Annotated in this window: 50 protein-coding genes and 1 tRNA gene (2 of these 51 cut by a window edge); 23 read left to right on the top strand and 28 right to left on the bottom strand. The window is 63.3% G+C overall.

All coding sequences use genetic code 11. The features are described 5' to 3' along the window. The 3 genes in view from AC1DYW_RS25060 to AC1DYW_RS25070 are tightly spaced (each overlapping or abutting the next) and all read left to right on the top strand, a layout consistent with a single transcriptional unit that may run on beyond the window. On the top strand, positions 1-30 hold the end of the coding sequence (locus AC1DYW_RS25060) for a glycosyltransferase family 2 protein (RefSeq protein WP_457150368.1). The gene continues 960 nt to the left of window position 1, outside the view; 30 of the gene's 990 nt are visible here — the last part of the coding sequence; the start codon falls outside the window, past its left edge; it ends in the stop codon at positions 28-30. Beyond that, positions 27-839 (top strand): ChbG/HpnK family deacetylase, encoded by an 813-nt coding sequence (locus AC1DYW_RS25065; protein ID WP_457150367.1) that lies wholly within the window; start codon positions 27-29, stop codon positions 837-839. Before AC1DYW_RS25060 ends, AC1DYW_RS25065 begins: the two co-directional genes overlap by 4 nt. After that, positions 836-1,246, top strand: coding sequence for a GtrA family protein (locus AC1DYW_RS25070; RefSeq protein WP_095084614.1), 411 nt, complete (start codon positions 836-838; stop codon positions 1,244-1,246). The genes AC1DYW_RS25065 and AC1DYW_RS25070 overlap by 4 nt, the downstream gene beginning before the upstream one ends. 51 nt (positions 1,247-1,297) lie before the next feature. On the opposite strand, the gene AC1DYW_RS25075 is transcribed toward AC1DYW_RS25070, so the two are convergent. The 3 genes from AC1DYW_RS25075 to AC1DYW_RS25085 form a co-directional block, all read right to left on the bottom strand. Continuing rightward, positions 1,298-4,429 carry an efflux RND transporter permease subunit gene (locus AC1DYW_RS25075; protein ID WP_477227974.1) on the bottom strand — a complete coding sequence of 1,044 codons (3,132 nt, stop codon included), beginning with the start codon at positions 4,427-4,429 and terminating at the stop codon, positions 1,298-1,300. Then, positions 4,426-5,589, bottom strand: a complete 1,164-nt coding sequence (locus AC1DYW_RS25080; RefSeq protein WP_477227975.1) for an efflux RND transporter periplasmic adaptor subunit — start codon at positions 5,587-5,589, stop codon at positions 4,426-4,428. The genes AC1DYW_RS25075 and AC1DYW_RS25080 overlap by 4 nt, the downstream gene beginning before the upstream one ends. A gap of 260 nt (positions 5,590-5,849) precedes the next feature. Continuing rightward, a complete protein-coding gene (locus AC1DYW_RS25085; protein ID WP_457150364.1) occupies positions 5,850-6,677 on the bottom strand; it encodes a MurR/RpiR family transcriptional regulator in 828 nt (275 codons plus the stop codon). A 237-nt stretch (positions 6,678-6,914) separates the two neighbouring features. Between AC1DYW_RS25085 and AC1DYW_RS25090 the strand changes: the two genes are divergently transcribed. From AC1DYW_RS25090 to AC1DYW_RS25130, 9 genes are all read left to right on the top strand, one after another. Further along, positions 6,915-7,733, top strand: coding sequence for an N-formylglutamate amidohydrolase (locus AC1DYW_RS25090; RefSeq protein ID WP_477227976.1), 819 nt, complete (start codon positions 6,915-6,917; stop codon positions 7,731-7,733). A 20-nt stretch (positions 7,734-7,753) separates the two neighbouring features. Continuing rightward, complete coding sequence (locus AC1DYW_RS25095; RefSeq protein ID WP_184876729.1) at positions 7,754-9,310, top strand: amino acid permease; 1,557 nt, start codon at positions 7,754-7,756, stop codon at positions 9,308-9,310. Positions 9,311-9,397: 87 nt separating this feature from the next. After that, positions 9,398-10,768 carry a glutamine synthetase family protein gene (locus AC1DYW_RS25100; RefSeq protein ID WP_477227977.1) on the top strand — a complete coding sequence of 457 codons (1,371 nt, stop codon included), beginning with the start codon at positions 9,398-9,400 and terminating at the stop codon, positions 10,766-10,768. A gap of 182 nt (positions 10,769-10,950) precedes the next feature. Then, complete coding sequence (locus AC1DYW_RS25105) at positions 10,951-12,339, top strand: aldehyde dehydrogenase family protein (RefSeq protein ID WP_477227978.1); 1,389 nt, start codon at positions 10,951-10,953, stop codon at positions 12,337-12,339. A gap of 17 nt (positions 12,340-12,356) precedes the next feature. Continuing rightward, a complete protein-coding gene (locus AC1DYW_RS25110; protein ID WP_477227979.1) occupies positions 12,357-13,529 on the top strand; it encodes an iron-containing alcohol dehydrogenase in 1,173 nt (390 codons plus the stop codon). 242 nt (positions 13,530-13,771) lie between these two features. Further along, positions 13,772-14,878, top strand: a complete 1,107-nt coding sequence (locus AC1DYW_RS25115) for an ABC transporter substrate-binding protein (protein ID WP_477227980.1) — start codon at positions 13,772-13,774, stop codon at positions 14,876-14,878. A 63-nt stretch (positions 14,879-14,941) separates the two neighbouring features. Further along, positions 14,942-15,856 carry an ABC transporter permease gene (locus AC1DYW_RS25120; protein ID WP_457152572.1) on the top strand — a complete coding sequence of 305 codons (915 nt, stop codon included), beginning with the start codon at positions 14,942-14,944 and terminating at the stop codon, positions 15,854-15,856. Next, the gene (locus tag AC1DYW_RS25125; protein ID WP_184876711.1) at positions 15,853-16,644 is read left to right on the top strand and encodes an ABC transporter permease; all 792 of its coding nucleotides are present in this window, start codon (positions 15,853-15,855) and stop codon (positions 16,642-16,644) included. Before AC1DYW_RS25120 ends, AC1DYW_RS25125 begins: the two co-directional genes overlap by 4 nt. 30 nt (positions 16,645-16,674) lie before the next feature. Continuing rightward, positions 16,675-17,739 carry an ABC transporter ATP-binding protein gene (locus AC1DYW_RS25130; RefSeq protein WP_457152573.1) on the top strand — a complete coding sequence of 355 codons (1,065 nt, stop codon included), beginning with the start codon at positions 16,675-16,677 and terminating at the stop codon, positions 17,737-17,739. A gap of 39 nt (positions 17,740-17,778) precedes the next feature. Here the strand turns inward: AC1DYW_RS25130 and AC1DYW_RS25135 are convergent, their stop codons facing one another. After that, the gene (locus AC1DYW_RS25135; protein ID WP_477227981.1) at positions 17,779-18,405 is read right to left on the bottom strand and encodes a glutathione S-transferase family protein; all 627 of its coding nucleotides are present in this window, start codon (positions 18,403-18,405) and stop codon (positions 17,779-17,781) included. Between the two features lie 126 nt (positions 18,406-18,531). Here AC1DYW_RS25135 and AC1DYW_RS25140 point away from each other — a divergent pair, with 126 nt between their 5' ends. The 3 genes from AC1DYW_RS25140 to AC1DYW_RS25150 all read left to right on the top strand — a co-directional run bounded on the left by AC1DYW_RS25140 (position 18,532) and on the right by AC1DYW_RS25150 (position 21,939). Then, positions 18,532-20,082 (top strand): cation:proton antiporter, encoded by a 1,551-nt coding sequence (locus tag AC1DYW_RS25140; RefSeq protein WP_477227982.1) that lies wholly within the window; start codon positions 18,532-18,534, stop codon positions 20,080-20,082. Between the two features lie 92 nt (positions 20,083-20,174). Beyond that, complete coding sequence (locus tag AC1DYW_RS25145) at positions 20,175-21,086, top strand: endonuclease/exonuclease/phosphatase family protein (RefSeq protein ID WP_477227983.1); 912 nt, start codon at positions 20,175-20,177, stop codon at positions 21,084-21,086. A 7-nt stretch (positions 21,087-21,093) separates the two neighbouring features. Next, positions 21,094-21,939: an EamA family transporter gene (locus AC1DYW_RS25150; protein ID WP_457152577.1), complete on the top strand. Its 846-nt coding sequence runs from the start codon at positions 21,094-21,096 to the stop codon at positions 21,937-21,939. Positions 21,940-21,948: 9 nt separating this feature from the next. Here AC1DYW_RS25150 and AC1DYW_RS25155 read toward each other — a convergent pair whose 3' ends face one another. The 14 genes from AC1DYW_RS25155 to AC1DYW_RS25220 all read right to left on the bottom strand — a co-directional run bounded on the left by AC1DYW_RS25155 (position 21,949) and on the right by AC1DYW_RS25220 (position 37,893). After that, positions 21,949-23,166, bottom strand: a complete 1,218-nt coding sequence (locus AC1DYW_RS25155) for an MFS transporter (RefSeq protein ID WP_477227984.1) — start codon at positions 23,164-23,166, stop codon at positions 21,949-21,951. A 90-nt stretch (positions 23,167-23,256) separates the two neighbouring features. Beyond that, positions 23,257-23,574, bottom strand: a complete 318-nt coding sequence (locus tag AC1DYW_RS25160; RefSeq protein ID WP_095084596.1) for a Dabb family protein — start codon at positions 23,572-23,574, stop codon at positions 23,257-23,259. A 10-nt stretch (positions 23,575-23,584) separates the two neighbouring features. Further along, positions 23,585-25,213 (bottom strand): GMC family oxidoreductase, encoded by a 1,629-nt coding sequence (locus AC1DYW_RS25165; RefSeq protein ID WP_477227985.1) that lies wholly within the window; start codon positions 25,211-25,213, stop codon positions 23,585-23,587. 13 nt (positions 25,214-25,226) lie between these two features. Then, positions 25,227-25,988, bottom strand: a complete 762-nt coding sequence (locus AC1DYW_RS25170; protein ID WP_477227986.1) for a 3-ketoacyl-ACP reductase — start codon at positions 25,986-25,988, stop codon at positions 25,227-25,229. Further along, positions 25,985-27,502, bottom strand: a complete 1,518-nt coding sequence (locus tag AC1DYW_RS25175) for a GMC oxidoreductase (protein ID WP_477227987.1) — start codon at positions 27,500-27,502, stop codon at positions 25,985-25,987. The genes AC1DYW_RS25170 and AC1DYW_RS25175 overlap by 4 nt, the downstream gene beginning before the upstream one ends. Positions 27,503-27,507: 5 nt before the next feature. Continuing rightward, positions 27,508-28,623, bottom strand: coding sequence for an ABC transporter ATP-binding protein (locus tag AC1DYW_RS25180; protein WP_457154399.1), 1,116 nt, complete (start codon positions 28,621-28,623; stop codon positions 27,508-27,510). Between the two features lie 4 nt (positions 28,624-28,627). Further along, complete coding sequence (locus tag AC1DYW_RS25185; protein ID WP_095084591.1) at positions 28,628-29,572, bottom strand: carbohydrate ABC transporter permease; 945 nt, start codon at positions 29,570-29,572, stop codon at positions 28,628-28,630. After that, on the bottom strand, positions 29,569-30,525 hold the full coding sequence (locus AC1DYW_RS25190) for a carbohydrate ABC transporter permease (RefSeq protein ID WP_095084590.1): 957 nt from the start codon (positions 30,523-30,525) through the stop codon (positions 29,569-29,571). The genes AC1DYW_RS25185 and AC1DYW_RS25190 overlap by 4 nt, the downstream gene beginning before the upstream one ends. A gap of 89 nt (positions 30,526-30,614) precedes the next feature. Continuing rightward, complete coding sequence (locus AC1DYW_RS25195; RefSeq protein WP_095084589.1) at positions 30,615-31,868, bottom strand: ABC transporter substrate-binding protein; 1,254 nt, start codon at positions 31,866-31,868, stop codon at positions 30,615-30,617. A gap of 59 nt (positions 31,869-31,927) precedes the next feature. Then, positions 31,928-33,439, bottom strand: a complete 1,512-nt coding sequence (locus AC1DYW_RS25200; protein ID WP_477227988.1) for an aldehyde dehydrogenase family protein — start codon at positions 33,437-33,439, stop codon at positions 31,928-31,930. Between the two features lie 15 nt (positions 33,440-33,454). Continuing rightward, positions 33,455-34,231 (bottom strand): enoyl-CoA hydratase/isomerase family protein, encoded by a 777-nt coding sequence (locus AC1DYW_RS25205; RefSeq protein ID WP_477227989.1) that lies wholly within the window; start codon positions 34,229-34,231, stop codon positions 33,455-33,457. Beyond that, positions 34,224-35,825, bottom strand: a complete 1,602-nt coding sequence (locus AC1DYW_RS25210; RefSeq protein ID WP_477227990.1) for an acyl CoA:acetate/3-ketoacid CoA transferase — start codon at positions 35,823-35,825, stop codon at positions 34,224-34,226. The genes AC1DYW_RS25205 and AC1DYW_RS25210 overlap by 8 nt, the downstream gene beginning before the upstream one ends. Further along, positions 35,822-36,838, bottom strand: coding sequence for a Gfo/Idh/MocA family protein (locus AC1DYW_RS25215; protein WP_477227991.1), 1,017 nt, complete (start codon positions 36,836-36,838; stop codon positions 35,822-35,824). The genes AC1DYW_RS25210 and AC1DYW_RS25215 overlap by 4 nt, the downstream gene beginning before the upstream one ends. Beyond that, a complete protein-coding gene (locus tag AC1DYW_RS25220; protein ID WP_477227992.1) occupies positions 36,835-37,893 on the bottom strand; it encodes a LacI family DNA-binding transcriptional regulator in 1,059 nt (352 codons plus the stop codon). Before AC1DYW_RS25220 ends, AC1DYW_RS25215 begins: the two co-directional genes overlap by 4 nt. Before the next feature lie 241 nt (positions 37,894-38,134). On the opposite strand from AC1DYW_RS25220, the gene AC1DYW_RS25225 reads away from it, so the two are divergent. Then, entirely contained in the window at positions 38,135-39,295 is a 1,161-nt protein-coding gene (locus tag AC1DYW_RS25225) for a dihydrodipicolinate synthase family protein (protein WP_477227993.1), read from the top strand. 82 nt (positions 39,296-39,377) lie between these two features. Then, the gene (locus AC1DYW_RS25230) at positions 39,378-40,175 is read left to right on the top strand and encodes a M15 family metallopeptidase (protein ID WP_477228091.1); all 798 of its coding nucleotides are present in this window, start codon (positions 39,378-39,380) and stop codon (positions 40,173-40,175) included. Positions 40,176-40,237: 62 nt separating this feature from the next. Here AC1DYW_RS25230 and AC1DYW_RS25235 read toward each other — a convergent pair. Further along, a tRNA-Val gene (locus tag AC1DYW_RS25235) sits at positions 40,238-40,312 on the bottom strand. Between the two features lie 221 nt (positions 40,313-40,533). Further along, the gene (gene cpdR, locus AC1DYW_RS25240; RefSeq protein ID WP_006199474.1) at positions 40,534-40,896 is read right to left on the bottom strand and encodes a cell cycle two-component system response regulator CpdR; all 363 of its coding nucleotides are present in this window, start codon (positions 40,894-40,896) and stop codon (positions 40,534-40,536) included. Between the two features lie 163 nt (positions 40,897-41,059). On the opposite strand from cpdR, the gene AC1DYW_RS25245 reads away from it, so the two are divergent. After that, a complete protein-coding gene (locus AC1DYW_RS25245) occupies positions 41,060-42,001 on the top strand; it encodes an N-formylglutamate amidohydrolase (protein ID WP_477227994.1) in 942 nt (313 codons plus the stop codon). A 316-nt stretch (positions 42,002-42,317) separates the two neighbouring features. Then, positions 42,318-43,091, top strand: coding sequence for a histidinol-phosphatase (gene hisN / locus AC1DYW_RS25250; protein WP_095084986.1), 774 nt, complete (start codon positions 42,318-42,320; stop codon positions 43,089-43,091). Positions 43,092-43,107: 16 nt separating this feature from the next. Here hisN and AC1DYW_RS25255 read toward each other — a convergent pair whose 3' ends face one another. The 3 genes from AC1DYW_RS25255 to AC1DYW_RS25265 form a co-directional block, all read right to left on the bottom strand. Continuing rightward, positions 43,108-43,938 (bottom strand): helix-turn-helix transcriptional regulator, encoded by an 831-nt coding sequence (locus AC1DYW_RS25255; protein ID WP_477228092.1) that lies wholly within the window; start codon positions 43,936-43,938, stop codon positions 43,108-43,110. A 207-nt stretch (positions 43,939-44,145) separates the two neighbouring features. Further along, on the bottom strand, positions 44,146-44,397 hold the full coding sequence (locus AC1DYW_RS25260) for a DUF1127 domain-containing protein (RefSeq protein ID WP_477227995.1): 252 nt from the start codon (positions 44,395-44,397) through the stop codon (positions 44,146-44,148). Positions 44,398-44,400: 3 nt separating this feature from the next. After that, positions 44,401-44,556 (bottom strand): hypothetical protein, encoded by a 156-nt coding sequence (locus tag AC1DYW_RS25265; RefSeq protein ID WP_167392101.1) that lies wholly within the window; start codon positions 44,554-44,556, stop codon positions 44,401-44,403. A gap of 175 nt (positions 44,557-44,731) precedes the next feature. Between AC1DYW_RS25265 and AC1DYW_RS25270 the strand changes: the two genes are divergently transcribed. Further along, complete coding sequence (locus AC1DYW_RS25270) at positions 44,732-45,244, top strand: DUF1579 domain-containing protein (protein WP_477227996.1); 513 nt, start codon at positions 44,732-44,734, stop codon at positions 45,242-45,244. An 18-nt stretch (positions 45,245-45,262) separates the two neighbouring features. Here the strand turns inward: AC1DYW_RS25270 and AC1DYW_RS25275 are convergent, their stop codons facing one another. Beyond that, on the bottom strand, positions 45,263-46,240 hold the full coding sequence (locus AC1DYW_RS25275) for an alpha/beta fold hydrolase (RefSeq protein WP_477227997.1): 978 nt from the start codon (positions 46,238-46,240) through the stop codon (positions 45,263-45,265). A gap of 478 nt (positions 46,241-46,718) precedes the next feature. Between AC1DYW_RS25275 and AC1DYW_RS25280 the strand changes: the two genes are divergently transcribed. Further along, positions 46,719-47,186, top strand: a complete 468-nt coding sequence (locus tag AC1DYW_RS25280; RefSeq protein WP_023759726.1) for an Hsp20 family protein — start codon at positions 46,719-46,721, stop codon at positions 47,184-47,186. A 54-nt stretch (positions 47,187-47,240) separates the two neighbouring features. Here AC1DYW_RS25280 and AC1DYW_RS25285 read toward each other — a convergent pair whose 3' ends face one another. Both AC1DYW_RS25285 and AC1DYW_RS25290 read right to left on the bottom strand, forming a co-directional pair. Continuing rightward, the gene (locus AC1DYW_RS25285; RefSeq protein WP_477227998.1) at positions 47,241-48,137 is read right to left on the bottom strand and encodes an MBL fold metallo-hydrolase; all 897 of its coding nucleotides are present in this window, start codon (positions 48,135-48,137) and stop codon (positions 47,241-47,243) included. A gap of 9 nt (positions 48,138-48,146) precedes the next feature. Beyond that, on the bottom strand, positions 48,147-49,196 hold the full coding sequence (locus AC1DYW_RS25290) for a threonine aldolase family protein (protein ID WP_477227999.1): 1,050 nt from the start codon (positions 49,194-49,196) through the stop codon (positions 48,147-48,149). A gap of 468 nt (positions 49,197-49,664) precedes the next feature. Between AC1DYW_RS25290 and gltB the strand changes: the two genes are divergently transcribed. Beyond that, positions 49,665-54,401, top strand: coding sequence for a glutamate synthase large subunit (gltB, locus tag AC1DYW_RS25295; protein WP_477228000.1), 4,737 nt, complete (start codon positions 49,665-49,667; stop codon positions 54,399-54,401). 141 nt (positions 54,402-54,542) lie between these two features. Further along, positions 54,543-55,997, top strand: a complete 1,455-nt coding sequence (locus AC1DYW_RS25300; RefSeq protein ID WP_477228001.1) for a glutamate synthase subunit beta — start codon at positions 54,543-54,545, stop codon at positions 55,995-55,997. Between the two features lie 149 nt (positions 55,998-56,146). Here the strand turns inward: AC1DYW_RS25300 and AC1DYW_RS25305 are convergent, their stop codons facing one another. Beyond that, a complete protein-coding gene (locus tag AC1DYW_RS25305) occupies positions 56,147-57,382 on the bottom strand; it encodes an SGNH/GDSL hydrolase family protein (protein ID WP_477228002.1) in 1,236 nt (411 codons plus the stop codon). A 126-nt stretch (positions 57,383-57,508) separates the two neighbouring features. After that, positions 57,509-57,671: the 3' end of a lytic murein transglycosylase gene (locus AC1DYW_RS25310; RefSeq protein WP_477228003.1), read on the bottom strand. The gene runs 1,058 nt beyond the window's last position; only the last 163 of its 1,221 coding nucleotides appear in the window; its start codon lies beyond the right edge, outside the window — the gene reads right to left on this strand; the stop codon is at positions 57,509-57,511.

Genomic DNA, 57,671 nt, shown 5'->3' on the forward strand with positions numbered 1-57,671 from the left:
AGGTTGGCACCGGGCGCTCGCGAGGCATGACGCGGCGCATCCGCCTGATCGCCGACGATTACGGCCTGGCGCCAGGCGTTTCCGCCGCGATCCTTGACCTGCTCGATCGTGGGCGCCTGACCGGTACCAGCTGCATGACCGGCTTTGCGCAATGGGCGCAGGAGGCTGAGCGCATAAAGCCCCTGTGTGGCCGTGTCGCGGTCGGGCTGCATCTTACCTTGACCGACCAGCCAGCCGTCACCGGCCGGTCGAGCCTGGCGCCGGAAGGCCGGCTGCCACCACTCCGCTCGCTGGCATTGCCTGTTCTGCGCGGCCGCATCGACGACCGCGATGTGCATGCCGAACTCGACGCCCAGTACAGCCGCTTCGTCGAAGCACTCGGGCGCCGCCCCGATTTCGTCGACGGGCATCAGCATGTGCATTTTCTTCCCGTCGTGCGCACATGGCTGCGCGCGCGTCTGCACGACGAAGCCGACAGGCCGGCGCTGCGCGGCGCGCCGGCACTGGCCGGCACGGCGCCGAAAGTCGCCGCGATCGCAGCGCTCGCCGTCGGGTTCAACCGGTCCATGCAGCATGCCGGCTTCACCGTCTTCGAACCGCTCGCCGGCATCTATGACTGGCGGCGGCCCGAAAAGTTCGCATCCGTGCTGCAGGCCGCCGTCGAGGCATTGCCGGAACGGGGGCTGTTCATGTGCCACCCCGGCCATGTCGACGAGACGTTGCGCGCGCGTGACCCGATGCAAAGCGTGCGCGAGGTCGAATTCGCGGTCCTGGCATCGGACGATTTCGGCGCCAGCCTGGCCCGCGCCGGTGTCGCAATCATGGATGGCAAGGGATGAGCGGCGCCGACCAGCCCCGGCGTTCGACCGGCAACAAGATCGTCCGCTTTGCCATCGTCGGACTTGCCAACACGGCCATCGACCTTGCCAGCTTCTACCTGCTGCTCAAGCTGCAGATGCCGCCGGTGCCCGCCAACATCGTTGCCTGGTTCATCGCCGTCAGCTTTTCGTTCGTGGCGAACGGCTTCTGGGCGTTCGAGCGCAATCAAGCCATTCGGCTGCGTGACGCCTTCCTTCGTTTCGCCTCGCTAGGGGCGCTGATTTCGCTCGGTGTCTCCAGCCTTTCGATCGCGCTGTTTGCCGCTACCGTCGGAGTTTGGCCGGCAAAGATCGGCGGCGTCGTGGTGGCGGCGGTGCTGAATTTCCTCGCCGCGCGCTGGTCGATCGAAGGCCGGTTCTTGAGATAGGCACTGCGTATTCACGGGCGGAAAACCGCGACACACTTTCTTGGGATTTCTCTATTCGGCCGGTTCAACATTGGCATAGGCGGCTTCCTCGAGCTCGCGCTTCAGCCGCGCTTCCTCATGGGTCTTCGGCGTGACGAAGCGGCCCAGCAAGAGATAGGCGACCGGCGTCAGGAACAGCGTCGAGACGGTGGCAAGGCCCAGTCCGCCGACGATGACCCAGCCGAGCGCCACGCGCGCCTCGGCACCGGCGCCGCTCGCCAGCACCAGCGGCAAGCCGCCGAGCACGGTGCAGATCATCGTCATCATCACCGGCCGCACGCGGATGACCGAGGCCTGCTCGATCGCTTCGCGCACGCCAAGCCCGCGATCGCGCAGCTGGTTGGCGAATTCGACGATCAGGATGCCGTTCTTGGCCATGACGCCGACCAGCAGCACCAGGCCGATCTGGCTGTAGGCGTTGAGGCTGGTGCCCGAGAGCAGCAGCGCGAAGATGGCGCAAGCAAGACCCAGCGGCACCGTGGCCATGATGATGACGGCGCTGACGAAGCTTTCGAACTGGGCGGCCAGCACCAGCAGGATGATGACGAGCGCGAAGCCGAAGATGGTCACCATGCCGCTGTTGGTCTCGCCCAGCGTTGCCGCCTCGGCCAGCGGCAGGATGCGGCTGCCCGCCGGTAGCAGCGGCGTGGCGATTTCCTCGGCGCGGGTCAGCGCATCGCCGAGCGCGAAATCGCCGTTGAGGTTGGAGGTGATCGCCACCGACGGCTGCTGCTGCTCGCGCGATAGTGACGGCGGCACCGCACGCTCGGTCAGCGTGGCAATGGTCGACATCGGTACGAAGCGGCCGTCTGATGTCTTCAGGAAGATGTTCTCCAGGTCGGTCGGGTCGTTGATCGGGTTGGTGGTCGAGACCAGCTTCACGCCGTAGCTACGGTCGGCGATATAGACGTCGACGACGTCGTTGCCGTCGAGCATGGCCTGCAAGGTGTTGGCCATCCCGGTGATGTCGATGCCGAGGTCGGAGGCGCGCTCGCGGTCGATGGCCACGGCCAGTTGCGGCTGCGTCGGATCGATCGACAGGCGCGGTGTCTGGAAACGCGGGTCCTTCTGCATCCCGGCGATGATCTTGACCGCCGCGTCGCCGAGCGCCTTGCGGTTATTACCGACCAGGGCGAACTGCAGCCCGTTGCCGGCACCGCGAATGCCGAGGCTGTTGGGCTGCACCGGGAAGATGCGCACGCTCGGCACTTGTTTGGTAAGCTGGCTGATCTCGGCCATGATCTCTTGCTGGCTGCGGCTGCGCTCGTTCCACGGCGCCAGCGTCATCACCATGAAGCCTGAGTTGTAGGAGCCGTTCTGGCCGGCGTTCTCGAACGTGCTGCGGATCTCGCCAGACTCGCGCATCGGCTGGATCAGCTTCTCGATCTTCTGCATCTGCTGCGTCGTGTAGTCGAGGCTGACACCTTGCGGGGCGCTGATGCGCAACAGCACGGCGGCGCGGTCCTCGGTCGGCGTCAGTTCCTGGCGGATGGTGCCGAACAGCGCGAAGGCGGTGCCGGCAAACAGCACCGCGACCAGAAGCACGATCCATGGCGCGTCGAGGCAAGCGTGCAGGGCGCGCTTGTAGGCTGAATTCAGCGCGCCGCCGATGCGAGCGCCGATGCCGTGGCCACTGTCATGGTGGAGCGAGGCGCTCGACAGCATGCGCGAGGCGAGCATCGGGCACAGCGTCAGCGCCACCACGCAGGACAAAAGCACCGACATGGCGAGCACGAAGCCGAATTCGCGGAAAAGGCCACCGGTCTGGCCGGGCAAGAACGAGATCGGCACGAAGACGGCGACCAGCGTCAGAGTCGTGGCAATGACGGCGAAGAACACTTCCTGAGCGCCGAGCACGGCGGCGGCGCGCGGGCCCATGCCTTCATTGCGTCGTCGCACGATGTTTTCGAGCACGACGATGGCGTCGTCGACGACCAGTCCCGTCGCAAGCACCAAAGCGAGCAGGGTCAGGATGTTGACCGAGAAGCCGGCCAGATAGATGGCGGCGATGGTGCCGATCATGGCAACAGGCATCGACAGTCCCGGGATCAGCGTTGCGCGCCAGTCAAGCAGAAACACATAGATGACGATCAGCACCATGGTCACGGACAGGCCGAGTGCGATCTCGACCTCGTGCACCGCGCCGTTGACGAAAACCGCGTCGTCGCTGGTGATCTTGATCGACATGCCCTTGGGCAGGTTCTCCTGCAACTTGGCGACGGCGGCCTGAACGCCGGTCGAGATGTCCAGCGTGTTCGATTCCGCTTGGCGGATGATGCCGATGCCGATGCCGGTCTTGCCGTCCGAACGCAGCGTGGTCTGGCCGACATCGGGGCCCAGCGTGACGGTGGCGACGTCGCGGATGCGCGTCGTGCCGCCGATGATGATGTTTTCGAATTCCTCGGGCGTGGTCACGTCCGCTGTCGTGCGGACGATCAGGTCCTGGTCTGTCGTGGTGATCGAACCGGCCGGGGAATCGAAAGCGACTGAGGCAAGCGCCGTCCTGAGGTCGGCGACGGTGAAGCCGAGGCTGGCGAGCTTGTTCTGGTCGACGTCGATCCGGAAAATCTTGTCGCGATAGCCATAGATCTGGACGTCGGCAACGCCGGGCACGGCGGCCAGTTCGTCCTCGATCTGGTCCTGGACCACCACCGTCATGTCCTGGATCGACATGTTGTCCGAAGTTACCGCCAGTCGCATCACCGGGTCGGAATTGGCGTCGGCCTTGACGATGCGCGGTGGATCGGCCGTGTCCGGCATCAGGTTGGCGACACGGCCGACCGCATCGCGCACGTCCGAGGCGGCGACGTTGAGGTCGACGCCGTCGTTGAACTCGATTGTGACGCGGCTCGAACCGAAGGAGGAAGACGACGAGATCGACTTGACGCCGGAGACGCGGGCGACAGCGCCTTCGATGGTGTCGGTCAGTTCACGGTCGACGGTTTCGGCCGCCGCGCCTGCGAAGGCGGTCGAGACCGTGACGACCGCGCGGTCGACGTCAGGCAGTTCGCGGATCTCGACGCCATAGAAGGCAGCCAGGCCGGCGACTGCGATCAGTGTGTTCAGCACGAAGGCCATCACCGGCCTGCGGATGAACAGGGCGGTAAAGCCGGTGTCGCTGGCGGCGTTGACAGGGCTGGTCATGAGCCTTGAGCGGCGTCCTCGGCGCGCTGCTCTTCGCCGGCGATGTGCACAGCACCGCCCTCACTGACGCTCTGGGTGCCTTCGGTCACCACCATGTCGCCGCTGTCGATCTCCGCGTCGATCAGCACGGTTTCGGTGTTGCGCTGGATGATGCGCACCGGGACCCGCCTGGCCTTGCCGTCCTCGATCTGCCAGACATAGGCGCCGTCCGAGCCCCAGAGGATCGCCAGCGGGCTGACGGCCGGATAGGTCTCGCCGGCGAACTTCATGGTGATGCCGAACGACATGCCGGCACGCAGCGAATCGGCCGGGTTGGCGATCTTGGCCTTGACCAGAAGGGTGCGGCTCTTTTCATCGATGTGGTTGTCGATGGCCGAAACGGTGCCGGTGTAGGCTTTGCTGGGATTGGCAATCGGCGTCGCCGTCAATTGCGCGCCGACCTTGACGGCGGCGGCGAAGCGTTCGGGCACGAGGAAATCGACAAGGATACTGGAGCGGTCGTCGAGCGTGGCGATCGCCGACTGGTTGGTCACATAATTGCCGGCGGCGATTGGAAGGATGCCGACGGTTCCGGCGATCGGTGCGATGATGGAGCGGCGCTGCAGGGCAAGTTCGGCATCGCGAAGTACCAGTTTGGCGATCGCCAGCACCACTTCGGCATCGGCGACGGCGACCGGTGTCGCTGCGTTGGAAGCCCGCAGCGATTTCACCCGGTCGAGCTTGTTCTGCGAGTCCTGTAAGACGAGCTTGGCACGATCCTGCGCGATCACCTCGGTCTCGGAATCGAGGGTGGCAATGATCTGTCCCTTGTCGACATGGCTGCCGGATTCGACCAGCAGTTCGGCAAGGCGGCCGGAACTGTATGGATTGACGGTCACCGAGGCATTGGCACGGCCGGTGCCGATCGCCTGAAGGCGGTCGTTGATGGTCGCCGTAGTGGCGGCCAGGGCGACCACGTTCACCCGCCGGTTGCCGCCATTGCCGCCGTTCGCCTGCTTCGTGCTGGCGGCACCGGTTTCAGCTGGGGGCGTTGCCGCATATACCCAGTCTATCCCCCAGCGTGCCAGCACCTCGGGTGCGCCCGGAAAAAAGCGCAGCCAGGCGGCTGAAGCCACGACCAGCACCACAAGCGCGAAAAGTATCTGTTTCCAGGCGGCCATCGGCACTCCGGTAGGCAAAACAATCCTTCCGTCTAAAGCGCGTCGCGTCGAAACGGATTCATGTGACGCGCTTTAGGTCTTTTGTTTATGCATGTCGCTATCTCAAAACCGGGGCCACTTTTGAGCGACATGCATTGCCGGTTTCCCGAAAGGAAGCAGACGCAGCGAGGCTATTCTAAGGCAAGAAGACGCCCCGATATCGCGCCTTTATGACAACTCGCCAGTGTCAGCGCACATTAAATCTGTGTAACGTTGACGGTCTAACGCAGACCTTCCATCTCGCGGATGCGCTTGGCGCCTTCTGCTTCCAGTTGCCTTGTGACGGCTCCGATCAGTGTTTCGGCGACGACGAAGAGGGCTGCCGAAGAGTCCCATGCCGACGGCACCGCGGTTCGTCCGGCAATGACGTGGCGGGCAAAGCGGGCGATCGGCGACAGCCACTGGTCGGTGAACAGCACGATCTGAACGCCGCGCTGGTGTGCCTTTTCGGCGAAGCGGAGGAGGCTGTCCTGGTAGCGCCTGATGTCGAAGATCACCAGCACGTCGCGCTTGCCCATGTCGATCAGCCGGTCGCGCCACATGCTTTCCTGGCCGGCGAGGTGAAAGACCTCGGGCTGGATGATGGCGAGGTGGGCGGCCATGTAACGCGCCAGCGGATCGGTGAAGCGACCGCCGATCAGGAAGGTCTTGCCGCGTCGGTCGGCAAGGCGGGCGGCGATGTCGGCAAGCTGCTTGTCGGACAGGTGCCTGAACGTCTCGCGCATATTGTCGAGCGTCGCTTCCAGCATCGGTGACGCGGTGCCGCCGCCGGGCGAGGGCGGGTTGAGCGTCCTTATCGCCGGCGATTGCAGCTGCGCCGCCAGTTCGTCCTGCAGGCTCGACTGGAATTCAGGGTAATTCTGGAAGCCGAGCCGGGCAACGAAGCGCAGGATCGTCGGCGACGAGACGCCGGCCGCGGCCGAGAATTCGGCAACCGTCTTGAGGCCGATCATCGGATAGCTGGCGATCAGGGTCTGAGCTGCGCGCCGTTCACTGGCCGGCATCGTGCCGACGCGGTCGGCGATCAGTTCGGCAATGCTGGAAATCATCTTTCCCCCGCCCCCGGAGCGGAATGGCTAAACCCATCCGGCTCCGTCTGTTTGTCTTGGCCGCATTTTTGCGACGTCAGGTGATTCCACCTGGCTGCAAAATGCTTCGGCCCTGTCCACTGTCTTTTCCGAAATCGCATTTGACAAAACCGGGTAAACTGTATGAAATCATCCATAGGGACGCAATGAGACAAAATACGTAACATACGATACAGCGCTCCCCGGGGACGGCAGACTATGGAGCAAGCACGGCCCGCCAGCCTTGCATCGTCTGATACCGTGAGGGTGACCAACCCCGGCGGATCAAGCCCTTTCGTGCTGACCTGCGATCACGCCTCGAATTTCCTGCCCGCCGAATTCGGCACGCTCGGCCTCGCCGCCGAGGACCTGTCCCGTCACATCGCCTGGGATCCAGGCGCGTTGCCTGTTGCCCGCCGCATGGCCGAGGCGCTCGACGCGACGCTGGTCGAAACCCGCATTTCGCGCCTCGTTATCGACTGCAATCGTCCGCTCGATGCGCCCGATCTGGTGCCGCCGGTTAGCGAGACCACGACGATACCCGGCAATGCCGGCCTTTCGGACAAGCAGCGCGCGGCCCGCGTCGCGCTGTCGTGGCAACCGTTTCATGCTGCCATCGAGGAGATTGTCGACGGCAGGCTGGCGCGCGGGCAGGAAACCCGCCTGGTGTCCGTGCATTCCTTCACGCCGGTCTACAAGGGCCGCAACCGGCCCTGGCATATCGGCATCATTCACGACGAGGACCGCCGGCTGGCGTCGCCTTTGATTGGCGCGCTGAAGCGGCTTGCCGGCGTCACCGTCGGCGTCAACGAGCCCTATTCGCCGGCCGACCGCGTCTATTTCACGCTGGAGCGCCACGCACGTTCGCGCGGCCTGCCGTGCGCGATGATCGAAATCCGCAACGACGAAATCGCCGGCGAGACCGGGCAGCGGAAATGGGCGGATCTGCTCACGGGCATTTTTTCGGATCTGGAGCCACAGGAGGCCGGACACACCAGATCGCATTCAGTCGGAAAGTCAGTTCAATCGGCCAGCTAAGAACCAACAGGGGACTTCCAATGGCAGCACCGGGTTATACTGAAGTTGACAAGGCGGAGGACGTAAAGGCCCTCCACAGCATGGGTTACGCCCAGGAACTGGAGCGGCGCCTCAGCCGCTTTTCGAATTTCGCCGTTTCCTTCTCGATCATCTGCATCCTTTCGGGCGGCATCAATTCGCTGGCCCAGGCAACCTCCGGCGCCGGCGGCATCGGCATCGGCATCGGCTGGCTGGTCGGCTGCTTCGTGTCTCTGACCTTCGCGGTCGCCATGTCGCAGATCAGCTCGGCCTATCCGACTGCCGGCGGCCTCTATCACTGGGGTTCGATCCTCGGCAACCGCGGCACCGGCTGGGTCACGGCCTGGCTCAACCTGCTCGGCCTGATCACCGTGCTCGGCGCCATCAATGTCGGCACCTGGACGTTCTTCGTCGGCGCCTTCGGACCGGCGCTCGGCATCGAGGGCACGCTGACCAACCAGATGATCTTCCTGGTCATCATCACCGGCGCCCAGGCACTTATCAATCATCTCGGCATCAAGCTGACAGCGAAGCTGACCGACTTCTCGGGTTATTTGATCTTCTTCGGTTCGATCCTGATCGCGGTCGTCTGCCTTCTCTCCGCCGAGACCTGGGATTTCAGCCGGCTGTTCACCTTCCACAACTACTCCGGCGATGCCGGCGCCAGCGTCTGGCCGTCGGTTTCGAATGCCTGGGTGTTCGCACTTGGCCTCTTGCTGCCGATCTATACGATCACCGGCTACGACGCTTCCGCGCACACCTCCGAGGAAACCATCAAGGCAGCCTCCTCGGTGCCCCGTGCCATGGTCATGTCGGTGATCTGGTCGGCCGTCTTCGGCTACCTGTTCCTGGCCGCCTTCGTGCTGATGATCCCGAACATGGATGACGCCGCCAAGCAGGGCTGGAACGTGTTCTTCTGGGCCTTCGACCAGCGCGTCAGCCCCGGCATCAAGGAGTTCGTGTACCTCGTCGTGTTCGTCGCGCAGCTTCTGTGCGGCCTCGCAACCGTGACCTCTGCTTCGCGTATGATCTTCGCCTTCTCGCGTGACGGCGGCCTGCCGGGTTCATCGGCACTCGCCAAGGTCAGCCCGACCTATCGCACGCCGGTGGCGGCGATCTGGACGGCGTCGATCCTGTCGGTGCTGTTCGTCTGGGGTTCGACGCTGGTGTCGGTCGCCGGCACCTCGGCCTACACCATCGTCGTGTCCTGCACCGTCATCTTCCTGTTCCTGTCCTTCACCGTGCCGATCGTGCTCGGCATGCTGGCATGGGGCACGCCGAAGTGGGACAAGATGGGTCCCTGGAACATGGGGCGTGGCGTGTTCATGCTGTTCGCGTTCCTGTCGATCGTGTCGATGATCCTGATCTTCGTCATCGGCATCCAGCCGCCGAACGATTGGGCGCTCTACATCACCGTCGGCTTCTTCATCCTGACGGCGATCGTCTGGTTCGCCTTCGAACGGAACCGCTTCCAGGGTCCGCCGCTCGGCGACATCATCGCGGCGCGCCAGGCAGCCATCAAGGCGGCGGAACAGGCCGTCGGCGAAACCGGTCACTGACATCAACCATCCTGGCCATGGCCGGCATCGTGCCGGCCATGGTTTTGTCTAACTTATTCAAAGCTCAAGCGCTGGAGTGCCAAAGGAATGGCCGGAAATTTCTCGTTCGATCAGTTGAAGAAAGCGGTCTCCAGCGGCGAGATCGACACGGTGCTGGCCTGCATCGTCGATATGCAGGGGCGGCTGGCGGGAAAACGGTTCCTGGCGCAGTATTTCGTCGATTCCGCGCATGACGAGACGCACGGCTGCAACTATCTCCTGGCTGCCGACATCGATATGGAGCCGGTGCCCGGCTACAAGGCGGCAAGCTGGTCGAAGGGCTATGGCGATTTCGTCATGAAGCCGGATCTGGCGACGCTGCGGCGCATTCCGTGGCTGGAGAAGACGGCGCTGGTGATCTGCGACGTGCTCGACCACCACACGCATGACGATCTGCCGCATTCGCCACGCGCCATCCTGAAGAAGCAGGTCAAGCGGCTGACGGAGCGCGGCTATATCGGCTATTTCGCTTCCGAGCTCGAATTCTATCTGTTCAACGAGACCTACGATTCCGCCCGCAAGAAACACTGGCAGGGTCTCGATACCGCCTCGCCTTACATCGGCGACTACCAGATCGGCATCACCACCAAGGAAGAAGGCGTCATGCGCCGGCTTCGCAACGAGATGGAAGCGGCCGGCATCCCGATCGAGAATTCCAAGGGCGAGTGGGGCCCAGGCCAGGAAGAGATCAATGTGCGCTATGCCGAAGCGCTCGACATGGCCGACCGCCACGTCATCCTGAAGAACGGCGCCAAGGAGATTGCCGAGTCCGAGGGCAAGGCGATTTCCTTCATGTCCAAGTACAATTACGGGCTGGCCGGCAATTCCAGCCACATCCACAATTCGCTGTGGAGCGCCGACGGCAAGACGCCGCTGTTGTTCGACAAGAAGGCCGACTGGACGCTGTCGGCGCTTGGCCAGCAATGGGCGGCGGGACAGCTGAAATACGCCAAGGAATTCACCTGGTTCCTGGCGCCCTACATCAACTCCTACAAGCGCTTCCAGGCCGGCACCTTCGCGCCGACCAAGATCATGTGGAGCGAGGACAACCGCACCGCCGGCTTCCGCCTGTGTGGCGAGGGCACCAAGGGCATCCGCATGGAATGCCGCATCGGCGGCGCCGACCTCAACCCCTATCTCGCCTTTGCGGCGCTGATCGCCGCCGGCCTTGCCGGCATCGACGAGAAGCTGGAACTGCAGAAGCCATTCGTCGGCGATGCCTATCAGGCGTCGCGTTTGCCGGAGATCCCGAAGACGCTGCGCGACGCCACCGAGACACTGGCGAAGTCGAAGATGCTCAAGCAGGCGCTCGGCGAGGATGTGCTCGAACACTATGTCCACACCGCAAAGTGGGAGCAGTTTGAATACGACCGCCGCATAACTGATTGGGAACTGCACAGAGGGTTCGAGCGGTATTAAACTAGTTCGCGAACGTAGGCGCCGCCTCTCTCCGTACCCCTCCCGTGAAACACGGGCAGGGGATGCCCGCGCCGGAGCACTTCCCTTTTCCCCGTGACCATACGAGGCGAAGGTGCAGGGCGGGCGGATGAGGGGCGGCGCCAAGCCATAAGATTTTGTTGTAGAATGCGAGGACTTACAAAATGACCGAGACGGTCAAACTCAAATCCCCCATCGATGGCTCGATCTACGCCGAGCGGCCCGTGGCAACGGACCAGGCGATCAATGCCGCGGTCGAGCGCGCCAAGGCGGCGCAAGAGAAGTGGGCCGAGACGTCGATCGTCGAGCGTGGCAAGTACATGCTGGCGATGCTGGAAGCGCTGGTCGCGATGACCGACGAGATCGTGCCGGAAATCGCCTGGCAGATGGGGCGCCCGGTGCGCTATGGCGGCGAGTTCGGCGGCGTCAAGGAACGCACCAACTATATGGTCGAGATCGCCGAGGCGGCGCTCAGGGCCGTGGCGGCTTCCAACCCGAAGGACGGCTTCAGGCGCTATGTGAAGAAGGACCCGCTCGGTGTGGTCATGGTGATCGCGCCGTGGAACTATCCCTATCTCACCGCCGTCAACACCATCGTGCCGGCGCTGATGGCCGGCAACGCCGTCATCCTCAAGCATGCGGCGCAGACGCTGCTGGTTGGCGAGCGTTTCCAACAGGCTTTCGACAGGGTCGGCCTGCCCAAGGGTGTGTTCCAGAATGTCGTGCTCAACCACGCGCAGACCGAGAAGCTGCTCGGTTCGGGCAAGATCGACCACGTCAATTTCACAGGGTCGGTCGGCGGCGGCCGCGCCATCGAAAAGGCGGCGGCAGGCACCTTCATGACGCTCGGCCTCGAGCTTGGCGGCAAGGATCCGGCCTATGTGTTGCCTGATGCCAAGATGGATCATGCGGTCGCCAATCTGGTCGACGGCGCCTTCTACAATTCCGGCCAGTGCTGCTGCGGCATCGAGCGCGTCTATGTGCACGAAAAGGTCTATGACGAGTTCGTCGAGGGCTTCATCGCCGAGACCAAGAACTATGTCGTCGGCAATCCGCTCGACCAGGCAACGACGATGGGGCCGATGGCGCAGGCGCGTTTCGCCGACCTGATCCGCGAGCAGAAGGGCGAGGCGCTGCGCAAGGGCGCAGTGGCGCACATCAACATGAAGGTGGCCAACGACAAGGCCGGCTCGCCCTATCTGGCGCCGGAAGTGCTGACGCAAGTCGACCATCAGATGAGCGTCATGCGCGAGGAGAGTTTTGGGCCGATCGTCGGCATCATGAAGGTGCGCAACGATGAAGAGGCGATCGCGCTGATGAACGACAGTCCCTATGGGCTGACCGCTTCGATCTGGACCCGCGATACAGACCATGCCGTTGCGATCGGCAACCGCGTCGAGACCGGCACGGTGTTCATGAACCGCTGCGACTACCTCGATCCGGCCCTGGTCTGGACCGGCGTCAAGGACACCGGCAAGGGTGCTGCCCTGTCGGCCATCGGCTATGACAATCTGACCAGGCCGAAGTCGTTCCACCTGCGCGAAGCCATCTGATTTTCGAAAGACAAAAAATGTCCAAGCTCATCTCCAAATGGAACTACCCCACCACCGTTCGCTTCGGCGCCGGACGCATCAAGGAACTGCCTGAGGTGTTGGCGGCTACCGGCATCAAGCGGCCGTTGTTCGTCACCGATCCCGGGCTGGCGAAACTGCCGGTCGTTGCCTCGACCCTGAAGATCCTCGACGATGCCAAGGTCCCCTACGGCGTCTTCTCCGAAGTGAGGCCGAACCCGGTCGAGTCCAATCTGACCGCCGGCATCGCGGTGTTCAAGAAAGGCAAGCATGACGGTGTCATCGCCTTCGGCGGCGGCTCGGCGCTCGATCTCGGCAAGCTGATCGCCTTCCAGGCTGGCCAGACGCGGCCGGTTTGGGACTTCGAGGATGTCGACGACTGGTGGACGCGCGCCAATTCCGACGCGATCGCGCCGATCATCGCGGTGCCGACCACGGCCGGCACCGGTTCGGAAGTCGGCCGCGCCGGCGTCATCACCAATGAAGCGACGCACACCAAGAAGGTCATCTTCCATCCCAAATTGCTGCCGGCCATCGTCATTGCCGATCCGGAACTGTCGGTCGGGATGCCCGGCTTCATCACCGCCGGCACCGGCATGGATGCACTTGCCCACTGCCTCGAGGCCTATTGCGCGCCGGGTTACCATCCGATGGCCGACGGCATCGCCGTCGAAGGCGTCCGGCTGGTCTTCGAGAACCTGCCGAAGGCCTATGCCAACGGCAAGGATCTCGTCGCGCGCGCCCATATGATGAGTGCCGCGGCGATGGGTGCCACGGCCTTCCAGAAGGGGCTGGGCGCCATCCACTCATTGTCGCATCCGGTCGGCGCGCTGTACGACACCCATCACGGCATGACCAATGCGGTGTTCATGCCCTATGTGCTGGCCTTCAACAGGGACTCCATCGAGGAGCGCATCGGGCGGCTTGCCGCCTATTGCGGCATCAAGGGCGGCTTCGACGGCTTTGCCAAGGCGATCATCAAACTGCGTAAGGAACTCAAGGTGCCGCATGCTTTGCCGGGCCTGATCAAGGGGCTCGAAATGGACAAGAAGCGCAAGGGGCTGATCGCCGATATGGCGGTGGTCGATCCGACCGCTGGCGGCAACCCGGTCAAGCTGACCAAGAAGGCGGCCCTGACCTTGCTGGAAAACGCCATCGCAGGCACGGTGTAAGACGGCTTTCTTGTTGAAAATTGATCTGTAAAATCAGGGCAAACCAAGGGGGAAAGGATGAAACACATGGCGGAAAGTAATTAGCCGGAAAAATAAGTGATGGCTAATTGCTACAGCCGGTTAAAAAGAGTTAAATTTTCGCGCTGCGAGCAGCCGGTTTCACAAAGCTTTCATCTGGCTGTCACATGAAAACGATACCGGATCGCAGGCGTCCAACGGCGTCAGTTCAACGGAGAGAACACATGTTCAAATTCACGGGGAAAGTGCTTTCCCTTACGGCCGCGACCCTTATGGCGTCGTCGGTGATTTCGTCCGCGGCTTCGCTGGACGATCTCGTCAAGGCCGCTAAGGCTGAAGGCCAGCTCACCACCATCGCCTTGCCACATGACTGGTGCGGCTACGGTGACGTCATCGCCGGCTTCAAGGCGAAGTATCCCGAAATCACTGTCAACGAACTCAACCCCGATGCCGGCTCCGGCGACGAGGTCGAGGCAATCAAGGCGAACAAGGACAACAAGGGCCCGCAGGCGCCTGACGTCATCGACGTCGGACTGTCCTTCGGCCCGTCCGCCAAGAAGGATGGTCTGATCCAGCCTTACAAGGTGTCGACCTGGGACTCGATCCCTGACAGCGCCAAGGATGCTGAAGGCTACTGGACCGGCGACTATTACGGCGTGCTGTCCTTCCAGGTGAACAAGGACATCGTCAAGGAAGCTCCGGCTGACTGGGCCGATCTGCTGAAGCCGGAATTCGCTAACACGGTCGCACTCGCCGGCGATCCGCGCGCGTCGAACCAGGCCATCCAGGGCGTCTATGCTGCTGGCCTGTCGTCGGGCGCCGCTGCTGGTGAAGCCGCCGGCACCGCTGGCCTCGACTTCTTCAAGAAGCTTAACGCCGCCGGCAATTTCGTCCCGGTCATCGGTAAAGCCGCGACGCTGGCCCAGGGCCAGACTCCCATCCTGATCACCTGGGACTACAACGCGCTCGCCGGCCGTGACACGCTGAAGGGCAACCCGCCCGTCGACGTCGTTGTGCCGAAGACCGGTGTCGTTGCCGGTGTCTACGTGCAGGCGATCAGCGCTTACGCGCCGCATCCGAACGCTGCCAAGCTGTGGCTGGAATACCTCTACTCCGACGAAGGCCAGATCGGCTGGCTGAAGGGCTATTGCCACCCGATCCGCTTCAACGACCTTGCCAAGAACGGCAAGATCCCCGCGGACGTGCTGGCCAAGCTGCCGCCGGCCGAATCCTATGCCGCGGCGGTGTTCCCGACGCTGGACGAGCAGGCCAAGTCCAAGGAAGCCATCACCAAGAACTGGGATGCCGTCGTCGGCGCCAACGTCAAGTAACTCATACCATGCCGGGCGGCCTTGAGGCCGCCCGGCCCTTTTCTCAAAGACGGTAGCCGGCGCATGACCGATATCCCAATGTCAGACCACGCTGTTGCCGGGAAGACCGCGCCTCCCGCCGAGGCACGCAGCATGAGGCTGCCGACGCAATGGCTCGGCGTTGCCCCCTTCTTCATCTTCGCCATCATGTTCCTGATCCTGCCCACGCTCTATCTGATGCTGGGCGCTTTCCAGAATGATGCGGGTGAGTTCACCTTCGAAAATATCGCAGCACTGGCGCAGCCGTCGATCGTTGCCGCCTACTGGATCTCGATCAAGGTCAGCCTTGCCTCATCGTTGATTGGTGCCTTCGCCGGTCTCGCCATCGCCATCGCCATCGTGCGAGGCGGTCTGCCGGAATGGATACGCTCCGCGACGCTGACCTTCTCCGGGGTCGCTTCCAATTTCGCCGGTGTGCCGCTGGCCTTCGCCTTTATCGCCACACTCGGCCGGCTGGGCCTTGCCACGGTGATCCTGAACACCTTGTTTGGCCTCAATATTTACGCTCACGGCTTCAACATCCTGTCGTTCTGGGGGCTGACGCTAACCTATGTCTACTTCCAGATCCCGCTGATGGTGGTGATCATCGTGCCGGCCATCGACGGCTTGAAGAAGGAATGGGGCGAGGCCGCCGCGACCCTCGGTGCAACCATGGCGCAGTACTGGCGCATGGTGGTCATTCCGGTGATCTGGCCAAGTTTCCTTGGCACCGTCATCCTGCTGTTCGCCAACGCCTTCGGCGCCATCGCCACCGCCTATGCGCTGACAGGCTCGTCGCTCAACATCGTGCCGATCCTGCTCTATGCCCAGATTCGCGGCGACGTGCTGCATAATGCCCATCTTGGGTACGCGATCGCCTTCGGCATGATCTTCATCACCGGCCTAGCCAATGTCTTCTATATCTGGTTCCGGACCCGTTCCGAGAGGTGGCTCAAATGAAGTCGGGAAAGTTCTGGGCCTGGGTCGTCTTCGCGCTGGGCGCGGCCTATTTCTTCATCCCGCTGATCGCGACGGTGGAGTTTTCCATGCGCATGCGGCGTGGCGCGTACTCCTTTGACGCCTACAAGGTGGTGTTGGGCGATCCTCGCTTCCAGGCGACCTTCGGCTATTCAGTGCTTGCCGCCGTCTTCACCATCATCCTCGGCGTGCTGATCGTGGTGCCGGCCGCCTACTGGATCCGGCTGCGCCTGCCGCAGCTGCGGCCGCTCGTCGAGTTCATCACGCTGTTGCCGCTGGTCATTCCGGCCATCGTCATCGTGTTCGGCTATATCAGGATGTACGGATCGAACTCGCCGCTGCCGTTCCTGGCCAGCGATACCGGTACGAACGCCCTGCTGGTTATCGGTTATGCCACGCTGTCGCTGCCCTATATGTACCGTGCGGTCGACACCGGGCTCAGAACCATCGATGTGCGAACGCTGACTGAGGCGGCGCAGATCCTTGGCGCCGGCTGGTCGACGATCATCACGCGCGTTATCCTGCCCAATGTGCTGATCGCGGTGTTGTCGGGTGCGTTCCTGACCTTCGCGATCGTCATTGGCGAGTTCACCATGGCCAGCCTGCTCAACCGGCCCGCTTTCGGTCCGTATCTACAGAACATAGGCGCCAACCGCGCCTATGAGCCGGCGGCCCTTGCCATCATCGCCTTTGCCATCACCTGGGGCTGCATGTCGCTGATCCAGATCCTGTCCCGTTTCGCGCCGAGATCGGCGAACCGCCCCAATTGATCGAAAAGTACTGATCGAAAGAGCAACACCATGGCCGACCCGTTCCTCTCCATCCAGCACGTGCGAAAATCCTTCGGTGCCACCACGGTGGTGGAGGATTTCAATCTCGACGTCGAGCGTGGCGAATTCGTCTCGTTCCTCGGCCCGTCCGGCTGCGGCAAGACCACCGTGCTGCGCATGGTCGCCGGCTTTGAGGAGCCGACTGCCGGCAAGATCGTGGTTGGTGGCAAGGACATCACGAGGCTGAAGCCCAACCAGCGCAATGTCGGCATGGTGTTCCAGGCCTATGCGCTGTTCCCGAACCTGACGGTGGCACAGAACATAGGCTTCGGCCTGAAGGTTGCCGGCATGCCTAGGGCGGACATCGATGCCCGAGTCGCCGAGATGCTCGGCATCATCAAACTGCCGCAGATGGCGGACCGCTATCCCTATCAGCTCTCGGGCGGCCAGCAGCAGCGCATAGCGCTGGCCCGCGCCATCGCACCGAAGCCGAAGCTGCTGCTGCTCGACGAGCCGCTTTCGGCGCTCGACGCCAAGGTGCGCGTGTCGCTGCGCGAGGAAATCCGCTCGATCCAAAAGAAGCTCGGCATCACCACCATTTTCGTCACGCATGATCAGGAAGAGGCGCTGTCGATCTCGGACCGCATTGCTGTCATGTATGGTGGCAAGGCTGAACAGGTCGGCACGCCGTTCGAGATCTACAACCGTCCGGCAACCAAGTTCGTCGCCAATTTCGTCGGTACGCTGAACGTGCTCGAAGGCAAGGTCACCGATGCTGCGTCCGGCAAGGTGCAGGTCGACACGCAGGAAGTCTCGCTCAAGGGCAAGCTCAACGGCTCGAAGTCCGGCGACACCCTGTCGCTTGCCCTGCGTCCGGAAGCCATTTCGCTAGGCCTTCAGCCCGGTCGCGACTCCAGCCTTTCCGGCGAGATCTCCGAAGTGCATTTTCTCGGCTCTGTGATCCGGGTTCGCGTCGGCATTGGCGGCAACACCGTGTCGCTCGATACGTTCAACAGCCCGGCCACACCGCCGCCCGCTGTCGGCGAAAAGGCCGAGATTTCGTTCTCGTCGAGCGATATGCTGGTGCTGCACTAGGCGGTAGAGCGGACGGGGCAGAGGAAGAACCAAGCCCCCTCAGGCCGGCGCTATGAATGGCTGCATGACTGTCTGAAAGACCGGCAGCGCTTCCATTTTTGCGGCATGTGCGTCCAGCGCCGGGAAGTCGGCCAGCGACACAAGCCCGGGATGCGCCTCGCCGATGAAGCGGAGCACGGCGGCAACCGCGATGTCGGCATGGCCAATGCGGTCGCCGAACCAGTAAGGTGTCGACCTTCCCTGACGATCGGTTTCCAGGACTGCAAGGACAGCCTCGATCTGTGTGCGGCAGCGCCCGGCCCAAAGGTCGGATACTTTCTCATGCAGCCGCGTCTCATAGAACAGGCTGACCGCCTTGTCGCCGAGGCCGGTTGCCAGGGCTGTTATCCGCAGCGCCTGGTGACGCGCCGGTTCGGTCGCCGGAAACATCCTCCGCTCGGCCGGAACGAGGCTGTCGAGATAGTCGAGCATCAAATGGCTTTCGATCAGCACCTCGCCATTGTCCAGCACCAGGGTCGGCACCCGGGTCAGCGGGTTGTAGGGCCGGATCTTGTCGGCATCGCCGAAGGCCGACCATGGACGGTGCTCGTAGGCGATGCCGTACAAGGTCATCGTAATGCCGACGCGGCGAACGAAGGGGGAGTCAAATTGGCCGATGAGAATCATGGTCGGTGCCTTACGCTGCAAGTGACTGCTGGACATACTGCCACGGGGCTTGTGCGCAATGGTCAATCAACAGCATCTTGCTGGCTTGCCACTGCCAACAATGCAGCATCACGGGGGTAACAGGCCATGGCTCTTTTCGAACTGACGCTTGTCCTGCTTTTGACTGCCGTTGCGCTGACGGCGCTGTCGCGACGGCTGGAGATTCCCTATCCGTCCCTGCTGGCCTTGGCCGGGGTTGGGATTGCTTTCGTGCCTGGTGCTCCAATGATCGAGATCGATCCGGAACTGGCTCTTGCCCTGTTCATCGCGCCGGTGCTTCTGGATGCCGCCTACGACACATCGTTGCGGGATCTCAATCGCTACCGGCTGCCGCTCGCGCTGCTGGCGCTCGGCGCCGTCGTCTTCACCGCGGCGGTCGTTGCTTTCGTCGGCTGGAAGATGGCCGGGCTGCCGATCGCGGCGGCAATCGCGCTCGGCGCCATCGTCGCGCCGCCCGATGCGGTCGCGGCGAGCGCCGTACTCGGGCAGTTCAAGGTGCCGCACCGCATCACCGCCATCCTGCAGGGCGAGAGCCTGCTCAACGATGCCACCGCACTCCTGATCTACCGCCTGGCGGTTTCTGCAGCGCTCGGCTCGATCATGCTGAGCAACGCCATTCCGACGATCCTGCTGTCGACGATCGGCAGCCTCGCCGCGGGTTATCTGCTAGGCCGCTTTTCGCTGCTGACGCTCAGCCGGATCGAGGATGCGGCAAGCAGCACAGTGGTCCAATTCGCCGGGACATTCGGAGTCTGGATCCTGGCCGACAGGCTGGGCCTGTCCGCCATCATCACCATCGTCGTCTACGCCATGACCATTGCGCGGATGGCGCCGCGCCGCATGTCGGCCAGGCGGCGCGTCAGCACCTATTCGGTGTGGGAGTCGGCGGTCTTCGTGCTCAACGTGCTGGCCTTCGTGCTGATGGGCCTGCAGGCACGATCGATCGTTGGCCGCCTCTCTGGCGAAGGGCAAGGCGAAGCCTTTCTCTTCGCTGCAACGGTGCTGGCCGTCGTCATCGTGGCACGCCTCGTCTGGGTGGGGAGTTACGTTGCGATCATCCGATGGTTGGCCCGCTTCGGAAGCGAAGGCCAAAGGCGAGATGTGCCGACGTTTGGCGGCGCGGTGCTCGTCGGTTGGTGTGGCATGCGGGGCCTGGTGACGCTGGTGGTGGCCATTGCGCTGCCGGCGGGTTTTCCCGGCCGCGATCCGATCGTGCTTGCCGCCTTCGCGGTCGTTCTCGGCACGCTGGTGCTGCAAGGCATGACCCTGAAGCCGCTGCTGCGGATACTCAACTTCGACCCGGACAGAACGGTCGACAACGAGGTGGCGCAGGCGAGGGTGGCCATCATGCAGGCCGCCCTTGACGTGTTGAGCCGCAAGACGTCGGCCGCTGCTGCTGTTGTGCGCGAGCAGTATGAGGCGCAGCGCCTGATCGCTCAAAACCCGGAGGACGCACAGGCGGCAACCGAATATGACCGGCTGCGCCTCTATGCCATCAACCGCCAGCGCGACACGCTCGAGGAACTGCGCCGCAACGGCACAATCGGTGACGAGGCCTATCACCGGCTTGAAGAGGAAATCGACTGGTCGGAACTGGCGGCATCGCCAGCTGGAAGTTTCCAGCCGCTGACGACGTGAGATATCTGGCCCAAGCCGCTGCCATTTCCCTGCACATTGCAACCAATCTGCCGAACCGCTACTGCCATCATCGAAAATGAGCCGGATAAGCAATGAAGCTCGTCAGCTACAACATCCAGTACGGGTTCGGCAGCGACGGCCGCTACGATCTTTCGCGCGCCGCGCGCATCGTCGCCGGCGCTGACATCATCGCGCTGCAGGAAGTCGAACAGCACTGGCAGCGCAGCAACGACGACGACCAGCCGGAGCTTATTTCCGGCCTGCTGCCGGACTATCACTGGGTCTATGGTCCGGCCTTCGACATGGACGCCAGCGAGCAGCGCGACGGCCGTCTGATCAACCGACGCCGGCAGTTCGGCACCATGGTGCTGTCGAAGCTGCCGATCGTCTGGTCGCGGCTGCATGCGCTGCCGATGCGCCGCACGCTGCGGCCGCTCAACACGCGCAACGCAGCACTTGAATGCATGATCCGCACGCCGGCCGGCCCGGTTCGGGTGTTTTCGTTGCATCTCGCCCATATCGCGGCGGAGGAGCGGCTGGAGCAGATCGATTACCTCTTGCGCGAACATCGCCGTGCGACCCGCGAGGGCGGACCGTGGAGCGGCGTCGATGACGAGCCGTCGCGCAACTGGAGCAATGGCGAGCCGGAGCCGGAAAATCCGTTGGAAGCGATCTGGATGGGCGATTTCAACATGGAGCCGGGCAGCGCCGAATATAGCCGCATCGTCGGCAGCACGCCCTATCATCGCGGCGCCGCCTACCTCGATGGCTTCGTCGACGCCGCCACGGTTGCCAGCCAGCCGACCGCGGATTTCCACACCCATGTGAAGACCATCGACGGCAAATTGGCCAAACGCCGGCTTGACCATTGCTTTGTCGGCGGCATGTTTGCCGGGCGCGTCCGCTCGGTCGGCGCCGATGTCGGCGAGGTCGCATCGGACCATTTCCCGCTGCGGATCGACATCGACCTCGAGACGCCGCTCGCCGTGCTGCGCGGCGGATGAGCCGGCAATGACGCCCTTCGTCTTCTTCGCGGTGCTTGCCGCCGCCGCCATGCACGCGATCTGGAACGCGCTGGTCAAGGTGCATCTCGACCGCTTCCTGTCGATCACGCTGATGACGCTGGGAATGGGAGCCGCCGCCCTTGTCGTGCTGCCTTTCGTCGAAGTGCCGAAGGCGCAGGTGTGGCCCTACATCATCGCCTCGGTGATCTTCCACATGGGCTACCGGACCTTCCTGATCGGCGCCTACCAGGCCGGCGATTTCGCCCAGACCTATCCGCTGGCGCGTGGCACAGCACCTTTGCTGGCAGCCCTTGGCGGTATGTTCGTGGTCGCCGAGGTGCCGGCGCCGCTTGCCATTCTGGGTATTTTTCTGCTGTCGACCGGCACGCTGGTGATGTCGTTTCGCGGCGGTGCGCATCTCGAAAAACTGAACCTGCGCGCGGTCGGCTTTGCGCTGGGCACCTCGATCTTCATCGCCAGCTACACGCTGTCCGACGGCAGCGGCGCGCGGCTGGCCGCCACGGCGCAAAGCTACGCCGCCTGGCTGTTCATCTGCGATGCCCTCGGAGCGCTGGTGCTGTGCCTTATCTTCCGTGGGCCGAAAGCGCTGCCGGTGCTGGCGCGCGACTGGAAGGTGGGCCTGTTCACCGGCGTACTCAGCGGTGCGGCCTACTGGATCGTGATGTGGGCAATGACCAAGGCGCCGATCGCATCGGTGGCGTCGCTGCGCGAAACCTCGATCCTGTTCGCCATGATGATCTCGGTCTTCGCCCTCGGCGAGAAGATGACGGGCTGGCGCGCGGCCGCCGCGCTCAGCATTGTCGCCGGCGTTGTTGCGCTCCGACTGGGCTAGCTGCCGCCGTTAGCCCAGCACGGTCATCACCTGGCCGCGTCGCTCCGGACTGAAGCGGATGACGACGATGATGCAGACGGCAACCACGCCGGCAAAGAGCGCCAGCGCGTAGCCGTAGCTGCCTCCAGGGGCTTCAGCGATGCCTGCCTGGTAAGGGCCGCCATAGGACGCTGCGAGATTGCCGGCCTGATAGATGAAACCGGGCAAGGTCGCCCGCACGGACCCCGGCGAAAGCTCGTTGAGATGCACCGGGATGACGCCCCAGGCGCCCTGGACCGCGACCTGCATGACGAAGGCGCCGATGGCGAGCATGAAAGGCGTAGAGCTGTAGGCCCACAGTGGAATCGACGGCAAAGCAATCAGGCACGCCAGGGTGATGGCGTTGACGCGGCCGATCTTCTCGGACAGCGCGCCGAATGCCAGGCCGCCAACGATGGCGCCGATGTTGGCGACAATGGTGATCCAGCTCACCGTATGCGGATCGAAGCCGTGCTGCTTCTTCAGGAAGGTCGGGTAGAGGTCCTGTGTGCCATGGCTGAAGAAATTGAAGAACATCATCAGCACGACGGCATAGAGGGCGACGCCCCAGTGCTTTTGCAGCGTCTCCAACAGTCCCGGCCTGGCGGTCTTCTGCGCGTCGACGAAGGCCGGCGATTCCGGCACGTGTGAGCGGATGAACAGCACGATCAATGCCGGCACGAAGCTGAGCAGGAACATGGCGCGCCAGCCGATCGTGTAGCCGCCGATCGTCTGCTGATAGAGCAGGCCATAGACCACTGCCGCCAAGAGGTAGCCCGTCGGATAGCCGCATTGCAGGATGCCCGAGACCATGCCGCGCGCGCTGGGCGGGATAGACTCCATGGCGAGCGAACTGCCAAGTCCCCATTCGCCGCCCATGGCGATGCCGAACAGGGCGCGCAGTGCCAGGAAGATGCCGAGATTGGGCGAGAAGGCGGCCAGCGCGCCAATCACCGAATAGCTGACGATGTTGAGCATGAGGATGGGCTTGCGCCCGTATTTGTCGGCAAGCATGCCGAAGAAAAAGGCGCCGATGAAGAGTGTCGCCAAAGTCAGGAACAGCGCCTTCGATACGGCTGGGACATCGGTCTGGAATTCAGTCGCAATATCCGTGAGCAGGAATGTCAGGAGGAAGAAATCGAAAGCGTCGAGCGTCCAGCCCAGAAATGAAGCCAGGACGGTTTTCTTCTGTTGGGAATTGAGGTTCAAGACGTTCCTCCTTTACCGTCCCCGGGCAACGATATGTCGCCCGGTCGGCAAAAGAGAACAGCCGTCAGCCGGCTTTCGAAAAACCGGCGGTCACTTTTTCGTAAGATCGAGATCGAAGACCATCAATCCGTCGGTGCCGCCTTCGAGAGCGGCGACCAGTCGGGCGCCGGCGCGCTGATGCGCCTCATGCACCAGATAGGCGTCGCGGGTGGCGGCATCGCGGAAATCGATGGTGAAGCCATGCGTGAAGCCGCGGCCGAACGGCTCGGGGCTGACATTGGCGCTGAATTGGACCGCTTCCATGCCCTCCACCACCTGTCGCAGCGCTTCGAGATCGGCATGGATTGCCATGCGCTCGGCGGCGGGAACATCGTTGCGAAACCTGGCGAACACACAGTGCCTGATCATTTTTTTGCTCCTAAGCCGCCCGGTTTCCGGAAAACACGGCCGGCGGCAGCGGTTCGCGGTCGAGGATCAGATCGGCACCCTTTTCGCCGACCATGATGGTCGGCGCATTGGTGTTGGAGGAGGGCACGCGCGGCATCACCGAGGCGTCGCAGACCCGCAGGCCGTCGATGCCGCGCAGCCGTAGATCGGGTGTCACCACGGCCATGTCATCATGGCCCATGCGGCAGGTGCCGACCGGATGATGGTCGGTCTTGGAACTGCGGCAGGCATAGTCGAACAACTCGTCGTCGCTAGCGAGCGACGGGCCGGGCAGCACCTCGCGCAACACGTAGGGCGCAAGCGCCCTCTGCCGCATGATCTCGCGCGCCAGCCTCAGTCCCTTGATCGACATGGCGCGATCGTAGGGATCGGACCAGTAGTTCGGATCGATCAGCGGATGGTCGGCGGGGTCGGCGCTCTTCAGCCGCACCGTGCCGCGCGAGCGCGGCCGCAGGAAGGCGGAATTCAAGGTGACGCCCGGGTTGTTCAGCTTCTCGACACCGGCCTCGATGCCGGAGCCCAAGCCGAGATGGAACTGGATGTCGGGCGAGGCTGCAGTCGGGTCGGCGTACCAGAAGCCGCCGGTCTCGAACAGGCTGGAGGCCACCGGTCCCTTCTTCAGCAGCAGATATTGCAGGCCGGCCCAGGCCGTGCGGTGCAGCTTGGCGTAATTGTCATAGGTGTGGTCGCCGGTGCATTCGGCGATGACGAACAGGTCGAGATGGTCCTGCATGTTGGAGCCGACGCCGGGCAGGTCATGCACCGGCGTGACGCCGACCGATTTCAGATGGTCGGCCGGGCCGATGCCCGACTGCATCAACAGCTTCGGCGAGCCGATGGCGCCGGACGAGACGATCACCTCGCGGTCGGCGCGCAGGATTTTCTTCTCGCCGCCCGGCCTGTCGACGATCTCGACACCGATGGCGCGGCCTTTCTCGACGACGATGCGGGTTACCAGCACGTCGGTCCTGACCGTCAGGTTCTTGCGCGCGCGGATCGGCCTGAGATAGGCGACCGAAGCGGAGGAGCGCCTCGCATCCTTCTGGGTCAATTGGTAGTAGCCGACGCCCTCCTGGCTGACGCCGTTGAAATCCGGGTTGAAGGGAATGCCCATCTCCTGGCCGGCGCGGAAATAGGCCTCGCAGATCGGCAGTGGCGAAATCGGGTTCGACACGCCGAGCGGGCCCTGGTCGCCATGAAAGTCGTTGGCGTAGCGCTGGTTGTTTTCGGCTCGCTTGAAATAGGGCAGCACATCGCGATAGCCCCAGCCGGCGAGACCTTCTTCCTTCTCCCAGGCGTCATAGTCGCGGGCATTGCCGCGCGTGTAGATCTGGGCGTTGATGGAAGAACCGCCGCCGACCACCTTGGCCTGGGTGTACCAGAAGACGCGGTCCTTCATGTGCTTCTGCGGAACGGTCGACCAGCCCCACGAGGCAATGCCCTTGGTCATCTTGGCAAAGCCCGCCGGCATGTGGATATAGGGATGCCAGTCCTTGCCGCCGGCTTCCAGCAGCAGCACCTGATGCGTCGGATCCTCGCTCAACCGGTTGGCCAGAACACAGCCGGCCGGGCCGGCGCCCACGATGATGTAGTCGGTCATGACACTATCCACCTTACAGCCGCGGCACGGAGAGCGCGCCGTCGACATTGATGATCGAGCCGGTCGAAAAGCCGAGCTTGCCGCCGGCAAGCGTCGCCACCACGGTTCCGATGTCCGATGCTTCGCCCCAGCGCTTTGCCGGCACCAGCCCGCCGTCGATCAAGGCGCCGTATTTGGCGGTGACGCCCGATGTCATGTCGGTGCGGATGATGCCCGGCCGCACCTCGAACACAGCGATGTCTTCGGCGGCGAGCCTGAGCGCCAGGGTCTTCACCCACATCGACAGGCCGGCTTTCGAGATGCAGTAGTCCGGCCGTTCCGGCGACGCCATTTCGGCGCTGACCGAGGTGATGGTGATGATCGATTTCGGGTGATCGCCAGGTGCGGCCAGCATCGCCTTGGCGACGGCCTGGCTGAGGAACACGGTGCCGCGCAGATTGATGCTGAGCGCCTTGTCGAAATTCTCGGGCTTCAGTTCCAGGAGGTCGCCGCGCACGACGGCGCCGACGCCCGCGTTGTTGACCAGGCAGTCGATGCGGCCGAAGGTGCGCATCGCGGCGTCGACCAGTGCCGCATGGCCGCTGAGATCGGCGATGTTGCAGCTGACATAGGCGAACTTCGCGCCGCGCGTGGTGATGTCCTTTGCTAACCCGTCAGCGGGTTTTTCGGCAAGGTCGGCGACGAGGATGTTGAAGCCGGCACCGGCAAGCGCCTGAGCGCAGGCAAGGCCGATGCCGCGCGCGCCGCCAGTGACGATGGCCGCCGGGCGGCTCATGCGGAAAGCTCGGTCTTGCGGATATGGTCGGCGACACGCAGAGCTTGCGCGGCGATCGACAGCGCCGGATTGACGGCGGCCGAATTCGGCAGGAAGCCGCCATCGACAACGAACAGATTCTGATGATCGAAGGACCGGCAGAATGGGTCGAGCGGCGCTGTGGCGGGATCGTCGCCCATCTTCACCGTGCCGCACTGGTGCGACGGCGTGCGCTTGTCAAAGGGGCGCGACAGCACGATCGGATAGCCGCAGGCGCGGAAGTTTTCGCGCATCACCTTGGTCAAGCCGTCGAGCGACTGCATGTTGGAGCGCCGCCATTGCATGACGATGTCCTTGCCGTCGACCATGATGCGGCTTTCGGGATCGGGCAGGTCCTCGCACATCAAGTACCAGTCGACAGCATGGCCGGCCATGAAATCGAGCGCAAATTTGGGCGCGAACTTCACATTTGCGCTGAGGATGTTGCCGTCGATCTTGCCGAGCAGCTGGACGTTGCCGAGCGGCTTGCCGCCCTTGCCGTCGGAGAGATAATAATCGTTCAGCATCAGCGTCTTCTGGTAGACGGCATCGTTGCGGCGGCGCGGATCGATCGCCAGCATGGCGCTGGAATTGTGGTTCATGAAATTGCGGCCGACCTGGTCGGAGCGGTTGGCGAGGCCCTTGCCACCTCCCTTGCCGGTGGTGGGTGACGGCGAACGCAGCAGGATGACGGCGGAATTGACCGCGCCGGCGGAGAGGATGACCAGCTTCGGCGTCAGCTTTTTCAACGCGCCATTCTGGCGGTAGTGAACAGCTACGATGGTTTTGCCGTCGGTCGAGGCTTCCAGATATTCGACGTAAGCGCCGGTCTCGAGCTTGATGTTCTGGTCGGTCAGCGCCGCCGTCAGGGGGCCCGTTTGCGCGTCGACCTTGCCTTGGCCGGTGTTGGGAAACGCGTCCCAGCCGGTCTTGCCATCCTTCAGCCAGGCGTCGATGTCGACGCCGAGCGGCAGCGAGGCCGGATGCAGGCCGAGGCCCTTGAGCTCCGTGCGGGCGCGCGCGATGGGCGCCTCGTCGGGCACAGGCTTGAAGGCATAGGGGATCGAGTGGAACGGCTCGGTCGGGTCCTCGCCGAGCGAGCCACGCACGCGAAACAATTGCTCGGCCTTCGAATACCAGGGCTCGAATTCTTCATAGGAAAACGGCCAGGCCGGCGAGACGCCGCCGAAATGCTCCATGGCCGCAAAATCTTCCCTGCGGTAGCGGATCAGCACGGCGCCATAGAATTTCGAATTGCCGCCGACATAGTAATAGTTGCCGGGGTTGAAGGCCGCACCGCCGGCCTCGCGCCACATCTCCTTCGGCCGATAGTGGCCGTCGACGAAGATGGAACGGGTGTCGCGCGCATGCGGCGTTGCCGTCAACGGTTCGCCGCGCTCCAGCATCAGGATCGAGGCGCCGCTGCCGGCCAGACCGGAGGCGATCGTGGCGCCGCCGATGCCGGAGCCGATGATGACGATATCGGGATTTGTCATCTCGGTCAGAGAATGCGGTTTTCGGTCGCCGGATCGAAGAACACCGCTTTGGTCAGGTTGAAGGCGAGCGGGGTGTTGGTGCCGGGCTGGATGTTGGCGTCGGCGCGCAGCCTCGCCACCACGCCCTTGCCGCCGAGATTGGTGACGGCGAAGGTGTCGGAGCCTGCCGGTTCAACGACCTCGATAAAGCAGTCGGCAGTGGCGATGTTCGAGGCATTGCGCTCGGCGCCTTCCGGATCGGTCAGGGCTTCGGGGCGGACGCCGAAGATGATCGGCTTGCCCTGGAATGCCGACAGGCCCGCCGGCGCATTGGCCATCGGCAGCGAGATCGGCTCGCGCGCCTCGCGCTGCAGCACGACGGACAGCGCATTGCCGTTGGTGCCGATCGTCGCCGGGATCAGGTTCATCGCCGGCGAGCCCATGAAATCGGCGACAAAGAGATTGGTCGGGTTGTTGTAGATCTCGGCCGGCGTGCCGAACTGCTGCACCTCGCCGTCGCGCATGACGGCGATCTTGGTCGCCAGCGTCATCGCCTCGATCTGATCGTGGGTGACATAGACGATGGTGGTGCCGGTGGTCGCATGCAGGCGCTTGATCTCGATGCGCATGTCGACACGCAGCTTGGCGTCGAGGTTGGACAACGGCTCGTCGAACAGGAACAGTTTTGGGTCGCGCACCAGCGCCCGGCCCATGGCGACGCGCTGGCGCTGGCCGCCAGAAAGCTGGCTCGGCTTGCGCTGCAGCAGGTGGCCGATCTGCAGCACCTTGGCCACCTTGTCGATCGCCTTCTGCCGCTCTGCCGCCGGCACGCCGCGCATCTCCATGCCGAAGGAGATGTTTCCGGCCACTGTCATGTTCGGATAGAGCGCATAGCTCTGGAACACCATGGCGATGTCGCGCTTGGACGGATGCAGATCGTTGATTGCGCGGCCTTCGACGCGGATTTCGCCCGAGGTGATCGTCTCCAGGCCGGCGATGGTGTTGAGCAAGGTGGACTTGCCGCAGCCGGACGGGCCGACCAGCACCAGGAAGCCGCCCTTATCCAGTTCGACATCGATCCCCTTGAGGATCTCGACCTGGCCGAAGCGCTTTCTCAGGCCATCAATTTCCAGAAAAGCCATCAGATTATCCTTTGACGGCGCCCGCCATCAGACCGCGCACGAAATAGCGGCCGGCGAGCACATAGACGAGAAGGGTTGGCAATGCGGCGATCATCGCGGCCGCCATGTTGACGTTGTATTCGACGACGCCGGTCGAGGTGTTGACGACGTTGTTGAGCGCCACCGTCATCGGCATCGCGTCGCCGGTGCCGGCATAGGCAGAGGCGAACAGGAAGTCGTTCCAGATGTTGGTGAACTGGTAGATGACGGTGACGACGAAGATCGGCATCGAGTTCGGCAGCATGATGCGACGGAAGATCTGGAAGAAGGAGGCGCCGTCGACCTGCGCCGCCTTGACGAGTTCGGTCGGGAACGCCTCGTAATAGTTGCGGAAGAACAAAGTGGTGAAACCGATGCCGTAGACGACGTGGACGAAGACGAGATTGACCGTCGCGTTGCCCAGGCCGAAGCTCGTTCCGACCGAGTTCTGCAGCGACACGCCGAAACGGCCAAGGCTGCCGAGGATCGTCGCCATCGGCAACAGCACCGACTGGAACGGGATGAAGCAGGCGAACAGCATCAGCCCGAACACCAGCGTTGCGCCGCGGAAGCGCCATTTGGTCAGCACGTAGCCGTTGAGGGCGCCGAGCATCGTCGAGATCAGCACGGCCGGAACCACCATCTTGATGGAGTTCCAGAAATAGCCCTTGATGCCGGCACAGGTGAGGCCGACGCAGGTCTCGCCCCAGGCCTTCACCCACGGGTCGAAGGTCGGTGCCTGGGGCAGCGCCAGCATATTGCCATTCTGGATCTCATCCATGGTCTTGAACGAGGTGACCAGCATGACGAACAGCGGCATCAGATAGAACAGTGCAAACAGCGCCAGCAGCCCGTAGATGACGATGCGGTTGACGATCCTAGCGTTGACGCCGCCTGAGGCCTGGCGGGCGGGCGTGGTGACGGCGCTCATCGCGGCTTCTCCCGCAGTTCCGAATAGAGATAGGGCACGATGATGGCGATGATGGTCATCAGCATGATCACCGCGCTGGCCGAGCCGACGGCCATTTCGTTGCGCTTGAAGGTGTATTCATACATGAAGTTCGACGGCAGCCAGGCCGAGCCGCCGGGGCCGCCACTGGTCAACGCCACGACAAGGTCATACGACTTGATGGCGAGGTGGGCGAGCACGATGAAGGCCGACAGGAAGATCGGCCGCAGCAGCGGGATGACGATGCGGCGATAGAGCTGGAAGGTGGTGGCGCCATCGATCTGCGCCGCCTTCATGATCTCGCCGTCGATGCCGCGCAGGCCGGCCAGGAACATCGCCATGATGAAGCCGGAGGCCTGCCAGACGCCGGCAATGACCACGGTGTAGATGACGAAGTCCTTGTTCTTGATCCAGTCAAAATGGAAGCTCGTCCAGCCCCATTGATGCAAGGTCTGCTCGAGGCCGAGACCGGGATCGAGGAACCATTTCCAGGCGACACCGGTGACGATGAAGGACAGCGCCATCGGGTAGAGGTAGATCGGCCGCAGCACACCTTCGCCGCGGATCTTCTGGTCGAGCAGGATGGCCAGGAACAGGCCGAGCGCCAGGCAGATGAAGATGTAGAGAAAGCCGAAAATGCCCATGTTGGTGATCGACGTGTACCAGCTCGATGGCGGGTCGGTGTCGAAGGTCCAGCCCCAAAGCCGCTGGTAGGCGCGCGAGCCGGTGATGACATAGGACGGGAAGGTCTTGGAATTGGTGAAGGACAGATAGATCGTCCACAGGATGAAGCCGTAGACGAAGACAATGGTGATGGCGAAGCTCGGCGCCAGCACGATCTTAGGCAGCGCGTCCTGCAGGCGCGAGCGCACCGAGGCGCGCGGTCGGGCCTGCTCCGGCGTCAGCTTGATCTGGCTTGTCGCTACCGTGCTCATAGGGCTCCTCCCGTCGGCGCGAGGCCAACCAGGTTCGCGGATCGGAGCCTTCCCCGCTGGAGCGGGGAAGGCGTTTTTGTGTGTGGCGCTTACTTGGCGTCGTCGATCGCCTTGACCAGTTCGGTCACGGCCTCGTCCGAGGTCTTGATCTGACCATGGACGAACTTGGAGACGACATCCTTGTAGGCATTGGCGACCGCCGGAGGCGCGCCATAACCCTGGGCGAGCGAGCCGAACAGCGTGCCGCCGTCATTGGCTGCCTTCAGGTCGGCGATGCCCTTCTTGCCGCAAGCGTCGAAGTCGGTGTCCGGAACGTCGGTACGGGCCGGAACCGAACCCTTGACGACGTTGAAGGCCGACTGGAAGCTCTTCGACAGGGTGGCGGTGGCCAATGCGACCTGGGCGGCCTTGCGGTCGTCCGGAACATTGAACATGCCGAACATGTCGGAGTTGTAGATCACCGAGCCGTCGGTGCCCGGGAAGCGATAGCACAGGAAGTCCGTGCCCGGGGTCTTCTTGGCGGCGTGGAATTCACCCTTGGCCCAGTCGCCCATGACCTGCACCAGGGCGTCGCCCTTGATGACCATGGCGGTGGCAAGGTTCCAGTCGCGGCCGGAGAAGTTCGGGTCGACATAGGTGACGAGCTTGGCGAGGTTGTCGAACGACTTCTTCATCGTGTCGGACTTGAGCGAAGCGTCGTCGAGGTCGTTGAAGGCCTTCTTGTAGAACTCAGGTCCGCCGGTCGACAGCACGACCGAGTCGAACATGGTGGCTTCCTGCCAGTTCTGGCCGCCGAGAGCGAGCGGGATCACGCCTGCCGCCTTGGCCTTGTCGAGCAGGGCAACGAAGTCGTCGAAGGTCTTCGGCTCGGTGCCGCCGATCTTGTCCATGACGGCCTTGTTGATCCACAGCCAGTTGACCGAGTGGACGTTGACCGGAGCCGCGACCCACTTGCCGTCATAGACCGAGAACTTCTGCAGGGCGGCCGGAACCGACTTGTCCCAGCCTTCCTTCTTCGCGGTCTCGGTCAGGTCGCCCATGACGCCGGCGGCCGCATAGTCGAGCACGGTGTAGCCGAGCATCTGCGAGGCGGTCGGGTAGTTGCCGGCCGCGACCATCGCCTTCAGCGCGGTCATGGCTGCGTCGCCGCCGCCACCGGCCACCGGCACGTCCTTCCAGGCATAGCCTTCCTTGGCCAGGTCGCCCTTGAGGACGTTGAGAGCAGCCGCTTCGCCGCCCGACGTCCACCAATGCAGCATCTGGACTTCCTTGACGTCCTCGGCATGGGCCGCGAAAGCAAGGCCCGATGCGAGAGCCGTTCCGATAAGAAGTTTGCGCAACATGTACTTCCTCCCTTGTTGCATCTACACGACCGGCGAATGTCCGCCGGGTTCTTCTCAACTCAGCCGACCCACCATCCGGTGCGTTGGCCGCGATGAAACTGGATTGTCTTTTCTTCGGTATAGTCCTCTACGGCGCGTTTGCCGAGTTCGCGTCCGAGACCGGACTGCTTGTAGCCTCCGAATGGCAGCTCGGGGTAACCTTCCATGAACGTGTTTACCCAGACGGTTCCCGAACGCACATTCCGCGCCACCGACATGCAGGTGTCGATGCTGGCGCTCCACACGCCCGCAGACAAACCATAAGGCGTGTTGTTGGCGATGTGCAACGCCTTTTCAATCGTTTCAAAAGTCAGCACCGAGAGCACCGGTCCGAACACTTCCTCGCGCGCGATGGCCATGTCCTCGGTGACGCCGCGGATGATGGTGGGATCGAGGTACTGGCCGGCATTCGAGGCCAACTGTTTACCACCGCTGTAGACACTGCTGCCGTTGCTCGCCGCTGCCGTGACATAGCCGGTTACCTTGGCCAGATGGTCGGACGAGATCATCGCGCCGACCTTGGTGTTGTCGTCGAGCGGATCGCCGACCGTCACCCTGGCTGTAAGCGCCTTGACCGCGCCGAGAAAATCATCGGCGATCGCCTCATGCACGATCAGCCGGCTGCCGGCATTGCAGCATTCGCCGGCATTGAAGAAGCCGCCGAACACGGCCGCGTCGGCGGCCGCTTCGAGGTCCGCGTCCGGAAAGACGATTTGGCCGTTCTTGCCGCCGAGTTCCATCGAGACCTTCTTCAAGGATTGCGCGGCTGAGGCCATGGTCATCTTGCCGACCCGGGTGGAGCCGGTGAACGAGACCATTTCGACCAGGGGATGGCTGACCATCGGCGCGCCGACATCGGCGCCAAGGCCGGCGAGGATGTTGACGACGCCGGCGGGCAAGCCGGCCTGCATCAGGATGTCACCGAGAACAAAGGTCGAGGCTGACGTCATTTCGCTCGGCTTGACCACCGCCGTGCAGCCGGCGGCGAGCGCGAAAGGCAGTTTCTGGCTGACGATGAGGAAAGGGAAATTCCATGGCGTGATGATCAAGACGACGCCGATCGGCTCGCGCAGCACCACGCCAAGCATGGCGTCGCCGAGATTGGCGTAGGATTCGCCGTGCAGGGTGCGGGCGAGCGAGGCGGCATAACGCCAGATGTCGACAGCACCACCAATTTCGCCGCGCGCCTGGGCGATCGGCTTGCCGGATTCCAGTGCGTCGAGCCGGGCGATCTCCTCCAGCCGCGTCTCGATCAGGTCGGCCGCCTTGAGCAGGATCGCGGCGCGCTCGGCCGCCTTCATGCGCGGCCATGGGCCGGTCTCGAACGCCTTGTGCGCGGCCTGCACCGCGGCTTCGACTTCGGCTTCGCCGGCCTGTGCATAGTGCGAGACGGTGAAGCCGTGGCCGGGGCTCTTGCGCTCCAGCGTGCGGCCATCGCGGGCATCGACATGCTTGCCGCCGATCAGCAGCCGATAGGTTCTTGGCGCTGCGGACGCCTCGGCGGGCATGATGATGTTGAGAGGGGCGTTCATCTAACTGTGTAATCCTCAGGATCTTGAAAATGCTGGTTTTTGCTTGGTCTTGAAAGAGCCGACGCCGGCTTTGAGATCGCAGGTCAGGGCGATGAAGCCGCTGGCCAGCGCTTCCGTCGCCGCGGCACTTTCCTCGCCCTCGGCCACCGCGATCATCAGCTTGGCGGCTTCCGTCGCCAGCGGGCCGCGCTCGGCGATCTTTTCGGCCCAGGCCCTGGCTTCGGTCAGGCTGCTGCCGGTTTCGACCACCCGGTCGACCACGCCGAGCGCCAGCGCTTCGGGAGCGAGCAGAATCTCGCCGCCTAGCGCCATGCGCCGTACCGTCTGCGCGCCGAACCGGCGCACTGCGCGTTGTGTGCCGGACCAGCCGGGGACAACACCGATCGAGGTTTCGGGGAAGCCCAATTTCACCTGTGTCTCGGCCACGCGGAAGTCGCAGGCGACCGCCAACTCCAGCCCGCCGCCCAGCGCATGGCCGGACAGCACGGCGATGGTCGGTTGCCGCAACCGCGCCAGCCGGTCGAAGACACGATGGCCGTAGCGGACCCATTGCACCTGGAAGTCGGCGGCACTCATCTGCGCCCACGCCTCGACATCGCCGCCGGCGCAAAAGCCCTTGCCTTCGCCGCGCAGCAGCACGACACGAACGACTTCCGCCATCTCCGCTTCGTCCAGCGCTGCCTCCAGCGCCCGCAGCATCGGAATATCAAGCGCGTTGAATTTCTCCGGCCGGCGCAGCGTGACGATGCCGATGGCACCATCCTGCTCGAATGTGACGAGACGCTCAGCCATGCGCGCCTCCAAGCGAGGCGCCGCCATTCAGCGACAGCCCGATCGGCTGGTCCAGGTAGAGCGCTGCCGGTGTCGTCTTGAGATCCTTGGCGACGCCGAGCGGGATCTCGGCCTGGGCCAACACGTCGCGCTGCAGGTCGATACCGGGTGCGAGTTCGGTGACGACCAGGCCCTCCGGCGTCAGCTTCATCACGCAACGCTCGGTGACATAGGTGATGTCCTGTCCCTGCGCGACCGCGCGCTTGCCCGAGAAGGAGATGTGCTCGACCTCGTTGACCACCTTCTTGACCTTGCCCTCCTGGTCGATGCGGATGCCGCCATCGGCCAAGGAGAGTTTCGCCCCGGCGTTGAAGAAGCCCGAGAAGACGATCTTCCTTGCCCGGGCGGTGATGTCGACGAAGCCGCCGGCACCGGCGGTGACATGCGGCCGTGCGGACAGTTTCGAGACGTTGACCGAGCCGTGGCGGTCGATCTGTAGGAAGGACAGCAGCGACGCGTCGAAGCCGCCGGCCTGGAAATAGATGAATTGGTGCGGCGAGGGCATGATCGCCTCGGCGTTCGAAGCGCAGCCGAACTTGAAGTCGAGCAGCGGCACGCCACCGACGGCACCCTGTTCGATCACCCAGGTGACCTTGCCGTGCTGGCCTTCCTCGAGGAGGATGCGCGGCACATTGGCCGAGATGCCGAAGCCGATGTTGACGGCCATGCCGTGGCGGAGTTCCAAGGCGACGCGGCGCGCGATCACCTTCTGCACGTTCATTTCGGCGTTGCGGAAGCTCGACAGCGGCCGGAAGACCTCGCCCGAGATTGCCGGATCGTAGGGCGTCAGCGTCGTCTGCAACTGGTCGGGCGCGACGACGATGTGGTCGACCAGCACGCCCGGCACGCGCACGTCGTGCGGCTTCAGCGTGCCGTTCTCGACGACGCGCTTGACCTGGGCAATGACGACGCCGCCATTGTTGCGGGCGGCGAGCGCCTGCTCCAGGCCGCCAAGATAGGCGCCCTCATGCTCGTAGGTGAGGTTGCCGCGCTCGTCCGATGTGGTGGCGCGGATAATCGAGACCTGCGGCACGATCGAGCGGAAATAGAGCCATTCCTCGCCGTCGAACTGCTGCACCGAAACGATCGGCTCGCTGGCGGCCGCGTTCATGGCGCAGCCCTGGTGGCGGGGGTCGGCGAAAGTGTCGAGGCCAACCTTGGTCAGCACACCCGGACGCTTGGCGGCGGCCTCACGGTGCATGTCGAACAATATGCCGGACGGTACATTGTAGGCGGCGACCGAATTGTCGCCGATCATCTTCCAGATCTGCGGCGGCTCGGACGAGGAGGGGCCCGACGGATAGGAGCCGCACAAAGTGCGCTTCAACAGGCCAGGCTTGGCCAAATGGTCGATGCCCTTGATGCCATACATGTCGCCGGCAGCTATCGGGTGCAGCGTGGTGATGTCTTTCGGATGGCCTTCGCTGTCGAAGCGCTCGCCGATCGCGGCCAGCACCGCGTCCGGGCAGCCGAGACCGCTCGACGACGAGACGGACACGACCATGCCGTCCTTGATCAGGCCTGCGGCTTCGGCGGCGGAAACGACCTTGCTCAATTCCTGCTCCCGAGTTTCGGGTCGATCTTGACGGCGTTGCCGGAGCCGGCCGATTGAAGGGCCGCTTCGGCTGCGGCGAGCGACCAGATGCCGTCCTCGCCGGTAGCGGAAGGTTGGCCTTCGCCACGGATCGCGGCGTGGAACTGACGCAGTGACCGGGAATAGAGATCCTCGCGGTCGAAGCTAAGGTCCTCTTCGCCTTTTGCCGTGCGCAAGGTCACCGAGCCGACCGGCTTCTGCGTCATCACATTTCTGGCGATCAGCGAGCCCTCGGAGCCATGCACCTCGAAACCGGTGTCGGCGAATTTGGTGGTGAAGCCTTCATGCGACTGGGCGATGACTCCCGATTTGAAGCGCCAGATGCACATTGCCCCATCTTCCAGCCCGCTGCCGGCCATGCCGGCCGACTGCGTGAAGGCCGAGACTTCGATTGGATCGTCGCCGAGCACGAAGCGCAGCGTGTCGGCATCGTGCACGGTTATGTCGAGCACCACGCCGCCGCCTGCCTCAGGCTTCGTGATGCGCCAGCCCTGAAGGTTCTCGGGCAGGTAGACGGCATGAAAGACGCGCGCGGCGATCGGCTTGCCGATGCGGCCGGCGGCGATGGCTTCGCGCATGGCGCGGTGCGCGCCGGCGTTGCGCAGATGGTGATTGGTGCCGAGCACGATGCCGGCTGCCTTCGCGGCGGCGACCATTGTGCGCGCGCCGTCGCTGGTCAGCGCCAGCGGCTTTTCGCACAGCACATGCTTTGCCCCCTTGGCTGCGGCCAAAGCCTGCTCGAGATGCAGTTCGTTGGTGGTCGAGATGTAGACCGCGTCGATGTCGGCGCCAAGCAGAGCGTCAAGCGTCGAAACAGCCAGCGGGATGTTGTTTTCCGCGGCATAGGCCGTAGCGCGCTCGGGATTGGAACTCATGACCGCCGCGATCTCGCCATCGCCTTGTGCGCGGATGGCATTGATCATGAACTGTCTGGCGATCGTGCTGGCGCCGATCAAGCCCCATCTGACGCTCATGCCGCATCCCCCATTCCTGCGGGCCTGTTTTGGGCGCGGCGATCCGGGCCGCAGCTTTCCCTGACCACCAGATTGACCGCACCGATATGATCTTCGGCCCGCGTCGTGCGCGACTGGATCATCTTAAGCATGACATGGGCGGCGCGTTCGCCGAGGCCGGCCGTGTCCACCGAGACGCTGGTCAAGGCCGGCATGTAGTGCTCGGCCTCGACCACGTCGTCGAAGCCGACGACGGCGAAATCCGGTCCGGGCTCAAGCCCACGCTTGCGCAGCGCCAGCATGACGCCAAAAGCGACCGCATCGTTGAAGCAGAGTGCCGCGGTCGGCGGTTCGGATGTTGCGAGAGCGGTATCCAGACAGGCGATGCCGCCCCTGCGGCTGGTCTCGCCTTCGATCACGGTCATGTCGCGGGCGGCGATGCCAAGCGTCTCACAGGCTTCACGAAAGCCGCCCAGCCGCTCTTGATAGACCACGAGGTCGGCCGAGCCGCCGAAGAAGGCCAGCCGGCGATGCCCTTTGCCGATGAGATGGGCGGCGGCCAGGTAGGCGCCGCGATGATTGTCGGGCGTGATCACCGGAATGCGGCTTTCGGGCAGCCGGCGCATGGCGAAGACGACCGGAACGCCCGCCATCTCCAGGCGGCGGAATGCGCCCGGCGTGGTGCCGCGCGCCGGCGACACGATGAGGCCGGCGACGCCTTGCTCCATCAGCGATTTGAGCACCTCTTCCTGGCGCACCGGATTTTCCGCCGTGTTGGCTATGAAAGGCACGATGCCGGCCGACTGGAAGACGCGCTCCATGCCGACCGCCAGTTCGGCGAAGAAGGGATTGGTGAGATCGTTGATGACCATGCCGATGACGTTGGAGTGAGCCTTGCGTAGATTGGCGGCGCCACGGTTGTAGACGTAACCGACATCCTCGATTGCCTTGCGAACCTTGACCGCGGTCTCAGGCCGGATCAGCCCGCTGCCCTGGAGCACGAGCGACACCGTCGATTTGGACACGCCTGCCTCGCGGGCGATGTCGAATATCGTTGCCTTGGCCCGGCTGGCCATCCAGATGCATCCTCCCTGATTTTCAAGCCGATCTATTGGAACGTTCTAATCACTAACCTCATCTGGAGTCAATCGAGGTTCTTTCCGGATTCGAAAAATTGATCCGGTGAGGCCAGCGAGCCCATTCCATAAGGCTTTCTGTGTTGCGGCGCAGCATTTATCCGCGAATGAGCTCTGAATCGTAAAGGTTCTTGATTTATTGGAACGTTCCATTTATAGGCACGGCGATAGGGAGAGAACGATGGACATTGTCTTGCCTGGTGAGGGTGGCCGCAGCAGCCGCTACGCTCTGGTCGGCCAACCGGTGCAGCCGGTGGTCGGCGCGCGGTTTTCGCGCATCGCCTATGCTGCAGCCCATGTCGTTGCCGATCCGCTGGCGATGACCGATCCGTGGTCGCAGCCGGTGGTCGACTGGGACAGAACGATGGCATTCCGTCATCATCTGTGGCGGCTCGGCTTCCGCATCGCCGAGGCGATGGATACCTCGCAGCGCGGCATGGGTTTCGACTGGACTAATGCGCAGGAGTTGATCCGCCGCTCGATCGCGGAAGCGCGCACCGTCGAAGGCGCCGATCTCGCTTCTGGTGCCGGCACCGACCACCTGACGCCAAGCGCCGCCCGGACGCTCGACGATGTCATCGCCGCCTATGAAGAGCAGTTCGCTTTCATCGAAGGGCTGGGCGGCAAGGCGATCATGATGGCCAGCCGCGCATTGGCGGCTGTTGCCAAGGGCCCGGACGACTATGCCCGTGTCTACGACCGCATCCTGTCCCAAGCGTCCAGCAAGGTCATCCTGCACTGGCTGGGCGACATGTTCGATCCGGCGCTGAAAGGTTACTGGGGCAGCGGCGATTTCGAGTCTGCGCTCGACACCGTCGTCGCCATCATCGAACGCCACGCCGGCAAGGTGGAGGGGATAAAAATCTCGCTGCTCGATGCCGGCAAGGAAGTCGCGCTCAGGAATCGGCTGCCGGACGGCGTCGTCATGTTCACCGGCGACGACTTCAATTATCCCGAACTGATTGCCGGCGACGGCGGACGACATTCGCACGCGCTGCTTGGCATTTTCGATGCGATTGCGCCGGTCGCCAACGCGGCGCTGGCGAAGCTGGCGGATGGCGACCGCGCCGGCTATGACGCGCTGATGGCGCCGACCGTGCCGCTATCGCGAAAAATCTTCGAGGCGCCGACCGAATACTACAAGGCCGGCATCGTCTTCATGGCCTGGCTGAACGGCCATCAGGATCATTTCGAGATGGTCGGCGGCATGCAGTCGGCGCGTGGTATCCGCCACTATGCCGATGTCTTCCGCCTTGCCGACCAAGCCGGGTTGCTTGCCGATCCGGAGCTGGCGGTTGCCAGGATGAGAAGTTTGTGTGCCGTCGCGGGCATCTCAGGATAAATGTGGGCTCGTGCCCTGATCACATTCCCTTTTCGTTTATGATCGAAATGGTAGGCGTGCGATTTCGGGGGCCGTGCTGGCGATGAAGCCAAGGATTTCCATCGTTTTCGTGGTTTTGATGGCGGCGATTCCCTTATCGGTTGCGCAAGGCGGTGATGGCGTCGATCAGGCTGACGCCAAGGCTGCGCTGCTCGAAGCCTACCCTGGCCTTTTTACCATCTCGGGCAATACAGTGACGTGGTCGGATGGTGCCACGATGGTGTGGGATGATGGCAAGGCACGCACGCCCGAGGAGTTGATCAAGTCCCCCGATATCGAGGACATGTTCCACTACGTTTATCCGACAGCCAGTGCCGGAGACCTTATCCCCGACGTGGATTTCGATCCCGGGCGGATTCGCAACGAGGCTTTTTTCAAAAAACTCTATAGGGCCAGTGCCGCGGCGGTCGGCCATCATTTGACGACCGTCAAATGGCTGCCCAAACTGGGCAAGTATCCGGTTCGGATAACGTCGCTCTTCGGTGTCGACGCGCGCCTCTCCAAAATCTCGAATGCCTTGCAGGAGTTGCCCGCCGACATGAGCCGCTACGGCCTCAAGCCAGGCGGCGGTTTCAACTGGCGGGTCATCGCCGGCACGGATCAGCTCAGCGTCCATTCCTTCGGCGCTGCATTCGATATCAATGTCGGTTATTCCGACTATTGGTTCTGGAACAAGCCCGATGACAAGGGCCGTATCCCGTTCAAGAATCGCATTCCCTTATCAATCGTCACGCTGTTTGAAAGGCAGGGTTTTATCTGGGGCGGGCGCTGGTATCACTACGACACCATGCATTTCGAATATCGGCCCGAATTGCTGCTCTACAAGGAAAAGCAGGGCTAGCCGGCCCTTGGATGCCTGGCCAGCGGATACTCGGCGCAACGTATTGATCGTCTGGGATTGGATGGTGGGCGTGACAGGGATTGAACCTGTGACCCCTGCAATGTCAATGCAGTGCTCTCCCGCTGAGCTACACGCCCATCCGAAGCCGCGCATACACCATTTTTGATCCAGCGCGTCAATAGCAGGAAAAAGGAAAGAAGGCGTCGTCTCGCCGCAGCGGTGACAAGGGTGCTTACGCCTAAAGCGCGTCGCGTTTGAACGGAATCAAGCGCCGCGCTTCAGGTCTTTGTTTTCATGCATGTCGTTCTCCCAAAATCGGGGCCACTTTTGGGCGACATGCATTGGCTCGGAAAGCGGCTTAGGCCGCCTGCAGCATCTTTTCGACCTCGTTGACGAGGTCGCGCAGGTGGAACGGCTTCGACAGCACCTTGGCGTCCTTAGGCGCCTTGGAATCCGGATTCAACGCAACGGCGGCAAAACCGGTGATGAACATGACCTTGAGGTCGGGATCGATCTCGGTGGCGCGGCGCGCCAGTTCGATGCCGTCCATCTCCGGCATGACGATGTCAGTCAGAAGCAGCGAGAACGGTTCCTCGCGCAGCCGCTCATAGGCGCTGGCGCCATTGTCGAAATCGCTGACCTGGTAGCCGGCGCGCTCCAGCGCCTTGACGAGGAATCGACGCATATCGTCGTCGTCTTCCGCCAGAAGAATGCGTGCCATGATATCCCGTCCGAATCACCCGCTCGAGATTGCCGTTGGGCAAGCCCGTTAACCATCCTGTATATGAGGAGGTGAGGGTAAACATCAAGTGAACGAGAACCGGGATGGACCATATTTGCCCGGCCTGTGCTGCCGCTGAAATGCTGGACACGCGGCCAGCAAGGTGGCACCTTCACATGATGATGCACTGGTGTTTGCGGGTTCGCACAAATTGAAGACTGCAGCCGAGGATTTTTCGGTCTTTCCACCCTTCGAAGTCCGTTCGGGCGCCGAGCAGCGCGTCCCCTTCCTTTTCAACTCACCGCACAGCGGCCGCTACTATCCGGAGCGCTTCCTTGCCATGGCAAGGCTGGACCGCAACGCCATCCGCCGTTCGGAAGACTGCTATGTCGACGAACTGTTCGGCGGCGCCGTGGCGCTGGGAGCGCCGATGCTGGCGGCTAATTTCCCGCGCGCCTATCTCGACGTCAACCGCGAGCCGTGGGAACTCGATCCGCGCATGTTCGCCGAGCCGGTGCCGTCGTTCTGCAACATCCGCTCGGCGCGGGTGGCCGGCGGGCTTGGCACGGTGCCCAAGCTGGTCGGCGAGGGGCTCGATATTTATTCCGGCCGCTTGCCGCTGTCCGAAGCGGTCGCCCGCATCGAGGCCGTCTACAAGCCCTATCACGAGACGCTGAAACGGCTTTTGACCAGGACCCATGCGCGCTTCGGCTTTGCCGTGCTGATCGACTGTCATTCGATGCCGGCGAGCATCCGCGTCGGCGACAATGGCTTGAGGCCCGACTTCATCATCGGCGACCGTTTCGGCATCTCCGCCACCGCGGCGTTGACCGAGACCGCGATCGGCCTGCTCACCGCAATGGGCTACACCGTCGCCCACAACAAGCCCTATGCCGGCGGCTTCATCACCGAGCACTATGGCCGCCCGGCGCGCCATCTCCACGCCCTGCAGATCGAGGTCAATCGCGGGCTCTACATGAACGAGCGGACATTCGAGAAGGCCGCCGGCTTCGACGCGCTGGCCGACGATCTGTCGCGATTTTCGGCGGATCTGATGGCAATGCCGGACCATCATTTCATCGACCTGCCGCTGGCGGCGGAGTGAAACCTTGGTCCGGGGTGCTCCGGCGTAAAAAAAGACCGCATCGTTTGCACGATACGGTCGAAGTCTAGGGAGGAAACGCCCAAGGAGGGCATGGACAGGAAAACCTGTCCGAGGCTGAGGGTATGGTGCGCTGCACAAATGTCAAGCGACCTTCAGGCTTTTTTAATTCACTCTGATGTGGAAATTGCTTTTCGGTGACGCTTGTGTGACATCCGGGCAACAGGTGCCGCAGCGGAAAAATCGTCGAACGCCCTTGTTTAGGCAGGAAATTGGCGGCAGAGCACGGCTCGGGCATGCTGCAATGCGGGAGAATCAGTTGGATATCAGCATCGATTTCATGCGCCGCATTGCGCGGGCGGCCGCGGCGGAAACCTTGCCGCGCTTCCGCAGCCAGGGCGCCGTCGCCAATAAGGAAAAAGGCAGTTTCGACCCGGTTACCGAAGCCGATCGCGAGGCCGAGCGCGCCATCCGGGCGCTGATATCGGCTGAGTATCCCGACCATGGCATCCTTGGCGAGGAGCACGGCAGCGAAAACATTTCGAGCAAACATGTCTGGGTGATCGACCCCATCGACGGCACGCGCGCCTTCATCTCCGGCCTGCCTGTGTGGGGGACGCTGGTCGGACTGACGGTCGACGGCGATGCTGTTGCCGGCATGATGTCGCAACCTTTCACCGGCGAGCTCTACTACGCCAACGCCTCGGGCTCTCACTATGAGGGGCCGGGTGGCCCGCGCAAGCTGACAACCCGCAAGACGACGAAGCTCGCCGACGCGACTCTGTTCACCACCACGCCGGCACTGTTCAAGGGCGAGGCGCGCGAGCGCTACGACCAGTTCGAAAAGCAGGTGCAACTCGCCCGCTACGGCACCGATTGCTATGCCTTCGCCATGATCGCATCGGGAAGCGTCGATATCGTCGCCGATCCCGGATTGAAGCCGTACGACATCGTGGCGCTGATCCCGATCATCGAAAAGGCCGGCGGCGTGGTCACCACATTCGATGGCGGGCCGGCGGAGAAGGGCGGCGATGTCGTGGCAGCGGCGACGCCGGAGCTGCATGCGGCGGCGATGGCTGCGCTCCGAGGCTGACTTTTCCTGAACTGCTTCAGCGCGGCTTGATCGAGCGCTGGAACTCCGCTGGGGTGCGGCCGTAAACCAGCCTGAACGCGGAGCTGAAATGGCTGTGGCTGGAGAAGCCAAGGTCCATGCCCAGCGTCGTCAGATTGTCGTAGCGGCCAAGCAGGTCGAGCGCGCGCGCCAGCCGCAGGCGCAAATGATAACGGTAGAGCGGCATGGCCTCGACCTGCTGGAACATCTGCGTCAGGTAGACCGGCGAGACGCCGACCTCGGCGGCAATTTCGGCCAGAGTCCAGCGTCGCGACAGATCCGAGGACAAAACGAGCTTGGCACGGTCGACCAGTTTCTGTCGGCCCGGGCTGGCGCCGGCGACATGCGAGGTCCGCTCGCCGAGAGAGCGCCGCACCAGCGTCAGCGCCAGGGTTTCGGCCTCGAGCGTTTCGGCTATGTTGCGGCTCAAGCTGTGGCGCAGCAAAGCCACCAAAGCCTGCGCCCGTGGGTCGATGCGCCGGCGTTGGCGACGGAACGCCGGGGTCGCGCCGCTGCGCAATTGCTCCTTCGGCACCAGCTCCAGCAGCTGAGCCTCCTCGACGACGAGATCGAGGCAGGCGTCGCCACCGTCGACGGGGTGGCTGATCCGATAGGCTTCCGCCTCGTTGAAGAACAGCAGCTGATTGGCTTCGGCGACCGCATCATTGCGGCCGACATGGCGCACGAAGACGCCGCGATAGGGAAATACCAGATGCGTCGCCGACGTGCACTCTTCCTCGCTCCTGTGCCGGCATTGCCCGCTGCAGGCGACGTCGCGCACTCTGACAGTGCCGGTGTCGAGAAGCAGCTGGGCCGTGAATTGGGATATGGCCATTGCGTTGTTTTCCTCTGCCGGGCCATGGGTCCTGCATCGGCACTCTACGCAATCGGCCCGCCCATTCCTGTCAGGAGACTTCCAGGCAGGCCGCTTCTTAATGCGCGTCGCGTCAAAATGGATTCACGCGACGCGCTTTGAGTTTTTTTGTTTCACGCATGTCGTCGCCCCAAAACGGGGACCACTTTTCGGCGGTATGCATCAATCCCACAGCCGGCGCGTGAATTCTAAGTAGGCTTCGCCGCGCGACAGACCGATGTCCTTGAGTTGGTCGTCGGTCATCTCGAGCAAAGCGCGGCGGCTTCGGCGCCTCTCCATCTGACTGCTGATCCAGCCAGCCGTCGCAATGAATTGTGCGTACAAAGTCTGGCGAATGGTCACGGTGCGGATTGCCGGCGCCTGCGTCGGCGCCGTGCCGGCCAGGCATTGCGTCGCCGTATGATCAGGGCGCATCGCTCAGTCCTCCCTAGTGCCGGCTGCCGAGGCGCCGGCTTCGTTCAGCGCTTGCGCGCATTCCTCGCAGCAGACTTCGACGGTCTTGCCGCCGACCTTGACGCGGATCGGGTTGGCGTCCAGCTGGCAATCGCAGGCGGCGCAGGTTTTCTCGGTCATGATCTCATCTCCATGGCGTTCAGTTCGACACGGACAGATGAGCACTGCGGGACGGCGCGGGCTGTCAGATTCTTTAGCACTTTGTGTGCGCGGGCAGCGCCGGCCCATCCCTACTGACAACAGGGTGTCAGTAGGGACCGACTATGGAAGGGGCCTTTCCAGAGGAGGACGAGACATGCCGACACAATCAACAGCCAGCCACGCCAATGACATTCCGGCGGACGGCCGCAGCGATTTCGACTTCTTCTTCGGCTGCTGGAATGTCAGCCATCGAAGGCTGCAAAAGCGCCTTGCGAGCGATACCAACTGGGACGAATTCGGCGGCACATGCGAGGTGCGTCCGCTGCTCGGCGGTCTTGGCAATGTCGACGACAATGTGATCGAGCTGCCGGACGGCGCCTATCGTGCCGCAACGGTGCGGACCTTCGATCCGGCGACACGGCAATGGTCGATCTGGTGGATCGATGGCCGCAACCCGCTGACCATCGACGTGCCGGTGCGCGGCGCGTTCACCGACGGTGTCGGCACGTTCCTGTGTGACGACGTCTTCGACGGACGGCCGATCCAGGTTCGTTTCCTCTGGTCACGGATGATGGAGAATTCGGCGCGCTGGGAACAGGCCTTTTCGCTCGATGGCGGCACGAGCTGGGAGACCAACTGGGTCATGGAGTTCGCCCGCCAGGCGTGAGCCGGGGATCGGCGTCTGTCAGGCCGTAGGATCGTCGCTGCCGGGAATGAAGGCATCGAAGGCGGCGAGGAGTTGCTCGCGGTACATGTCGGCCTCCTGCAGGATTTCGTGGCGGGAGCCGTCGATCATCAGCAGTGAACCGAGCCGCAGACGCCTGGCATAGGCTTCCACCGCCTTGGTCGAGACGACCTGGTCGGCGCCGGCGGCGATTATCAGCATGGGGACCTGAATGCGAGCCATGAAGTCGGGGTCGCTGACAGCCTCGGATGCTTTGGCGGCGGCCTGCAGCCAGCGGATGGTCGGGCCGCCGAGCGCCAGCTGCGGGTACTCTTGGTAGATCCGCGTGTTGCGCCGGTAGCGCACCGGGTCGGACGTCAGCTTGTTGGTCTCGAAAGGGGCCGGCATCTTCGGCCGTGGACCCCAGGCGGCATAGAGCCTGCCAAGGCCGAGCGCGCAGAAGAACGAACAGACGCGCCGAACCGTCGATATCGAGACCGGCAGGTCGGGCACGGTCAGGAATGGTGCGATCAGCACCATGCGCCGCACGCGGTTCACCATCGACGGCGTGGCAAGCAGCGTGATCACCGCACCGGCTGAATGGGCGAGGATGTAGTAGGGGCCGCGGCAGTCGGGCAGCACGATCTCCTCGAAGAACTGCTCAAGGTCGGCGGTGTAGTCGCGGAAGCTGCGGACATAGCCGCGCTGGCGATCGCGGATCAGACGGGAAGAATCACCCTGGCCGCGCCAGTCGAGGGTGGCGACGCCAAAGCCACGGTCGGCAAGATTGCGGATCGTTTCGAAATATTTCTCGATGCACTCGTTGCGGCCGGTGAGCACGACCACGGTGCCCTTCAACGGGCGAGTGACCGCGCCGAACAGGCCGTATCGGATCTTCTTGCGGTCGCGGGTGGTGAAGAAGCCGCCGCTGGCGTTTTCCGGTCGTGGATTGCCCTCGATTTCGTAAAAAAGGGGGATGTCTTGGACAAGATCCGTCATTCGGCGCTTCGTGCTCGTGCCCGCCCGTGCTGGCTGGCTCCGCTAAGGTGATAGACGCCCATGCGCCAAAAGCAAAGGAATTCCCGGTGACGCGAGACCCACAAAGGGGAAGGCCGGAAGCCGCTTGAAAGCGTGCTTCCGGCCTCTGTCGATCCGGGAGGAAGGGACGTTACACCCCGGTCGGCCTCGTTGCGGCGTCTCAAGAACGGTTCATCGTCCGGCGCGCCGCCAATCCTTGATCTTGGGCCTACTCTAGCGCCGGCTGTCTGAACGCGCGCCGAAGCTTTGGTTCATCTGCCGTTCATCAACGAACAGCCGCACGGTTTTTGCCGGCAGGAGAAATCTTGAAATGCCTTCGAGCGCTCCCCAAATGTCGGATGCGGTCGCCAATATCGGGGCCGCTGGTCCAGCCGAAACGCCGCTCAAGGGTTTCGCACCGGCCATACGCAAACCATGTTGCTCAACAGGAGAACACCTCATGCGTCACGTTGACTTTTCCCCGCTTTATCGCTCGACCGTCGGCTTCGACCGCCTCTTCACCATGCTCGATTCGCTTGCGCAGCCCGATGGCGCGCAGACTTATCCGCCCTACAACATCGAGCGCACCGGCGAGGATTCCTACCGGATCTCGATGGCTGTTGCCGGCTTCTCCGACGAGGAGATTTCGATCGAAGCCCATCGCAACGTGCTGACGGTAAAAGGTGAGCGCAAGGACGAGGGCACGGGCGAAGGTTCCGAACTGCTCTATCGCGGCATCGCCTCCAGGGCTTTCGAGCGCCGCTTCCAGCTTGCCGACCATGTTGAAGTCGTCGGCGCCGCGCTGAAGAACGGCCTGCTCTTCGTCGACCTCAAGCGCAACATTCCCGAGGAGTTGAAGCCGCGCAAGATCGCGATCACCTCGGCTCCGGCCAAGGCCAAGCAGATCGAAGCCAAGACCGCCAACTAAACTGATAGCCTCCCAAGGCAAAGGCGGCGCTGAAAGGCGCCGCCTTTCTTATGTTCAGCTGGCAGTCCCCGAAGCCACCACGGCCTCAACGTTTTGTCGGTGAACGGCCTCGTATGGCGCGAAATAACCGACGGCACCGGAGGCGAACACTTCGGCAGCGAAGGCTCTCAAATCTTGCCTCACCAGATCGGGCTCGTGTCGGCAGCGAAGTAGCTTTTCGACATAGGATCGGGTAGCGGCAATGAACTCGCGACCGTACCCACCGGATTGGATCATCTGCAACGAACCGTGATTGGGTAGGATGCGGTCAAAGGTCCAGCCGGCCATGCGTTCGAGATCGTCCAGATGTTTAGTCAGCCGTTCCGGTTCGCCGACATAAGTGATCGGATCTTCAAGCGTATCGCCGGCAAAGAGCAGACCGGCGCTGGACATGACCAACACGGTACCGTCGTGACTGTGGATTTCGACGTGCCGAAGGTCGACCGCTATCGACCCGACCATGAGGTCGAGATTGCCGTCGAATGTCCGATTCGGAAGGATAAGGGGTCTGATCGGCGGGTTCTCATTTTCCAGTTTGGTCCGGTTCTCTGCGAGAGCAGAGGCTGTGAGGTTGTTGGCGATGATTTCGCAATCCCGGAACACCTCGTTGCCGGCGACATGATCATCATGCCAATGACTGAGGACCACCCGCATCGAGGTGACTCCCATACCCTCTAGCGTTTGCCGGATGATCCGGGCGTGCTGAAGCGAAATATGCGTGTCATAGACAAGCGCTTCCGAGCCATCGACAATTGCATAGGTGCAAATGCCAAGGGCATAGGCGCCGTCATCGAGCCAATTGGGCTGATCCGACCAGCCGCGAACGCCCTCTATCCGGCCGTCATAAAAGCCGAGCACGTTTGGAGCGGGGCGGATCAGCCGCATAGTCGAGCCGAGCGGTGACATGGTCATAGGAAAAGCTCAAGCGATCAGGTGGCCAAGGTGGTCGATCTCTTCGGTCGTGGTCGCGAAGCTGGCGACGAAACGGTAGATCACTTCATTGTCGCCGAGGTGGCTGTCGAAGCCCTGCGGCAGACCCCATTCGTAGAATTTTGCCCCGGCCGCCTGCAGCTTTTCGGCTTTGGCGCGGTCGAGGATCGCGAACACTTCATTGGCCTGCGGCAGCCAGGCCAGCCGGCCTGCCGGTGCATCCTCGATCGTCGCGGCCAGCCGCGCGGCCATGGCATTGGCGTGGTGCGCCATCCTCAGCCAGAGATCGTCGGTGAAATAGGCTTCGAACTGAGCCGAGATGAAGCGCGCCTTGGAAAAGGTCTGCCCGGCGCGCTGGCGAAGCAGGCGGAGGTCGCGTGCCACGTCGGGGTTCAGGACCACCACAGCATCGGCCATCCAGCAGCCGTTCTTGGTGCCTCCGAAGGAGATGATATCGACGCCGCTCTTCCAGGTCATTTCTGCGGGACTGATGTCCGTCGCCGCAATCGCGTTGGCGAACCGCGCTCCGTCCATGTGCAGAGGCAGGCCGTGACGGTGGCTGACTTCGGCGATCGCCTTGACATCGTCGACGGTGTAGACGGTGCCGACCTCGGTCGCCTGGGTGATCGTCACCGCCATCGGCTGGCCGGCGGGGGCGAGGTCTTGCGAGTAGCGCGTGATGGCCCGGTCGAGGGCCTGCGGATTGATGCGCCCCAGTGGCCCCGGAACCGGCGACATGCGCGCTCCAGCGGTGTAGAAGCCCGCGGCGCCGAATTCATCGACATTCATGTGCGCTTCGGAATGGCAGAAGGCGACGCCGCCGATGCGATTGCACGCCGCCATGGACAGCGCGTTGGCCGCCGTGCCGGTCGCGACGAAGAACACCGCGACATCCCGTTCGAAAATCTCGCTGAAGCGCCGGTAGACGGCGCGGTCGAGCTCGCCGTCGCCATAAGCGGTGGCGATGCCCGCGGCATGCCGGGATAAATTGGCAGAGATGTCGGGATGGACGCCCGCCCAGTTGTCGGATGCAAAAAACATCAGGAATCCTGCTTCGGTTGAAAACGGCGCGACCTTGGCTGCTTTGGGGTTTCACACGCAAGGGCCACGTGTCGGAAAAGCGGTAAAGCCAGCCAGAGCCGAAAAGCGGCTTTGACCGAAGCTTACGTCTTGCGGTCGCTTCACGTAATTTTATGTCGCCGGCGGCCCAAGTTTTTTGTGAATCGGTCTTGTGTGCGTCCCGGATTTCTGTCATAAAAATTTAGGACAGTAGTGCTGTCTTATTTTGTCGCACAAAACGAGCTGGATTGGCGTATCATTTGGGCCTCTCCGGCTGTTGCTGCGGGCGACAGGTTGGACAGCCGGACGCTGGCCTGTACGAATACGAACCATGCGGAAAGCCGCCTGGTTCGGCAAGGATTTCGCAAGACGTGCCGCAAGGATCAGGGTGAGCCAGGCGCTTGCCGGGGCAGACCAGCGCCCGAAGGGCTGGGAATGGAGGACCGAGAGATGACGGACATGACGCACTCTGCGACGAACGGCCAGGCCGCGCAGACGAAAGCGGCTACCGTCAAAACCGCGTCCCGAACCAACATAAGCCGAACCGACAACGGCTTTTCCGCCCAGGGCCTATACGATCCGCGCAACGAGCATGATGCCTGCGGCGTCGGCTTCATCGTCAACATGAAGGGCGTGAAGTCGCATCAGATCGTCGAGGACGGCCTTGCCGTGCTCGAAAACCTGACGCATCGCGGCGCCGTCGGCGCCGATCCGCTGGTCGGTGATGGCGCCGGCGTGCTGGTGCAGCTTCCCGACCGTTTCTTCCGCGAGGAGATGGCAGCCCAGGGCATCGAACTGCCGCCGGTAGGTCAGTACGGCGTCGGACACTGGTTCATGCCGCAGGACGCGGCACTTCGCGCCCATATCGAAGACATCATCGCCGAATCGGCACAGTCCGAGGGGCTTCCGCTCATCGGTTTCCGCGACGTGCCGGTCGACAATTCGTCGCTGTCGAAGGCGCCTGATATCGTCGCGTCCGAACCGTTCCATCGGCAGGTCTTCATCGGCCGCACATCAGACATCCCCGATGACGAGGAGTACGAGGCCAGGCTCTATCTGCTGCGCAAGGTCATATCGGGCCGCATCTACGCCGAGAACGACAACAAGGACATCGGCTCCTACTGTGTGTCGCTGTCGGCACGCACCATCGTCTACAAGGGCATGTTCCTGGCCTATCAGGTCGGTGCCTATTACAAGGACCTGACCGATCCGCGCTTCGAGACCGCGCTGATCCTCGTTCACCAGCGCTTCTCGACCAACACGTTCCCGTCGTGGAAGCTGGCGCATCCCTACCGCATGGTCGCCCACAATGGCGAGATCAACACGGTGCGCGGCAACAACAACTGGATGGCGGCGCGACAGGCGTCGGTCGATTCCGAACTGTTCGGCAACAACATCTCGAAGCTGTGGCCGATTTCCTATGAAGGCCAGTCCGATACCGCCTGCTTCGACAATGCGCTCGAATTCCTGTTCCAGGGTGGGTACAGCCTCAGCCATGCCATGATGATGCTCATCCCGGAAGCCTGGGCCGGCAACAAGCTCATGGATGCCGATCGCAAGGCGTTCTACGAATACCATGCCGCGCTGATGGAGCCGTGGGACGGACCGGCGGCGGTGGTCTTCACCGATGGCCGCCAGATCGGCGCCACGCTCGACCGCAACGGATTGCGCCCGGCGCGCTACATCGTCACCGACGATGACCGCGTCATCATGGCTTCGGAAGCCGGCGTGCTGCCGGTGCCGGAAGAGAAGATCGTCAAGAAGTGGCGGTTGCAGCCCGGCCGCATGCTGCTGATCGACCTGGAGAAGGGGCGCATCGTCTCCGACGAGGAGCTCAAGTCGGAGATCGCGACCAAGCATCCCTACAAGACCTGGCTCGCCAACACGCAGCTGATCCTCGAAGACCTGAAGCCGGTCGAACCGCGCGCGCTGCGCAAGGATGTCAGCCTGCTCGATCGCCAGCAGGCGTTCGGCTACTCCCAGGAAGACACCAAGCTGTTGATGTCGCCGATGGCGACGACAGGCCAGGAAGCCGTTGGTTCGATGGGCACCGATACGCCGATCTCGGCGATGTCGGACAAGTCGAAGCTGCTCTACACCTATTTCAAGCAGAACTTCGCCCAGGTCACCAACCCGCCGATCGACCCGATCCGCGAGGAACTGGTGATGAGCCTGGTGTCCTTCATCGGGCCGCGGCCGAACATCTTCGACCTGGTCGGCAATTCGCGCCGCAAGCGGCTCGAGGTGCGCCAGCCGATCCTGACCAATGGCGATCTGGAGAAGATCCGCTCCATCGGCCACACCGAGGACCGCTTCGACACCAAGACGATCGACATCACCTATGGCTCGAATGAAGGAGCCGCAGGCATGCAGGGCGCCATCGATCGCCTGTGCGAGCGGGCGGAGGCGGCGGTCGCCGGCGGCTACAACATCATCATCCTGTCCGACCGCCAGGTCGGGCCGGACCGCATCGCCATCCCGGCGCTGCTGGCGACGGCTGCGGTGCACCACCACCTGATCCGCAAGGGGCTGCGCACCTCGGTCGGCCTCGTCGTCGAATCCGGCGAGCCGCGCGAAGTGCATCATTTCTGCTGCCTTGCCGGCTATGGCGCCGAGGCGATCAACCCTTACCTCGCCTTCGACACGCTGCTCGACATGCACAAGCGCGGCGAACTGCCGAAGGAGGTCGACGCCTACGAAGTCGTCACGCGCTACATCAAGTCGATCGGCAAGGGCATCCTCAAGGTGATGTCCAAGATGGGCATCTCGACCTACCAGTCCTATTGCGGCGCGCAGATTTTCGACGCCATCGGGCTGAAGACCGATTTCGTGCAGCAGTATTTCACCGGTACCGCGACGCTGATCGAAGGCGTCGGGCTGGACGAGATCGCGACCGAGACGCTCAGCCGCCACAATGACGGCTTCGGCAACGATCCGGTGCTGCGCAACAGCCTGGAAGTCGGCGGCGAATACATGTTCCGCATGCGCGGCGAGGCGCATATGTGGTCGCCCGACGCGGTCGCTACCCTGCAGCACGCCGTGCGCCAGGGCTCGTGGGAGACGTTCAAGGACTATTCCGCGCAGATCGACAGCGAGACGGCCCGAGCCCAGACCATTCGTGGCCTGTTCAGGATCAAGCTGGCCGAAGAAACCGGCCGCAAGAAAGTCGCGCTCGACGACGTCATGTCGGCGGCCGACATCGTCAAGCGGTTCTCGACCGGGGCGATGTCCTTCGGCTCGATCTCGCGCGAAGCGCACACCACGCTGGCGCGCGCCATGAACGCCATTGGCGGCAAGTCCAACACCGGCGAGGGCGGCGAAGAGGCGGACCGCTATCTGCCGCTGCCCGGCGGCGGCAAGAATCCGGAACGCTCGGCGATCAAGCAGATCGCCTCGGGCCGTTTCGGCGTGACGGCCGAATATCTCGTCAATTCCGACATGATGCAGATCAAGGTGGCGCAGGGCGCCAAGCCCGGCGAGGGCGGCCAGCTGCCCGGCCACAAGGTCGACGCGACCATCGCCAAGGTCCGGCACTCGACGCCGGGCGTCGGCCTGATCTCGCCGCCGCCGCATCACGACATCTATTCGATCGAGGACCTGGCGCAGCTGATTTACGATCTGAAGAACGTCAATCCGGCGGCCGACGTGTCGGTCAAGCTGGTCTCGGAAGTCGGCGTCGGCACGGTTGCGGCGGGCGTGGCCAAGGCGCGCGCCGACCACATTACCATCTCGGGCTATGATGGCGGCACCGGTGCCTCGCCGCTGACGTCGCTCAAGCATGCCGGCAGCCCGTGGGAAATGGGCCTTGCCGAGACGCACCAGACGCTGGTGCTGAACGGCTTGCGCTCACGCGTGGCGCTGCAGGTCGATGGCGGCTTGCGCACCGGCCGCGACGTCATCGTCGGCGCGCTGCTCGGTGCCGACGAATTCGGCTTCTCGACCGCGCCGCTGATCGCGGCCGGCTGCATCATGATGCGCAAGTGCCATCTCAACACCTGTCCGGTCGGTGTGGCGACGCAGGATCCGGTGCTGCGCAAGCGCTTCAAGGGCACACCCGAGCATGTCATCAACTTCTTCTTCTACGTGGCAGAAGAGGTGAGGGCGCTGCTCGCCGAGATGGGCTACACCCATATCGACCAGATCATCGGCGACGTCGACCTGCTGGAGAAGCGCGACCTGATCGTCCACTGGAAGGCGCGCGGGCTCGATTTCTCGAAGATGTTCTTCAAGCCGGACGCGCCGCATGAAGCGGTGCATTGGACCGAGCGGCAGAAGCACCCGATCGACGATGTGCTCGACCGCAAGCTGATCGAACTGGCGAAGCCCGCGCTCGAAAGCAAGCAGCCGGTCAAGATCGAGGTCGACATCCGCAATGTCGATCGTTCGACGGGCGCCATGCTGTCGGGCGAAGTGGCCAAGCGCTTCAAGCACAAGGGCCTGCGCGAGGATACGATCTCGGTGAAGCTGACCGGCACCGCCGGACAGTCCTTCGGCGCCTTCCTGGCGCGCGGCATCTCGTTCGATCTCGTCGGCGCCGGCAACGACTATGTCGGCAAGGGCCTGTCGGGCGGCCGTATCGTCATCCGGCCACCGGAAGAGGCCAAGATCGTCGCGGCGGAGTCCATCATCGTCGGAAACACGGTGCTCTATGGCGCGACCGAGGGCGAGGCCTATTTCGCCGGCGTCGCCGGCGAGCGTTTTGCCGTGCGCAATTCGGGCGTGGCCGCCGTCGTCGAAGGCGTTGGCGACCATGGCTGCGAGTACATGACCGGCGGCATAGTCGTCGTCATCGGCAAGACCGGCCGCAACTTCGCCGCCGGCATGTCGGGCGGCGTCGCCTATGTGCTGGACGAGGCAGGCGATTTCGCCGAGCGTTGCAACATGGCGATGGTCGAGCTGGAACCGGTTCCGGAAGAAGACGACCTGATGGAAAGGCTGCTGCACCATGGCGGCGACCTCGACCACAAGGGTCGCGTCGACGTGTCCGGCGACATGACCAGCCATGACGAGGAGCGGCTCTACCAGCTGATCTCGAACCATGTGCACTTCACCGGTTCGGTGCGCGGTCGCGAAATCCTCGACGACTGGACGACCTTCCGGCCGAAATTCCGCAAGATCATGCCGGTCGAATACCGCCGCGCACTGATCGAGATGGAACGCATGCGCATGGGCGTGGCGGCGGAATAGACTTGGCAGTTGCCGGGAGGCTCAGGTTTCCCGGCCCACTTTCATCGACAGTTTGACCTCGAAGGCAAGGTTGCCATGGCTGCCTCAAGAGGTTAACGGGTGCGGCGAAAACCGCACCATCTGGACAGCAGGAACTGGACTATGGGCAAGGTAACAGGCTTTCTCGAAATCGACCGGCAGGTGCACAAGTACCAGCCGGCCTCCGACCGCATCCGGCATTTCCGCGAATTCACGCTGCCGATGTCGGACAAGGAGGTCGAGAAACAGGCCGCGCGCTGTATGGATTGCGGCATTCCGTTCTGCCACGGACCGACAGGCTGCCCGATCCACAACCAGATCCCGGACTGGAACGACCTCGTCTACAATGGCGATTGGGACAACGCGATCCGCAACCTGCATTCGACCAACAACTTCCCGGAGTTCACCGGTCGCATCTGCCCCGCGCCCTGCGAGGAAGCCTGCACGCTGAACCTCGAGGACATTCCCGTCGCCATCAAGACGGTCGAGCAGGCGATCGCCGACAAGGCCTATGAGACCGGTCATATCAGGCCCTATCCGCCGGAGAAGAAGACGGGAAAGCGCGTCGCCGTCATCGGCTCCGGCCCGGCCGGCATGGCGGCTGCCCAGCAGCTTGGCCGCGCCGGCCACGACGTTCATGTCTATGAGCGCGAAAGCCGGCCGGGCGGGCTGATGCGCTACGGCATTCCCGACTTCAAAATCGAGAAGCACTATATCGACCGGCGCATCGAGCAGATGCAGGGCGAGGGCGTGACCTTCCATTGCGGCGTCAATGTCGGTGTCGACAAGCCGGTTGCCGAGCTGCTCGCCGAACATGACGCCGTGCTTTATTGCGGCGGTTCCGAAACGCCGCGCGCGGCCGGCATCCCGGGAGACGATCTCGGCGGCGTGCATGATGCGATGCCCTATCTGGTGCAGCAGAACAGGCGGGTCGGCGGCGAGCCGATCCAGTCGGTGGCCTGGCCGTCGCACCCGATCATCGCCGGCGGCCAGCATGTCGTCGTCGTCGGCGGCGGCGATACCGCGTCCGACTGCGTCGGCACCGCCTTCCGCCAAGGCGCCGTGCGCGTCACCCAACTCGACATCCGCCCGCAGCCGCCTGAGAAGGAAGACAAGCTGTCGGTCTGGCCCTACTGGGCGACCAAGATGCGCACCTCGTCCTCGCAGGCCGAAGGGGCGGAGCGCGAATTCCAGGTGGCGACGCTCGAGTTCATCGGCGAGGAAGGCCAACTGACCGGCGTCAAGTGCTGCGAGGTCGACGAGAAGCGCAAGCCGATCGCCGGCACCGAATTCGTCATCCGCGCCGATCTCGCCTTCATCGCCATCGGTTTTGCCGGCCCGACCACCGCCGGCCTGGTTGGGGAATTGGACGGCCAGATGAAGATCGTCACCGACAGCCGCCGTTCCAGGAACGTCGAAGCCAATGACCGCGACTACAGGACCAGCGTCGACAGGCTTTATGCGGCGGGCGACGTGCGTCGCGGCCAGTCGCTGGTCGTCTGGGCGATCCGCGAGGGCCGCCAGGCGGCGCGTTCGATCGACGAGGCCTTGATGGGGTCGACCGTACTACCGAGCTGAGCCCGTTGGAAATTCTACTCCTGCGGCCATCTGGAGGCGTTTTCTGCGTTTCCGGTGCTCACGTACTTAAACGTACGCTCCGCGCCGGTTCTCGAAACCGCCACCATATGACTCGCGGGAGCGAATTTTGAAACGGGCTCAGGGAGCTTCTAAGGGTTTATCGCCGTCGTTGTGCCGGGTGCGGCCACCGCCGCCGCAGGCTGCGGCCGGGGTGGCCAGGAGAAATCGTCGGCGCGGCCGGGCGAGGCTTGCGGCGCCTTGCCTTCGACCACCAGTTTTTCACCGGGCAGATCCGGATTGGGCTTTGGCTGCGGCGCCGCGCCCAGAAGTTCGGAGCCGCCGTCGAGTGCCGGATCGCTGAGCAGCATCGGCGCGGTGCGGTCGATGACGATGGGCGCGGCGGCCGGCCCAGGCGCCTCGACGGGCGCGCCCGCCGGTGCGGTCGCCGGGGTTACGCTTCCGGGGGCGGCGAGGCCGAGGATCTTCATCAGCGGCTTTTCGGTATAGAAGGCGAGCTTGCGCTTGCCGGCCTTCGAGACGTTGATGCCGTCGTCGGCACGCAGCCGCACGGGCTGGCCGTTCATGTCGGGGCCGCTGGTGACGAAGGCGCCGTTCTCGTCGACAAAGCCGTCCCAGACGTCGACGAATTCGCCGCCATGGCTTTCGGTGGCCTGATGGTAGATGTCGTTGAAGGCCAACATGTCGGAGGTCATCTTCGGCACCCGGAAGGCCGGCATGCCAACCCAAAGGAAGGGCACCTTGGCGTCGGCGATGGCCTTGCCGAGCGCATCGGTGCGGCGCTCGTATTCCTTGGTCCAGTTCTCGGACCGGGGCTGCTCGCGCACATCCCCCACCTTCATCTGCTGACGGTCGTTGGAACCCAGCATGACGACGACGGCGGCCGGTTTTTCGGTCTCGATCAGCGCCTTGATCTGTTCGGGCCAGTTGTAGAAATCATCGCGCACGAAGCCGGACGAGCCATTGCTGCGAGCCACGATCCTGATGCCGGTGTTGTCGGCAAAGGCGGTGTCGAGGCCTTCGGCAAGCCCGGACGCCATGAAATCGCCGACCACCAGGACGGTACGGGCATCCGGGACTTTCTCGGCGATCGGCATTTGCGGCTCGGCCGGCGCACGCGGGACGCGGGGTTTGCGCGGCTTTGGCTTCGCCTTCTGGATGTTCAGCGGCGGCTCGATCCGCTCGCTGCGGCGTGGGAACAAAAGGTCGCGCAACGAGTCGCGCAACGACCAGCCGCGGTATTGCTGCTCCTGCGCCATGGCCGGCGCGTGGAAGGCGCCAGCCAAGCCGACGGCGATAACGACGACGGCCAGAATCAGCACCGGCATGCGACGAACAAGCCCTGCGATGCGCGCAGCCGAAGCCAATCGTTTCCTCCATCCCGTGGCGCACTGCCTTGAAAAGTCGCGTCGACTTTCGAAGGTCATTGCACCCTACAGATTGCTACAGTGTCCTTTGCGCGTCCGAAAGGCCGCGTGGCACCGCAGGTGGCCCTATTTCTGCCTGAGCCACTTCAGCACTTCCATGCTCGGATAGCCGTCCTGGGCCAATCCGGCCTTGGCCTGGAAGGCCATGATGGCGGTTTTCGAGCCGTCGCCGATCTTGCCATCGAATTTGCCGTCGTAGAGGCCGTGCTGGGAAAGCCGCTTCTGCAGC

It is taken from the genome of Mesorhizobium sp. P2_D5 (assembly GCF_056404355.1).

Coding starts and splice junctions, on each gene's coding strand:
- AC1DYW_RS25215 (WP_477227991.1), bottom strand. CDS start 36,838: ATGAGCGTCAGATGGGGCTTGATCGGCGCCAGCACGATCGCCAGACAG.
- AC1DYW_RS25260 (WP_477227995.1), bottom strand. CDS start 44,397: ATGCGCCCTGATCATACGGCGACGCAATGCCTGGCCGGCACGGCGCCG.
- AC1DYW_RS25275 (WP_477227997.1), bottom strand. CDS start 46,240: ATGACGGATCTTGTCCAAGACATCCCCCTTTTTTACGAAATCGAGGGC.
- AC1DYW_RS25185 (WP_095084591.1), bottom strand. CDS start 29,572: ATGAGCGCCGTCACCACGCCCGCCCGCCAGGCCTCAGGCGGCGTCAAC.
- AC1DYW_RS25290 (WP_477227999.1), bottom strand. CDS start 49,196: ATGTTTTTTGCATCCGACAACTGGGCGGGCGTCCATCCCGACATCTCT.
- AC1DYW_RS25070 (WP_095084614.1), top strand. CDS start 836: ATGAGCGGCGCCGACCAGCCCCGGCGTTCGACCGGCAACAAGATCGTC.
- AC1DYW_RS25230 (WP_477228091.1), top strand. CDS start 39,378: ATGAAGCCAAGGATTTCCATCGTTTTCGTGGTTTTGATGGCGGCGATT.
- AC1DYW_RS25075 (WP_477227974.1), bottom strand. CDS start 4,429: ATGACCAGCCCTGTCAACGCCGCCAGCGACACCGGCTTTACCGCCCTG.
- AC1DYW_RS25135 (WP_477227981.1), bottom strand. CDS start 18,405: ATGATTCTCATCGGCCAATTTGACTCCCCCTTCGTTCGCCGCGTCGGC.
- AC1DYW_RS25080 (WP_477227975.1), bottom strand. CDS start 5,589: ATGGCCGCCTGGAAACAGATACTTTTCGCGCTTGTGGTGCTGGTCGTG.
- AC1DYW_RS25225 (WP_477227993.1), top strand. CDS start 38,135: ATGGACATTGTCTTGCCTGGTGAGGGTGGCCGCAGCAGCCGCTACGCT.
- AC1DYW_RS25065 (WP_457150367.1), top strand. CDS start 27: ATGACGCGGCGCATCCGCCTGATCGCCGACGATTACGGCCTGGCGCCA.
- AC1DYW_RS25285 (WP_477227998.1), bottom strand. CDS start 48,137: ATGACCATGTCACCGCTCGGCTCGACTATGCGGCTGATCCGCCCCGCT.
- AC1DYW_RS25150 (WP_457152577.1), top strand. CDS start 21,094: ATGACGCCCTTCGTCTTCTTCGCGGTGCTTGCCGCCGCCGCCATGCAC.
- AC1DYW_RS25170 (WP_477227986.1), bottom strand. CDS start 25,988: ATGAGCCGCCCGGCGGCCATCGTCACTGGCGGCGCGCGCGGCATCGGC.
- AC1DYW_RS25115 (WP_477227980.1), top strand. CDS start 13,772: ATGTTCAAATTCACGGGGAAAGTGCTTTCCCTTACGGCCGCGACCCTT.
- AC1DYW_RS25165 (WP_477227985.1), bottom strand. CDS start 25,213: ATGACCGACTACATCATCGTGGGCGCCGGCCCGGCCGGCTGTGTTCTG.
- AC1DYW_RS25205 (WP_477227989.1), bottom strand. CDS start 34,231: ATGGCTGAGCGTCTCGTCACATTCGAGCAGGATGGTGCCATCGGCATC.
- AC1DYW_RS25280 (WP_023759726.1), top strand. CDS start 46,719: ATGCGTCACGTTGACTTTTCCCCGCTTTATCGCTCGACCGTCGGCTTC.
- AC1DYW_RS25220 (WP_477227992.1), bottom strand. CDS start 37,893: ATGGCCAGCCGGGCCAAGGCAACGATATTCGACATCGCCCGCGAGGCA.
- AC1DYW_RS25125 (WP_184876711.1), top strand. CDS start 15,853: ATGAAGTCGGGAAAGTTCTGGGCCTGGGTCGTCTTCGCGCTGGGCGCG.
- AC1DYW_RS25090 (WP_477227976.1), top strand. CDS start 6,915: ATGGAGCAAGCACGGCCCGCCAGCCTTGCATCGTCTGATACCGTGAGG.
- AC1DYW_RS25105 (WP_477227978.1), top strand. CDS start 10,951: ATGACCGAGACGGTCAAACTCAAATCCCCCATCGATGGCTCGATCTAC.
- AC1DYW_RS25180 (WP_457154399.1), bottom strand. CDS start 28,623: ATGGCTTTTCTGGAAATTGATGGCCTGAGAAAGCGCTTCGGCCAGGTC.
- AC1DYW_RS25270 (WP_477227996.1), top strand. CDS start 44,732: ATGCCGACACAATCAACAGCCAGCCACGCCAATGACATTCCGGCGGAC.
- AC1DYW_RS25085 (WP_457150364.1), bottom strand. CDS start 6,677: ATGATTTCCAGCATTGCCGAACTGATCGCCGACCGCGTCGGCACGATG.
- AC1DYW_RS25120 (WP_457152572.1), top strand. CDS start 14,942: ATGACCGATATCCCAATGTCAGACCACGCTGTTGCCGGGAAGACCGCG.
- AC1DYW_RS25140 (WP_477227982.1), top strand. CDS start 18,532: ATGGCTCTTTTCGAACTGACGCTTGTCCTGCTTTTGACTGCCGTTGCG.
- AC1DYW_RS25175 (WP_477227987.1), bottom strand. CDS start 27,502: ATGACAAATCCCGATATCGTCATCATCGGCTCCGGCATCGGCGGCGCC.
- AC1DYW_RS25300 (WP_477228001.1), top strand. CDS start 54,543: ATGGGCAAGGTAACAGGCTTTCTCGAAATCGACCGGCAGGTGCACAAG.
- cpdR (WP_006199474.1), bottom strand. CDS start 40,896: ATGGCACGCATTCTTCTGGCGGAAGACGACGACGATATGCGTCGATTC.
- AC1DYW_RS25100 (WP_477227977.1), top strand. CDS start 9,398: ATGGCCGGAAATTTCTCGTTCGATCAGTTGAAGAAAGCGGTCTCCAGC.
- AC1DYW_RS25095 (WP_184876729.1), top strand. CDS start 7,754: ATGGCAGCACCGGGTTATACTGAAGTTGACAAGGCGGAGGACGTAAAG.
- AC1DYW_RS25145 (WP_477227983.1), top strand. CDS start 20,175: ATGAAGCTCGTCAGCTACAACATCCAGTACGGGTTCGGCAGCGACGGC.
- AC1DYW_RS25110 (WP_477227979.1), top strand. CDS start 12,357: ATGTCCAAGCTCATCTCCAAATGGAACTACCCCACCACCGTTCGCTTC.
- AC1DYW_RS25200 (WP_477227988.1), bottom strand. CDS start 33,439: ATGAACGCCCCTCTCAACATCATCATGCCCGCCGAGGCGTCCGCAGCG.
- AC1DYW_RS25190 (WP_095084590.1), bottom strand. CDS start 30,525: ATGAGCACGGTAGCGACAAGCCAGATCAAGCTGACGCCGGAGCAGGCC.
- AC1DYW_RS25195 (WP_095084589.1), bottom strand. CDS start 31,868: ATGTTGCGCAAACTTCTTATCGGAACGGCTCTCGCATCGGGCCTTGCT.
- AC1DYW_RS25160 (WP_095084596.1), bottom strand. CDS start 23,574: ATGATCAGGCACTGTGTGTTCGCCAGGTTTCGCAACGATGTTCCCGCC.
- gltB (WP_477228000.1), top strand. CDS start 49,665: ATGACGGACATGACGCACTCTGCGACGAACGGCCAGGCCGCGCAGACG.
- AC1DYW_RS25265 (WP_167392101.1), bottom strand. CDS start 44,556: ATGACCGAGAAAACCTGCGCCGCCTGCGATTGCCAGCTGGACGCCAAC.
- AC1DYW_RS25130 (WP_457152573.1), top strand. CDS start 16,675: ATGGCCGACCCGTTCCTCTCCATCCAGCACGTGCGAAAATCCTTCGGT.